Raw genomic sequence first — 55089 nt, 5'->3', positions numbered from 1 at the left:
AACGTCTATCTCGGCACCTATACGCGCGAAGACGGCACCGAGGTTTCGGGCCCCTCGATCTCAGAGCTGATCGCGGCCAAGGATCCGGCGCTCGACACCGAGATCAAGGCGCTGCTCGACACCACGCTCACCGCCATGCATGCGATGGCGGAGCGCGCGCAGAGCGTTGAGGCCTACGACCAGATGATCGCTGAGGGGAATACCGAAGGCAACGCGGTGGTGCAGGCGGCGATCGATGGCCTGATCGCCCAGACCCGTGGTATCGAGCGCGCCGTGGCGCTGCTGGAGCTGGGCGACACGGTGACCATCGAGCAGTCCGACAGCCTGACCAACCCGGACGCCGTGTTCCAGTAGGCGCGTCTTAGTAGGCCTGGGTTTTCCAAAGCTTTGTCGGCGTCGCGGGTTGCCAGAATCCGCGATGCTGCGTTTCATCCCGGTCCATGGCCGGGAAGCCAAGAGTGCGAGACATGCACAAGCGCTTGACCGTTTTCCTGGTCATAACCCTTATCGCGGGTCTCGCCGTCGCCAGCGACGGCGGGACCCGTTCCGATTTGACGCCGAGGGATCTGCAACGGGTCCAGGCGGTCACTGCCCCCGCTACGGATTTCACCAAGCCCGAGAATTTCGAGCAGCTGCCCGGCGGGGCCGGCACGGTGAAGAAGCGCGTCAACCAGGACATCTTCTCGTTCTCGTCGGCCAATATCAGCTTCGAGCAGGAAGCCGAGTTCAAGCTCGGCAACGCGCTGTTCAGAAAACTCTGGGTGTCGGCGCCGGCCTCGACCGAGGCGTCGGATGGGCTGGGGCCGCTGTTCAATGCGCGCGGCTGCCAGAACTGCCATTTGAAGGACGGGCGTGGCCATACGCCCTCGGGCAATGGCGACGATGCCGTATCGATGTTCCTGCGCTTGTCGATCCCACCGCGCGATGCGGCTGACCACGCGGCGCTGGCTGATGGCGCCAAGGTGATCGAGGAGCCGACCTATGGCGGCCAGTTGCAGGATTTTGCCATCCAGGGGATCAAGCCCGAAGGTAAGATGGTGATCAGCTATACCGACGATCCGGTGAAGCTGGGCGACGGCACGATCGTGACGCTGCGGCGGCCGAGCTATTCGGTCGCCGACCTCGCCTATGGCGCGATGGCCGAGGATGTGCTGCTGAGCCCGCGCGTCGCGCCGCAGATGATCGGGCTGGGGCTGCTCGAGCAGGTGCCGCAGGAGGATATCCTTAAGAAGGTCGACCCCGACGATCGCGATGGCGACGGCATTTCGGGCCGGCCCAACATGGTGCTCGACGCAGTGAGCGGGCAGCGCGCGCTTGGCCGCTTCGGCTGGAAGGCCGGCGCCGCCAGCGTCCGGGCGCAATCGGCCGATGCCTTTGCCGGCGATATCGGCATTTCGACACCGCTGGTGATGAAGCCGCATGGCGATTGCAGCACAGCAGAGGCCGAGTGTCTCGCGGCGCCGACCGGCGAACAGCAGCGGCTCGGCCCGTCCGAGGCGCCCGATCCGGTGCTCGACCTCGTCACCTTCTACTCGCAGAACCTCGGCGTGCCCCAACGCCGAAACGTCGGCGACGCCGACGTGTTGCGCGGCAAGCAGGCGTTCTATGCCGCCAATTGCACCGCCTGCCACACGCCAAAGTATGTGACCTCGCGCCAGGCGCCGATCGACGCGCACAAGTTCCAGCTGATCTGGCCCTATACCGACCTGCTGCTACACGACATGGGCGAGGGCCTTGCCGACAACCGCCCCGAGGGCGATGCCGACGGCTATGAGTGGAAGACCCCACCGCTATGGGGGATCGGGCTCACCGAGACCGTCTCCGGCCATACGGAGTTCCTGCATGACGGGCGGGCGCGCAATCTCACCGAGGCCATCCTCTGGCATGGCGGCGAGGCGCAGAAATCGCGCGATGCGTTCGCAAACATGCCGAAATCCGAGCGCGATGATCTGATCGCCTTCCTGGAGTCGCTGTGATGCGCCTGTTGCTTGCTGTCCTCATCGCGCTCACGGTCGCACCGGCAGTAGCGGAGGAACAGAAGCTCACCGCGGAGCAGGTGGTGTCGCTGGCGATCACCGAGGTGATCCGGCCGGGCTTTGCGCAGTATGCCGAGGCGGCGGCGACGCTCGAACGCGATGTTGCAGGCCTCTGCGGCGGGCCATCCGAAGCGAGCCTCGACATTGCCCGCACCCAGTTCAAGGCCGCCGTTATCGCCTGGTCGCGGGTCGAGCTCTATCGGCTCGGGCCGCTGATGGTGGAGAACCGCTACGACAAGATCCTGTTCTGGCCCGATCGCAAGGGCATCGCGCTGAAGCAGGTGCAGGGTGTGCTGGCCAACGCCGACCCCGATGCGACGGATCCGGCAAAGCTTGGCAGCAAGAGCGTCGCCATGCAGGGGCTGGGGGCGCTCGAGTTCCTGCTGTTCGGCACCGGCGCCGAACAGTTGAGCAGCGCCGAAGGCGATTTCCGCTGCCGCTATGCTCACGCCGTCACGATGCTGCAGGCCGAGACTGCGGCCGCCTTGTCGGCTGAGTGGAACGACCCCGCGGGCATTTCGAAGCGGCTGCTCGAGCCCTCCGAGAGTGACCCGGATTATCGCAGTTTCCACGAGGTGGCCGAGGCGCTGACCGGGCTCCTGGCGCACGGCACCGAGGCGATCCGCGACCAGCGGTTGCTGCCGTTCCTAGGGCGCGACGGCGCGGCGCCGAAGCCGAAATCGGCGCTGTTCTGGCGCTCGGGCATGACGGTGCCCTCGATCAACGCCAATTTCGAGGGCTTGCGCGCTTTGCTCGAGAAATCGCGTATCGCCGAGGCGACGACGGCGGAGAACCTCTGGGTGTCGAACAGCGCCAGTTTCGAGTTCGGCAATGCCGAGCGTGCCGGCAAGGTGGTGACCGATCCCGTCGAGCAGGCGCTGGCCGACCCCAGGCAGAAGAAGGCGCTCGACTACCTGGTGATCGTGACGCAGTCGCTCGACACCATCCTCGGCGAGAACCTCGCGGCAGCGCTCGGCCTGTCGGTCGGCTTCTCGTCACTCGACGGAGACTGATGATGTGGCAGCGGCGGGCATTCCTTAAGGCAGCGGGCATTGGCTTTGCCGCCGCGCTGTTGCCGCCGCGTGCCGAAGCGCTGGAGCGGGCCGAACTGATCTTCGCCTCGTCGATCCAGAAGCGCGAAGGCGGCTTCGGCGCGGCGCTGGTGAACGAGGCGGGGTCGGTGATCTCGACCGTCGAGCTGCCGGAGCGTGGACACGACATCACCTTTTCGCCGACCACCGGGCAGGGGGTGGTGTTCGCCCGCCAGCCCGGCACCTTCGCGGTGATCTTCGACCCCAAGGGCGGGACCAAGCCGCAGACGCTGACCAGCATCGAGGGCCGGCATTTTTTCGGCCACGGCGCGTTCTCGCCCGATGGCAAGCTGCTCTATGCCACCGAGAATGACTTCGACAATGCGCGCGGGGTGATCGGCATTTATGACGTCGCCGGCGGCTATAAGCGGATCGGCGAGTTCGACACTTTTGGCACCGGCCCGCACGAGATGCTGCTGATGCCGGATGGCGAGACCTTCGTCGTCGCCAATGGCGGGATCGAGACGCACCCCGATTACGGGCGGACCGAGCTCAACCTCGACAGCATGGATCCCTCGATCGCCTTCGTCGACCGGCGCTCGGGCAAGCTGATCGGGCAATTGCGGCTTGATGGCGGGCTGCACCAGCTGTCGATCCGCCACATGGCGTTCGACCATAAGGGCCGGGTCTGGTTCGGTTGCCAGTTCCGCGGGCCTTCGGCCGATCGGCCGCAACTGGTCGGCTATGCCACGCGCGACGGCGAGATCCGGCTGATCGAGCTGCCCGACGCGACGCTCGGGGAATTGCGCAACTATATCGGCTCGGTCGCCGCCTCTGCCGATGGTGGGCTGATCGGCGTCTCCTCGCCCGAAGGCAACACCATCCTCGCCATCGACCCCGATACGGCAACGGTGGTCGCCAGCCTCGGGCTCGAAAACGGCTGCGGCATCGCGCCGGACAGTGTCGGGCTCGTGGCTTCGAGCGGAGAAGGGGCGCTGGGCGGCCTCGCCGGCTCGCCGGCGCCGCTCACGACGTTCGAGCTGAACTTTGACAATCATTTGAGGTTGCTGAAGGCGGTTTGAGGGTGGGGATGTCGGTGCTGGAGGGCTCGACACGCTCCCCAAACTCGATGTCATCCCAGCGAAAGCTGGGACCCATCTCACCGCCCGCGCCGGCTGATAGTTGGGTCCCAGCTTTCGCTGGGATGACAGCCGGATGAGGAGGAGAGGGAGTGCCCCCATTCTCTTTCGAAGAGATCGGCGCGGGCTCCGAGCCCTTCCTAAACCCCCGCCACCTTCCGCCCCACCCACAGCTGCCGCAGCCCGTCATATGTCCAGTTGTACGCAAACGCGTAGGGCAGGAAGAACAGAAAGAAGCCGATATCGAGCATGAAGGCCTGGACCAGCGAAATGTTCAGCAGCCACGCCGCGAGCGGCACGCCGACCAGCACCAGGCCGCCTTCGAAGCCGAGCGCGTGCAGCGCCCGGACGGCAAGGGTGCGCGGCACGCGCGCCACCGGCCACAGCCGGTCGAAGACCAGGTTGTAGACGACGTTCCAGCCCATGGCGGTGGTCGAGAGCAGGATGGCCAGGAGCCCGACATGGCTGAGCGGCCGGTCGAGCAGCCAGGCGGCAATCGGCGCGCAGACGAGCAGCGCGATGACCTCGAAGCCGACCGCGTGGCCGATGCGTTCGAGGAAGGACCGGTTCTGGAGTTGCATGGTGTTCTCACACTTCAACGTCTTGGTTGGTCGCGCTTTCGAGCTGGAAAGCGCTCCTTGATGTGAGCTGGACCTAGCATCGATTTTTCAGGTATACCAAGATAGATACCATCGAGAATATCGATAGATGCAATATTCCCCCGAAGCCATGGAGGCCTTCGCCGCGGCGGCGGCGCTCGGCTCGTTCTCGGCCGCTGCCCGGCAGCTGCACAAGAGCCAGTCGACCATCAGCGCGGCGATCGCCAACCTCGAGGCCGATCTCGACCTGACGCTGTTCGACCGCTCGAACCGCCTGCCGGTGCTGACGGCGGCGGGACGGCGGGTGCTGGCGCATGTGCAGGAGATTCTGGCTGCCGGTGACCGGCTCGAGGCTTTGAGCTTGCGGCTCTCCGACAAGGTCGAGCCGCGGCTGACCATTGTCCTCTCCGACACTTATGGGCAGAGCGACCATCTCGAGCTGATGCAGGAGTTCGAGCGACGTTATCGCGATATCGAGCTCGAATGCCTGATCGCCGAGGGGCCCGATGTCATCGACCTGCTGCAATCGGGCCGGGCGCATCTGGCGGTCACCGCCGCAGCGCCGTCCTATCCCAGCGGTATCGCCTCGGCGCGGCTGGCCGAGCCGACCCGCATGGGGGTGTTCGTGGCGCGTGAGCACCCGCTGGCGACGGCCGGCAGCCCGAGCGCCGAGCAGCTGGCGGCGACGCGGCAGATTTACCTCAACAGCTATGTCGGCGGCGGCACCCGGCCGCTCGGGCTCGCCTGGTCGGCGCCGAGCTACCTGATGCTGCTGGAGCTGACGCAACAAGGTTTTGGCTGGGCCGAACTGCCCGACTGGCTGGTGCGCCAGTATGCCGGCGACACGCTCACCGAGCTGACACCCCGCGGCTGGCCCCGGCTGCTGCCGGTCGATGCGCTGTGGTCGCGGAGTAATCCGCCAGGGCCGGCGGGGCAGTGGCTGCTGGATGGTTTGTTGGGGGAGGCGCGGGGGTAGGGGGCGAGGGTTGATCCTGGCGGGGGATGAGGTGCGCCGGCCGTGCCACACCGCCCCCTCGCCCCTCTGGGGAGAGGGCGGGGGTGAGGGGCGCCAAGCGCGCTTGGCCGCGCCCAGACTTCCATCAATTGCAGGCGCGTCCGGTGTGCTTGGCGCCCCTCACCCTAACCCTCTCCCCAAAGGGGCGAGGGGACGCTCGTTGCACCGACTGTGCCACGCAACCAGCACCGCGTTCCACCCAGTTGCCGAAGCCTCCCAACCCCAATAAGCTGACCAGCCAGGAAAACGTTTTCCCAATTCTACTTTACACATTAAACTCGCCGTAACCGGCGATCCGAGGGGGATAGATTGAGATTGAAGCTTCTGGCTGCGCTGGGCGCGGCCGCGATGGTGCTTGCCAATTCGATGGCGTTAGGGGCGGGGATTGTCGAGTTCGGGTTGCAGGCGGAAAGCCCGACGCTTGGCCGGCCGATCCCTTATGCGGTCTACACGCCGTTTCCGGCGCCGGCCGAGGGAGAGCGGTGGCCGGTGGTCTATCTGCTGCACGGGCTGACCGGGGCGGATGGCGACTGGTTCACCTGGGGTAATCTCGGCCCGATCCTCGACCGGGCACTGGCCGATGGCCGCATTCCGCCGCTGATGGTGGTGGCGCCGGGGGCAGGGGACAGCTGGTATGTCGACAACCCCGATGCCGGAGGGTTCGGGCTGATCGACACGGCCTTCGCCACCGACCTCGTCAAGGCGATCGATGCGAAGTACCCAACGGCCAGGTGCCGCGCCGGACGGGCGATCGGTGGGGTGTCGATGGGCGGGGTCGGCGCCGTGCTGCAGGCGATCAACCACTCGGATGTCTATGGCGCGGTGATGAGCTTTGCCGGGGCGCTGCACAAGCCGGTGGAACAGAACGACCAGCGCAGCGGCTGGATCCCCGGGCTCTACCAGAACGTCTTCGGCGCGCCGTTCGACCGCGCCCGCTTCAACGCCGCCAACCCCTTCACATTGATGCCGAAACTCAGGCGCGCCGCCGACAAGCCGGCCTTCTACTTCGCGATCGGCGATGCCGATTTCCCCGACCTGATCCTCGCTTCGGCCGAGTATCACAACGGGCTGACGCAGCTCGGCATCGATACGACGCTGCGGGTGACCCATGGCCGGCATTACTGGGACACCTGGCAGCAGCAGATCATCCCGGCGCTGGAATGGCTGGCGCCGAAGCTGGACGCGAACTGCGGGCGATAGGGTATTACCTATGGCGGGCTGAGGGGCAGGAGGCGTCGATGCAGGAGTTCGTCTGGAGCGGCAGTGTCGACCCGTGCCTCGACGGGCCGCGCATCCACACGGCGGGTCGGGTCGCCATCGGGATTTGCGGCGGTAACGCCGCGTTCGGCGCAAAGAAGAACGAGGACGCGGCTTTGGTGTGGGCCGGCGAGGATTGGGTCTTCGCCGTGATCCTCGATGCGCATGCCGGCTCGGAAAGCGCCGACGCGGTGCTCGAGCTGTTTGAGGCGGGGAGGCCGGAGCTGCTGGCGCTGATCGAGCAGCCGGAGGCGTCGCATATTGCGGTGCAGGCCGCGGTGACGCGCCTGCTGCTCGGCGGGGCGACGCAGATGGCGCGGGTGCGCGGCGAGACGGCTTGCCTCGTCTGCTATCAGCAAGGCGGCTACCTGATGTGGCTGTCGATCGGCGACAACCAGCTTTACCTGCTGCATCCCGAGCTGCAGCGGCTGGGCCAGTTCACCCTTACGGTGCGCAACTATTTCGAGTGGATCGGCGAGCGCAGCAGCCTGACGCTCGAGGCGCCGTGCTTTTCCACCGGCATCCGGCAGTTGCGGCAGGGGATCAACACCATCGCGCTGGTGACGGACGGCCTGCTCGAGGTCGGCGATCGGCCATTCGAGGATCCGGCGCGGGTCAGCCGCGAGCTGCTGTCGCCGGCGGGGGTGTCGGGCGCGATCTCCTCGATGCTGGCGGAGGTGCACCGGCTGGGCGGCACCGACAGCGCGACGGTGGTGGTGTGGCAGGTGGATAATCCGGGGATGGGGCTGATGCCGTCGGGGTCAAGGGGGCCACAAACGACGCAGTCGGCGCACCCTCCCCCGCAGGCGGGAGAGGGACCCGACTGCACGTTCTGCGCGAGCCCGAACACCTACTTCGGCGCAGGCCCCGTCGATTCCCGCAGCACCAGCTCAACCGGCCACAACTCATGGATCGAGCCTGGGGGTTTGCCGTCCTGCATCTGCAGCAGGAGCTCGGCGATGCGGGCGCCGGCGGCGCGGATCGAGGAGCGGGTGGTCGACATGGAGGGGACCATGTTGTCGGCGTTGAGATAGGGGAAGACGTCGTCGTGGGCGATCATCGAGACGTCCTTGCCCAGCTCCAGCCCAGCCAGCCTGATGGCGCGGAACACCCCCAGCGCCGTCATCATCGAGCCGGCGAGGAAGGCCGTGGGGCGCGGGCGCCGCTCCAGGAAGGCCTGCGCCAGGCGGAAGCCGTTCTCGTCGGTGAAGCGGCCGCCGCCGATCAGCTGCGGATCGGGGGTCAGCCCGCGCGCCAGCATGGCGCTGCGGAAGCCGCGGTCGCGATGAATGGCGAAGGTCTGGTCCTCCGGCCCGTTGATCATGGCGATGCGGGTGTGCCCGAGGTCGAGCAGATGGCTGGTGGCGCGGCGGAAGGCGCCCTCGTTGTCGATATCGAGCCAGGCATGCGGGATCTTCACGTTGTCGGCGCGCCCGTGCATCAGGAACGGCATGCCGAGTTCGGTGAGCGCGGCGATGCGTTCGTCGTTCGGTGTCGGAGCCGAAAGCACCAGGGCGTCGACGCGCTTGCTGGCGACGAGACGGCGGAACACCGGTATTTCGTCGTCGGCGTCGATCGGCGTCACCACGATATCGATATCGTGCTGCGCCATGCGCTCGCTGATGCCGGAGAGAAATTCCGAGGTGTGCGGGCCGAAATGCAGCGAGCGCTGCAAGGGCAGGGTGACGCCGATGGCGCCGGAGCGGCCAGTGGCGAGGCGGCGGGCGCTGACATTGGCCCGATAGCCGAGCCGGCGCGCCGCCTCGCTGACGCGCTCGCGGGTCGCCTCGTTGACCTCCGGAAAGCCGTTCAAGGCACGACTGACCGTCGTCTGCGACAACCCCAGCTCCGCGGCCAAGTCTTTGAGTTTCATCACCAAATTCGTCTGCGCCCGTCAACGGCGCGCGGTGGTGTTCCACTCGCGAACCAAGCCCCGAAGCGGAGCTTACAGCCGGACGCCCTCCTCACCAAGTGCCGCATTCAAAGCGATTTGGAAAGCAAACGCAAGGGGCACGGAAGCGGCGGGGCAGCACTAACATTTCTGACGTTCGTACCTCAGGCCGAAATGCAGTGGTTTGCGGACGTTAACAGGTCGCCTCACTCAACGCATTGATATTGCACGATGATTCGGCGCGCCAATTGTGGCGTTAAGGAATGGATGGCGAATCTCGCTTGACAGTATTTCATGGCTCTGGCTAGTTTCGATCCAAAGCGCTTTGGATGACTTTTGCGGGGCGGATCGCCCTCGGTCCTGGCGTTTTGGTGGGAGGAACTGACTGCCGATCTGCGCCGCGAGGCGTCGATCGCGTTTGGCTGCCTCCCGGTCATGTCTGTCCTTTGGGAGGAAGAATAATGAGAATGAAGTCCCTGATCGCCGCCCTGCTCGCCAGCGCCACGCTCGGCGTCATGGCCGCGCAGGCCGCCGATCTCTCGATCGTTTCGGGCGACACCGGCAATGGTCTCGAGTTCCTGCGCTCGCAGCTCGATCGCTTCGAGGCCGAGACCGGCAACAAGGTGACCGTGGTCCCGATGCCGTCCTCGACCACCGACCAGTTCGGCCAGTACAAGCTGTGGCTCGCCGCCGGCAACTCCGACATCGACGTGTACCAGACCGACGTGATCTGGGCGCCGCAGCTGGCGGACCAGTTCCTCGACCTGACCGATGCGGCCAAGGACGTGGCGGCGAACCACTTCCCCTCGATCATCGAGTCGCAGACGGTGAACGGCAAGCTCGTCGCGCTGCCGGCCTTTACTGACGCTCCGGCGCTCTACTACCGCAAGGACCTGCTCGAGAAGTACGGCAAGACGCCGCCCAAGACCTGGGCCGAGCTGACCGCCACCGCGCAGGAGATTCAGGACAAGGAGCGCGCTGCCGGCAACCCCGACATGCAGGGCTTCGTGTTCCAGGGCAACGCCTATGAAGGCCTGACCTGTAATGCGCTCGAGTGGGTGATGTCGAACGGCGGCGGCCAGATCGTCGAGCCCGATGGCACCATCTCGATCAACAACGAGAAGGCCGCTGCGGCCATCGACATGGTCAAGGGCTGGGTCGGCACGATCTCGCCGGCGGGCGTCCTCGCCTACCAGGAAGAAGAGAGCCGCGGCGTGTGGCAGCTCGGCAACGCCGTGTTCATGCGCAACTGGCCCTATGCCTACCAGCTCGGCAATGGCGACGACTCCGCCGTGAAGGGCAAGTTCGACGTGGTGCCGCTGCCGATGGGCGACGGCGAGGGCGCTCGTTCGGCTGCGACGCTCGGTGGCTGGAACGTTGCCGTGTCGAAGTACTCCAAGGCTCCGGACGAGGCGATCAAGCTCGCCCTGTTCCTGTCGTCGACCGAAGTGCAGAAGGAACGCGCGATCAAGCAGTCCAACCTGCCGACGATCGTTTCGCTCTATGACGACGCCGATGTCGCGGCTGCCCAGCCGATCATCCCGAACTGGAAGGAAGTGTTCCAGAACGCCGTGCCGCGTCCTTCGGCTCCGACCAAGGTGAAGTACAACGAGGTCTCCTCGCTGTTCTGGTCGGCCGTGCACGACACGCTGTCGGGCAACGGTACCGGTGCCGAGAACCTCGAGCTGCTCGAAGCCAAGCTGACCGAGCTCAAGGGCGACGCCTGGTAAGCTTCAGCTGACGTTCGGCGCGGGCGACCCCTGGGGTTGTCCGCGCCGCCTAGTTCTCTTCTGCAGCAGGGGAAGCGCGCCAGATGACTGTTGAAGCCACGGCAGGGCAAGCCGTCCGAACCCAGCCCAAGATCGAGTCCGAACTGCTCAAGTCGCGCGTCGGCGCGGCGATGTGGTTCCTGCTCCCAATGCTCGCGGCGCTCGCCGTGGTGGCCGGGTGGCCGCTGCTTCGAACGATCTACTTCTCCTTGACCAATGCCTCGCTGACCAACCTTTATGAGGCCGATTTCGTCGGCTTCAAGAACTACCTGAGCTGGACCACGCTGAAGAGCGGCCGCACCGTGTTCTCGGGCCTCCTGGTCGATCCGGCCTGGTGGAACGCCGTGGGCAACACGCTGCGCTTCGCCGTCATTTCAGTGACGCTCGAGACCGTGCTCGGCATGGTCGTGGCGCTGGTGCTCAACGCGGAATTCAAAGGCCGCGGCATCGTCCGCGCCGCCATCCTGATCCCGTGGGCCATCCCGACAATCGTTTCGGCCAAGATGTGGTCGTGGATGCTGAACGACCAGTTCGGCATCATCAACGACCTGTTCATGAAGCTGGGGCTGATCAGCCACAAGATCGCCTGGACCGCCAGTGCCGATACGGCGATGACCGCCGTGCTGATCGTCGATATCTGGAAGACCACGCCGTTCATGGCGCTGCTGATCCTCGCCGGCCTGCAGATGATCCCCAAGGACATCTATGAGGCGGCCGAGATCGACGGCGTGCATCCGGTGAAGGTGTTCTTCAAGGTGACGCTGCCGCTGGTGCGGCCGGCGCTGATGGTGGCAGTGATCTTCCGCCTGCTCGATGCGATGCGCATCTTCGACCTGATCTATGTGCTGACGCCCAACAGCGCGGCGACCAAGACCATGTCGGTGATCTCACGCGAGAACCTCTTCGATTTCGACAAGTTCGCCTACGGCTCGGCGCAATCAACCTTCCTGTTCCTGATGATCGCCGTGATGACGGGGCTCTATATCTGGCTGGGCAAGGTCCGGTTCGACGGGGGAGACCGCTGATGACTCTGGACCTCTGGCACATCACCAAGCGGGTGGCGTTCTACGCGCTGGTGATCTTCATCGTCGTGGTGTCGATCTTCCCGTTCTACTACGCGATCCTCACCAGCTTCAAATCAGGCACCGACCTGTTCCGGGTCACCTACTGGCCGACCTCGTTCTCGCTCGACAACTACATGTCGGTGCTGACCACCGGCAGCTTCCCGCGGAACCTCTTGAACTCGGTGTTCGTGGCCGCGGTGACGGTGCTGGCGGCTCTGTTCCTCGCCATCACAGCGTCCTTCGCCTTGAGCCGCGTGCGGTTCCGGGGCAGGGGGCTGTTGCTGATGACCATCCTCGCGGTCTCGATGTTCCCGCAGATCGCGGTGCTGGCGGGCCTGTTCGAAGTGATCCGCTTCCTCGGCATCTACAACACGCCGTGGGCGCTGATCTTTTCCTACACCATCTTCACGCTGCCGTTCACCGTGTGGGTGCTCACCACCTTCATGCGCGACCTGCCGATCGAGATCGAAGAGGCGGCCATCGTCGATGGGGCGACGCCGTGGATCATCATCTGGCGCGTCTTCCTGCCGCTGCTGTGGCCGGCGCTGGTGACGACGGGCCTGCTCGCCTTCATCGCGGCCTGGAACGAGTTCCTGTTCGCCTTGACCTTCACCTCGTCGAACGCGACCCGTACCGTGCCGGTGGCCATCGCGCTGCTGTCGGGCGGCAGCCAGTACGAAATCCCGTGGGGCAACATCATGGCGGCATCGGTGATCGTCACCGTACCGCTGGTCGTCCTCGTCCTCATCTTCCAGCGCAAGATCATTTCCGGCCTGACCGCCGGCGGCGTAAAGGGCTAATTCCATGGCGCATATCGAACTCAAGAACATCAAGAAGTCCTTTGGCCTCGTCGATGTGATCAAGGGCGTCGATCTCGAGATTTTCTCGGGCGAGTTCATGGTCTTCGTCGGACCGTCCGGCTGCGGCAAGTCCACCTTGCTGCGCCTGATGGCCGGGCTCGAGGATATCACCTCGGGCGAGATGACCTTCGACGGCACGCTGGTCAACGCGCTGGCGCCTTCGAAGCGTGGCATCGCCATGGTGTTCCAGTCCTACGCGCTCTACCCGCACATGACGGTGTACGAGAACATGGCGTTCGGCCTGGAGCTGGCCAAGTCGAGCAAGGAAACGATCAAGGAGCGGGTGGAGAAGGCGGCCGAGCTGCTGCAGATCACCCCGTACCTGAGCCGCCTGCCCAAGCAGCTCTCAGGCGGGCAGCGCCAGCGCGTCGCCATCGGCCGCGCCATCGTGCGCGACCCCAAAGTGTTCCTGTTCGACGAGCCGCTGAGCAACCTCGACGCGGCTTTGCGCGTCGCCACCCGGCTGGAAATCGCCAAGCTGCACCACGCGATGAACAGCTCGACCATGGTCTACGTGACGCACGACCAGGTGGAAGCGATGACGCTTGCCGACCGCATCTGCGTGCTGCGCGATGGCCTGGTGGAGCAGGTGGGCACGCCCCTCGAGCTCTACGAGAACCCGCAATCGCTGTTCGTCGCCGGCTTTATCGGTTCGCCCAAGATGAACTTCCTCAATGGCGAGATTGCTTCGAAGTTCGGCGCCAACACCATTGGCGTGCGCTCCGAGCATATCGAGATCGCCGATCGCGACGGCGCCTGGAAGGGCAAGGTCGTGCACTCCGAGAGCCTTGGCTCGGACAGCTATGTCTATGTCGATATCGGCGTGGGCGGCGATCCGATCATCGTGCGGCAGGAAGGCACCCACATGCACCAGCCGGATGCCGACATCTCGATCGCGCCGATCCCCGGCAAGGTCTACCGTTTCGACAAAGCGGGAAAGCCGGTCAAGAACTGACAAAATTACCGCAGGCGCACGCATTTTCGCTGCGCCTGCCTCGATTTTCGCCGCACTTGCTTGCCAATTGCAGGGCCGCAATGCAGTGAATCCCGCCGACGATCAAACCGCTTTGAGAGCCAGTTTGGATGCCTTGGGCCGGAGCCATCATCCGGCCCTTTCCACGATTACCAAGGAGACCCGCCATGCCGATCCGCGTCACCGTCTGGGGTGAGAATGTCCACGAGCAGAAGAACAAGGCCGTGGCCGAGAACTACCCCAAGGGTATGCACGGCCAGATCGCGGCGCTGATCGGCGAGGACAAGAACCTCGTCCCGACGACCGTGACCCTGCAGGATGCCGAGCACGGCATGACCGTTGAAAAGCTCGCCAATACCGACGTGCTGGTGTGGTGGGGCCATGCCGCGCATGGGGAAGTGAAGGACGAGATCGTCGAGCGTGTGGTGCAGCGCGTCTGGGAAGGCATGGGGCTGATCGTGCTGCATTCCGGCCACCATTCGAAGGTGTTCAAGCGCCTGATGGGCACGCCGGCGAACCTGCACTGGCGCGAGGCCGGTGAGCGCGAGCGCATCTGGGTAGTGAACCCGGGGCACCCGATCGCCAAGGGCCTTGGCCCGTATTTCGAGCTCGAGAACGAAGAGATGTACGGCGAGCCCTTCTCGGTGCCGGAGCCGCTCGAGACGGTGTTCGTCTCATGGTTCCAGGGCGGCGAGGTGTTCCGCTCGGGCCTCACCTATCGTCGCGGCGCCGGCAATATCTTCTACTTCCGCCCGGGCCACGAAACCTACCCGACCTATCACGACGCCAATGTCGGCAAGGTGCTGCGCAACGCGGTGAACTGGGCCTACAACCCGGATAACCACGCGCACCTCTTGAAGGCGCCGAATACGCCGGTGGATAAGGCGATCGAGCACATCGTCGAGCGCGGCGCCAAGCTGACGCATCACCCCAAGTGAGGCTACGCTGATCTCTGCAGGGCCGCCTTCGGGCGGCCCTGATCCCGTCTCGACCTCCAACCCCGACAGAGCGATGCGCCTTCTTATTCTCGGTACCGGCCGGATGGCCAACAGCCACGCCAAAGCCTTCCAGACCATCGAAGGCGTTCAGATGGTCGGCGCCGTCGACACCATCCCGGAGAACCTCGCGACGTTCTGCGACACCTACGGCATCGCCAACCGGTTTTCCTCGCTCGACGATGCGCTGGCCTGGGGCGATTTCGACGCCGTCGACAACATCACCCCGGATTCGATCCACCACGGAACGACCCTGAAAGTGCTGGCCGCCGGCAAGCACGTGTTCTGCGAGAAGCCGCTGGCGCCGAACTATGGGCTGGCGATGGAAATGGTCGAGGCGGCGGAAAAGTCCGGCCTGATCAACATGGTGAACCTCACCTACCGCAACGTCGCGGAACTCCACAAAGCGCGCGAGATCATCGCCTCGGGCGCCATCGGCGAGGTGAAGCATATCGAGGCGAGCTACCTGCAGCACTGGCTGGCGCTGCGCGATTTCAACGATGCCGCCAACCTAGCCGGCACCTGGCTGTGGCGGCTGTCGAAAGGCCACGGCTCGAACGGCACGGTCGGCGATATCGGCATCCACATCCTCGATTTCACCACCTTCGCCATTGGCCAGCCGATCGTCGCGATGAACAGCCGGCTGCAGACCTTCCAGAAGGTGCCGGGCGACCGGATCGGCGAATATGTGCTCGATGCCAATGACAGCTTCATCATTTCGGCCGAGTTCGCCAATGGCGCCATCGGCACCATCCACTCGTCGCGCTGGGCCTCGGGCCACTCGAACGACCAGCGGCTGCGCGTCTATGGCAACAAGGGCGGGCTGGAACTGAGCCATGGCCACTGGGGCTCGCTGCTGCGGGTCTGTGCCGGCGAAGATGTCGCCACTTCGACCTGGCGCGAGGTGAAGGCCGAACCGGTGAAGACCAATTACCAGCGCTTTGTCGAAGCCGTGCAAACCGGCGTCCAGGCCGACCCGGATTTCCGCCACGCCGCCGAGCTGCAGAAGATCCTCGACCTGGCGCTCGTCGCCGACCTCGACCGGAAAGAATATCGGGTCTGACCCGACCGTAACGCATACGGGCGAACCGCCCCATCTCGAAGGAATACACTATGCGCATGCTCATCCTCGGCACCGGCGGCATGGCCGCCCAGCACGCCAAGCACTTTGCCGCCATCGAGGGGGTGACCCTGGTCGGCGGCGTCGACGTCGATCCGAACCGGCTCGAGAAGTTCAACACCACGCACAACATCCCGAACGGCTTTGCCTCGCTCGACGCGGCGATCGCCTGGGGTGAGTTCGACGCGGTGGCCAACGTCACGCCGGATTCGATCCACCACGCCACCTCGATCGCGGCGCTGAAGGCCGGCAAGCACGTGTTCTGCGAAAAGCCGCTGGCGACCGACGCCACCAAGGCGTTCGAAATGGTCGACGTGGCCGAGGCATCCGGGCTGATCAACATGGTCAACCTGACTTACCGGAACGTGGCGCAGCTGCAGAAGGCGCGCGAGATCGTGCTCTCGGGCGCCATCGGCGCGGTCAAACATGTGGAGTCGAGCTACCTGCAGAGCTGGCTGGTATCGAAGGCCTGGGGCGACTGGCGCACCGAAAGCCAGTGGCTGTGGCGCCTGTCCAAGAAGCACGGTTCGAACGGCGTGCTCGGCGACATCGGCGTCCACATCCTCGATTTCGCCTCGTATGGCTCTGGCCTCGAGATCGAGCATGTGTTCGCGCGGCTCAAGACCTTCGACAAGGCCGAGGGCAACAAGATCGGCGAGTACGAACTCGACGCCAATGACAGCTTCACCATGGCGGTGGATTTCGACAATGGCGCGCTCGGCGTGATCCATGCCAGCCGCTGGGCCACCGGCCACATGAACGAGCTGCGCCTGCGCGTTTACGGCGAGAAGGGCGGCGTGGAAGTGCAGCACCGCCACGATGGCTCGCGCCTGCGCGTCTGCCTCGGCGACAATGTCGAGAGCGGCACCTGGGAAGAAATGGACGTGCCGCCGGTGCCGACCAACTACCAGCGCTTCGCCGAAGCGGTGAAGACCGGCAAGATGCAGGAGCCGAGCTTCCGCCACGCCGCCGAGCTGCAGAAGGTGCTGGACCTCGCGACGGTGTCGGAGCAGCAGCGCAAGGAACTGCCGACGCACTGATCGACGCCTTTGGACGTTACGGGGAGCTGCGCCTAGTGCGTGGCTCCCTTTGCTTTTGTGGGGCGGCATGTAACGTCAGGCGGGGCGATCTCGGGGGAGAGAGCATGGCGCTGCCGGAGTTTCCTGTCGTCTCCGACGAGATGCTGTACGCCCATTGCGGCGCAGCACGGCATTGCTGCCGGCTCGGTCGCACCGATGGCGCAGGTCGGGATCTTCAACGCCATCTATGCGCTGGGCGAGCGGTACGTGCTGCGTGTGCCGCGGCTGCACCAGCGGTTCGAAGGCACGGCGCTGAACGAAGCGATCGCGGTGCCCCTGGCGCGGGCGGCCGGAGTGCGGACGCCGGCTTTGCTGGTATCGGACGCGACGCGGAGCATCCTGCCGGTGGCCTACGGCATTTATGAGCGGGTGGAGGGCAGGGTGCTGGAGCGTATCGTGGCCGACCCGGCGCTTGCTGCGGCCACATGGCGTGAGCTGGGGCGCGATCTGGCGCGCCTCCATGCCGGGGTGGAGCGGTCAGCGGCGACAGAGCTGCTCACCTGGGACGACAAGACCGACCCACGGCCGCTGCCCGCCGAGATTGCGCGGGCCGGCTATTTCGGGGCGGCGGAGGCGGACTGGCTGACGCGCTGGCTCGACCGGCTGGCGCCCTATGCGGAGGCGCCGGGTGAGGCGCGGTTCCTGCATGGCGATAGCCAGGCGAGCAACCTGATGGTCGGGGCCGAGAGCCTCGACTATGTGGCGGTGCTGGATTGGGGCGGTTGCGAATGGGGCGACGTGGCGCGCGATTTCGCCGGCGTGCCGCTGCGGGCGGTGCCGGCAATGCTCGAGGGCTATGGAGAGAGCGGGCGGATCGACGAGGGATTGCGGCCGCGGATCGTGTGGCGGCACTTGCAGATTGCGCTGCACCAGCTGCGGGGCAGGCCGGTGCCGGATTACTCCTGGGGCGAGCGGCCGATCGGCATGCTGCTGGAGGTGCTGCGGTTCTTTGGCGAGCAGCGCGACGAGGCCTGGCGGGCGTGCGGGCCGTAGGCCGGTGGGTCTCTCCGCCCCTCTCACCCACCGGCCGTCATCCCGGCGAACGCCGGGACCCACTGCTCTGAGGGCCGGTCTGGGCGCGGATCGTCGCCGGTCCATCTGAGATGGTTCGGGGTGTCCGGTGCGAACGGAAGTGTCGGCGCACTGGGTCCCGGCGTTCGCCGGGATGACGACCGAGTGTAGGGGAGGGGACAGGGGTGGGGGTCCACAGCCACCGGCCTATCGTGTCCGCCCCCCGCCCATTGCAACCCAACCGCCTCGGGTCCATTTATGTTCGCGAGGAATCGGAGGGGCTTATGGGCATTTTGGGCGCCATCATCATTGGGTTCATTACCGGGGTCATCGCCAAGCTGATCACCCCGGGGGATCCCAAGCCGCGCGGCTTCATCCTGACCACGGTGCTGGGCATTGTCGGGGCGTTGCTGGCGACCTGGCTGGGGCACGCGATCGGCTGGTACCAGTCGGGCGAGCCGGCCGGCTTTTTCGGCGCCATTGTCGGCTCGATCATCGTGCTGCTGATCTGGCGGCAGCTGGCCAACCCGCGCTGACGCCATGGACATTCCAACCATCGAAACCGAGCGGCTGATCCTTCGCGCCTATACGCCCCAGGATTTCGACGCCTTCGCCGCCATGTGGGCCGACCCCGACGTGGTGCATTTTATCGGCGGCCGGGTGTTTTCCCGCGAGCAGAGCTGGCAGCGCTTCCTGACCCGGGCAGGGGGCTGGCAGCATCTCGGTTTCGGCTTTTTCGCGACATTCGAGAAGGAATCCGGCCACCTGGTCGGCGAGGCGGGCTTTCACGAAGCACGTCGCATCATCGAGCCGCCCCTCGAGGGGACGCTCGAAGCCGGCTGGGCGCTGATGCCTTCGGCGCAGGGCTGGGGCTATGCCACCGAGGCGATGCAGGCGGCGATCGGCTGGGCCGAGACGACCTTCCCCAGCCGCCGCATGACCTGCCTGATCAATGTCGACAACCTCGCCTCGATGCGGGTCGCCGGGCGCCTGGGTTTTAAGGAATTCGCGCGCACGATCTACGGCGACGACAAGGTGGTGTTGTTCCAGCGCTGAGCGTTCGCGCAGATGCGATTGGCCTGCGCTTGCAAGGCCCGCTGGACCACCCCAATACTCGATGCCCACCTCCCCCTTGACGGGGGAGGCAAGCGAAGCTTGGGAGCGAGAGCGACCTAGCGGAGCTCGGAGGGGGTGTGCGGAGGGTACGATGCGTGCGGCTTAGCGCGCCTCCAGCCATTATCTAGCGTGTGGCACACCCCACCCCATCCCGGCCATTCGAGCGTAGCTCTCATGGCCTTCTCCCCTAAAATCGCTCCACTGGAGCGATTTTGCCTACGGCCGGCTCGAAGCCCGTCAAGGGGAGGGTGTCCGCCGGTGCGTGCGGCACACCCCCCACCAGCCTATCGGCTGGTCCCCCCTCTCCCGCGCGCGGGAGAGGGAGCGCCGACTGCACGTTCTGGTGCTTACGGCTTCGGTGTTTCCGTAGCTGGCGCCATGGCGGGAGCCTCCATCGCTGGGGCTTCCATTGCCGGAGTCTCGGCAGGTGCCGCCGCCGGAGCCTCGGTTGTGGCAGGTGCCGCAGCCGGAGCTTCAGCGGGAGCCGCCGCCGGTGTTTCAGGCGCCGGAGCCGCCGGAGCCTCGGCCGGCGCAGGTTCAGCCGCCGGAGCCTCAGCAGGAGAAGCGTCGGTGATGCGGCCGTCGGTGTAGGGGGTGTAGTCGCCGCCGAGCTTGGCGATGTAGTCGGCCACCACCTTCTCGAGCGGTGGGCCGAAGTCGTAGGCATTCACCGCCTTGGTGCCGAACAGCTCGTAGCCGTCGCCGCCACCGCGCACATAGTTGTTGGTGACGAGGCCATAGGTCTTTGCCGGGTCGATCGGCACCCAGTTATCACCATCCTTGACCAGCACGTCGGAAATGCGCGAGCCGGCGGGCTTGGACTTGTCGAAGGTGTATTTGAGGCCGGCGACTTGCGGGAAGCGGCCGGCGACTTCCTCGATCTGGCTCACGCCGTTTTCCAGCGAGGCGACGAGGTCGGCGCCGGTGAGCTGGAAGGTGGCGAGGGTGTTGGAGAACGGCAGCACCGTCAGCACTTCACCCATGGTGATCTCGCCGGCATCGATCGACGCACGCAGGCCACCCGAGTTGGCGATCGAAATGCTGACGCCCTGGTCAGCGACGCGGTCGAGCTGGGCATCGGCGACGAGGTTGCCCATCGAGCATTCCATGACGCGGCAGACATTGCGGTCGCCCTGGATAAGCTCGGTGGCGTTGCCGATGACTTCGGCCTTCAGCGCCTCGAGCGGCTTGCCGAGTTCGGCGACGCGATCGAGGAAGCCCTGGTCGGGGGTCACCGAAGCATCGAGCAGGATCGGCGCGCCAGTGGCGGAGATGACCTTGCCGGCATCGTCCCAGGTGACTTTCAGGTCACCCAGCACCTTGCCGTACTGGCCGGCCTGGACGATCGGCACGTCGACGCCGTCGGGGTTTTTCACCACGGTGGGGTAGGGGCCGGCTTCGCCTTCGCCGGTGCCGAGGAAGGTGTGGGTGTGGCCGCCGACGATCACGTCGATGCCGGAGACGGCCTTGGCCAGGTCCTGGTCGACATTGTAGCCGATATGGCTGACGACGATGATCTTGTTGATCCCGGCCGCTTCCAGCGCGCCGACGGCGCCCTTCACATATTCGGTGACGCTCTCGAACGCGACGTTCGGGCCGGGCGAGGCGATATCGGGGGTATCTTCGGTGGTGGCGCCGATAACGCCAACCTTCTCACCGCCGATATTGAGGACGATCACGCCCTTGGGCAGGCCCTTGAGGTCGGCGTCCTTGGTGGTATCGAAGTTGCCGCCGATGATGGGGAACTTAGCCGAAGCGATGAACTTGGCGAACTCGGCCGGGCCATCGTCGAACTCGTGGTTGCCGGTGGCGACCACGTCGAAGCCCATGTCGTTCATGAAGTCGGCGACGATCTCGGACTTGTACTGGGTGTAGAACAGCGAGCCCTGGAACTCGTCGCCGGCCGAGAACAGCACGCTGTTCTCGCCTGCCGCCGTGGCCTTGGCGCGCTCAGCGTCGATGGCGGTCTTCAGGCGCGCAATGCCGCCGAAGCACTCGCCCTTGGTTTCGCCCTCAGCGTTACAGGTCGAGTCGGTGCCGGTGATGGATTCGAAGCGCGAGTGGAAATCATTGATGTGGAGGATTTTGAGCGAGAACTCGGCCTGCGCCGCGCCGGTGAATCCGGCCGATAGCGCCAGCGCCGCGGCGCCGAACAACAGCTTCTTCATATCCCTGTTCCTTTGCGTGGAATCCGGTTGGTCCGGACTCTTCTCGCACTGCATTGCAACGCCGGTGTAACAAGCATCAGGCATGCCGCTGGCCGTCATCCGCAACCCCAGTGGAAGCGCAAGTTAACTATAGAACGGACGGGAGCGGAAGGGCGTGGAGCGACGCTTTTGGGCTTCCATGAGCGGCCGGTTCGGTTACTCTCCGCCCGCTTTCGATCGCCGGTTACCGCGTGATCGGACCGGAGAAGTCAGCAGCTTTTCCCGATCACGTTTTTTAGGAGTCGACTATGCGCAGTGCCTTGATCGTCTGGGGTGGGTGGAACGGGCACGACCCCGAGGAATGCGCGGCAATCTACCGGCGCTGGCTGCATGAAGACGGCTATTCGGTGCGGGTCGAAACCGACCTCCAGGTGTTCGCCGATCCGGCAATCCACGAGCTCAGCCTGATCATTCCGATCTACACGATGAGCAAGATCGAGAAGGAACCGCTGGCGAATCTGGTCAAAGCCATCGAAGGCGGCGTTGGCCTCGCCGGGCATCATGGCGGGATGAGCGATGCGTTCCGCGACGCGGTCGATTACCAGTTCGTGGTCGGCGGGCAGTGGGTGGCCCACCCGGGCAATATCATCGATTACACGGTCGATGTAACGAAGCCCGAGGACCCGATCATGCAGGGGATCCCCGCCTCGTTCCCCTACACCTCCGAGCAGTATTACATGCACATGGACCCCTCGGTCGAAGTGCTGGCGACCACGACCTTTTCCGGCCAGCACGCGGCCTGGACCAAGGGCGTGGTAATGCCAGTGGTGTGGAAGCGGCTCTACGGCGCCGGCAAGGTGTTCCACTCGACGCTCGGCCACCAGGCCAAGGAATTCGAGAACCCGCAGATGGCGACGATTCTTCGCCGGGGTATCAACTGGGCAGCGCGCGACGAGGCTTAGGGGATAGCACCGAAGCCGGCAGTTTGCCGCCCTCCCCCGCAAGCGGGAGAGGGACGCCGACTGCAGGGATTGCACCAACCTGCCTACCACCGCAGCGCAAACCGGCCGATCAGCGCCCCGAGGATCGCCGTGGCGAGCACACCTGCGGTGTACCAGATGGCGATGAAGGGCATGCCGCTTTCGGTGCAGTGGAACGCGTAGACCCAGACGCCGGCGCCGCCGGCGAATAGCCCGGCGGCGAAGCCGGCGAGGGTCGGGTTGGTTGGCGCGGCGCGGCGCATGGCGAGGATGACGGCCGCATAGATCGGGGCGGCGAGCGCGACGATGTAGAACGGGCAGCGGAGGGCAGTGCTGCCCATCACCAGGCGGCCCATCTGGTCGGGCCCCATTAGCACCAGTTGCAACAGGCCGCCGGCGCCGACGAGCAGCACCAGGATGGCGAGGCCGATCACCTGCCGGCGCAGTGTGCCGCCCGGTCGCGCCAGATTGAGTGCGGCGATGCCGCCGATAATGGCAAAGCCCGCCGTATAGGCGAACTTGGTCCAGAACATCATGCTGCCGGGCGCTTCCATCATGTCCGACCTGGGGCCCAGCCAGGCGAGCATGATGAGTGCCGACAGCACGATGCCGAGGCCGGCCCAGCCGAACAGGCGGGCCTGCAGGGCGCGACGAGGGGTCGGCTTCAGGTCGGCAGTCAGCCGGTCGAGCAGCTCGTCACTCATCGGAGCGCCCTCCAAAGCGGTCGGCGAGCGATTTGAGCCCGCGGTGGATCGAGACCTTCACTGCCGATTCCGACATGCCGCTGCGCGCCGCGGCTTCGGCGATCGAGGCACCCTCCAGCCGCACCTGGCGGATCAGGTCGGCGCGGCGGGCGGGCAGGCTCGAGAGCACCGTATCGACATCCATGCGGGCGCTGGCGTCGCCGGTTTCGTCGCGGGCGAACAAAGCCGCATCGTCTTCCAGCGGCACGGTGGCGCGCACCTTGCTGCGGCGGAAATGGTCGATCAGCTTGTAGCGCGCGATGGCGTGCACCCAGGCGGTCAGCGGCTGGTTACGGTCATAGGTCAGCCGTCGCGTGTGGATGGCCATCAGGGTTTCCTGCACCAGGTCGTCGCTGTTGGCGGCGAGCGCGGGGGTTAGGCGGCGCGCGAAATACGGCCGCAGGGTGCGGCGCAATTCCTCGAGCAGCATGCGATAGGCGCTCGCATCGCCGTCGAGCGCCTTCAGCATCAGCGCGCGAAGCCGCGCTTCCATGTCCGAGGTGACGCTCATTGAATCCTGAATTCGGCCGAGGTGCCGGAAAGGTTACACCGCGCCGCGAACTCTGTCGCGCTGTCACGAACGCGTGACGGGGGTAACCGCGTGTCTGCCGGCGGCGAACTCCATCCCGTAACCGCCGCATGAGCGGCCAACGGGAGACTCACAGATGAAAGCCGCTCTTTCCACCCTTGCCCTTCTGGCCGCACTGGGTTTTGCGGGCCATGCCGCCGCCGAGGATGCTATGGCCACGCCGATGGCCGCCGAACCGATGGCGGGCGACGCCATGTCTGCCGCGCCCGGCGACGCCATGTCTGCCGCGCCCGGCGACGCCATGGCTGCCGATCCCATGGCAATGACTCCCGAGGCGATGCTGAAGGCCTGCCTCGAGAAGGCCGGCATGGAAGCCGATGCGATGAAGAAGGACGAGGCGAGCAAGGCCTGCCACACGGCGCCGATGGCTGGCGATGCCATGAGCGGCGACGCCATGTCTGCCACGCCCATGGCCGATGGCGCCATGGCTCCGGCGCAATAAACTATCCGTGATAAGCTGCAATCGCTCCCCGAACTGCCGTTCCTAAGGGCAGGCGGGGAGCGACGCCGGGAACCTTCGGGGGAATAAGTGACCGATCAGGCAATCGACAGAGTTGAGGTCGAACGAGAGGCGAAGCCGAAGGGGCCGCTGATCTATCGGCAGGCGATCCTGACGCGCGTCACCCACTGGGTGTGGGCGATCGCCATGTTCTTCCTGTTGCTCTCTGGCCTGCAGATCTGGAACGCCCATCCGGCGCTCTATATCGGCGCCCAGTCGGGCTTCGAGTTCAACAATGAGATCCTGAGGATCGGCGCGGAGAATACCGACGCCGGGCCGCGCGGCTTCACCACGGTGTTCGGGCAGAAGTTCGATACCACTGGAGTCCTCGGGATGAGCGAGCTCAGGGGGAACTCCAACTTCGTCGGTTTCCCCGGCTGGGCCACTATCCCGTCGTTCCGCGATCTCGCGACCGGCCGGGTGGTGCATTTCTTCTTTGCCTGGATCCTCGTCGGCGCGCTGGCCATCTGGCTGGTCTCCAGCCTCTTCAACGGCCATTTGTGGCGCGACGTGATCCTCAAGCCGCGCGATTTCCGTGAGCTGCCAAGGGATATCTGGGAGCATATCCGGTTCCGCTTCCATCATCGCCGAACCTATTCGCCGCTGCAGAAGGTCGCCTATTTCGGGGTGTTCTTCATCCTGTTCCCGCTGATCATCCTCACCGGGCTCGCCATGTCGCCGACGATGAATGCCGGCTGGCCATGGCTGGTCGAAGTGTTCGGCGGGCGGCAGACGGCGCGCACCATCCACTTCATCGTCATGGTGCTGCTGGTGCTGTTCTTCGTGGTGCACATCGCCATGGTGGTGCTGGCGGGGCCGATCAACGAGCTGCGCTCGATGATCACGGGGTACTATCGCACCAGCCCCGGCACCGAGCCCGACGCGCCCAAGAAGGAGAAGTCGAAATGAGCCGATTGATCCTCAACCGCCGCCGGCTGCTCGGGCTCGGCGCGGCTTCCGCCGGCTCGCTGGTGCTGGCCGGCTGCGACCAGTTCGATTTCCTCGGGGCGCGCAACGACCCGGTGCGCAACTTCCTCGAGCGGGCCAATGAGCTGACCTACAGCGCGCAGCGGGCGCTGGTCGGCGAGCAGGCGCTGGCCAAGGAATTCTCCGAGAGCGAGATCCGCCAGGGGCAGCGCCCGAACGGTTCGACCGATCCGCGCAATATCGAGCTCTATCGCGATCTCGAGGCGAGCGGCTTTGCCGCCTACAAGCTCAGGATCATCGGGCTGGTGGAAACGCCGAAGGAATATTCGCTCAGCGAGTTGCAGAATATGCCGGCGCGCACTCAAATCACCCGGCACGACTGCGTCGAGGGCTGGAGCTGCATCGCCAAATGGACCGGCGTGCCGCTGAGCCGGCTGCTCGACGAGGCCAAGGTGCAGCCGACGGCGAAGTTCGTCGTCTACCATTGCTACGACCAGATGGGCGGCGGGCTTTCGGCGCCCGAGGCCTATTACACCAGCTCCGACCTGATCGACGCCTTCCACCCGCAGACCATCGCGGCGTTCGGCCTCAACGGCGGCGCGCTGCCAGTCGCCAATGGCGCGCCGGTCCGCATCCGGATCGAGCGGGCGCTCGGCTACAAGCAGCCCAAATATGTCCACACCATCGAGCTGGTTGATAGCTTTGCCAAGTTCGGCCTGGGGCAGGGCGGCTATTGGGAAGACCACGGGTACGATTGGTATGGGGGGATTTGAGCGCCGGTTCGAAGGCCGCAACGTTTCGGCGTCCAATGCACGCCGAAATGTCAGGGAAGCGCTCTAGACCTCGGTCAGGACGACATCGCCGGTGACGATCCTGGCGCGAATCTCCAGGTAGTCGGCGCCATCTTTGGGTTGGCCGGCGCCATGCAGGCTCGAGCGGATCTGGCCGGTGACGGTCGAGATGTCGGTCCAGACCGCAATACCGGCAGGCACTCCCACATGTGCGTCGCCGGAGGCGCCCTCGACCGTCACACGGCCACGGCGCGCCGTGCCTACCGTGAGGTCGCCCGAACCTGTCCGCAGCGTAACGTCGGTTCCGGCATCGCCCACCCTGATATCTCCCGACCCCGTCTTTACCGAGGTCGCGCCACGCGTGGTACCCAGTTGCACATCGCCCGAACCGGTCGAAACCTCAACCACCGCACCCGACTGCGTCACCGACACATCGCCGGAACCGCTGCTTGCCTTCACGTCGTCCCGCGCGTTCTCGACACGGATGTTGCCTGAGCCGGTGTCCAGCACCATTGGTTTGGTGGCGGTGTCGACAACCAGGTCGCCAGAGCCGCTCTTCAGATGCGCTACCCCGACGCTGCCAACGACTGTGATATCGGCGCTGCCGGTACGGACGGCGACCTGGCTATCGGCTGGCAAGGTGATAGCGACGTCCAGGCGCGTATCGCCACCGAAGAATCCGTCGTGCTGTTTTGGGCCGATCACGGTGATCTGGTCGCCATCCTGGCTGACACGAACCTGGTCGGCGGCGTGGCCGAAGATCTCGACGATGGTCTCGGTCGTTTCGGTGGCCACGAGCTTGACCGACCCCTTGGCGATCTCGGTGACAAGCCGCACCGGCAGACGAGTCTCGAAGCGATGCATGGTCATTCGTCTCTCCTGTTGTGGACTTCTGTTGTGGACAGGCGGATCGGGGAGTTTGGTTAGATCCAGCCGGTCATGCGGCGGCCTCGCTTGCCGGAGGTTTCTCCGGCTGGGTCGGCGCTGCCGCTCGGCGGACCATCGCCGCGGGTGGCCGCGCGCACGGTGCCGACCAGCCAGTTGTTGAGCGATTGTCCCGAGCGCGCGGCCATTTCCTCGGCCTTCGCCTTCATCGTCTCCGGCATGCGCAGGGAGATACGGGCGAGGTTGCCATCGTCATCGGCCTCATCGAGCGGTGGGCTGAAGCCGGGGTCATCGGCAAGCGGCAGCTGCAGGACGAAATCCAGCTCGCGGCCGTTGAGCCTGACCTCGACACTGCCGCTCGGCAGCTTGGCGGTAATCTCTGCGGCTGCCTGGCTGATGGCATCCATCAGCGCCAGCCGCACAGTGGGGCTCAAAGCGAACAGCAGGCGCTCTGTCGCCTCGCGCACCTCTGGGGCCGCCACGTCGGCAGCCGCAAGCAGGTCTTTTCGAAAGCCGTCGATGTGTGGTGTCAGGTCCATGGCGCAACAGATGACATCATAGTGACGTCATGTCAATGCGGATGTGACGTCATCATGTGCGGTTGTGACGTCATATGGGGCCGGGATGGGGATTTGGCGCTGACTGATAGAGACGGCCCCCTCCCATCCTCCCCCACAAGGGGGAGGTGCCGCATCCAGTTTGAGGCACGATCCCGCCACGCACACGACTCTTCACCTCCCCCATCATGGGGGAGGCCGGGAGGGGGCCGTCTGCTTCAGTCAGCCTCGCCGCATAGCTCCCCTGCAGCTCATTTCGGCGAAATCCCTTGCTAATCCGGCACATATCGCCCATATGGCCAGCATTCGCCCCGCGCACCTGTCCCGTTTATCGGGAAACACGCGCGATGACGGCGATGGACTTCTCTTCTTACTGGCCAAAAACGGTGAGCGGCGAAGTGCCCCGGAAATGTCCCCCGCAAGAGTAGCGGGAACACCGGGAGACAGCGCAACCGTGCGGCAATCCCGTCGCCATTGCATCTATTGATCACGCCGAGCCCGTAATGGCCTCCGGCGACCCACGCGCACCGATTGGCCCGGAGCGCGCCAATGAAAGTTTGACCATTGACCACTTCATTTTCCGAACTCGGCCTTTCAGCGCAGCTCGTCAGCGCGCTTACGGCAGCCGGGTTCACCACCCCGACCCCGATCCAGGCGAAAGCCATTCCGCCGCAGCTCGAGCGCCGTGACATCATGGGCATCGCCCAGACCGGCTCGGGCAAGACCGCGGCGTTCGGCCTGCCGATCCTTGCCGGCCTCGCCGAGCTCGGCGGCCGTGCCAACCCGATGACCACCCGCGCGCTGATCCTTGCGCCGACCCGCGAACTGGCGGTGCAGATCGACGAAGTGCTGCATAAGCTGGCGGGCGCCAAGCTCTCGACCGTCCTGGTGCTCGGCGGCGCCTCGCGCGCCGGGCAGATCCAGAAGATCGCCCGCGGCGTCGACGTGGTGATCGCCACCCCGGGTCGCCTCAAGGACCTGGTCGACGACCGCAAGCTCAAGCTCACCGAGACCCGGTGGCTGGTGCTCGACGAAGCCGACCGCATGCTCGACATGGGCTTCATCAACGCCGTCAATGAGATCGCCCGGGCCATCGGCCCGCGTCGCCAGACCGCGATGTTCTCGGCCACCATGGCGCCCGAGATTGCCGAGCTCGCCAAGGGCCTCTTGAACGATCCGGTGCGCGTCGAAGCGAACCCGGCGGCGCAGACCGTCGGCACCATCGACCAGCGGGTGATCCTCGCCGGTTCGAAGGAAAAGCGCGGCGTGCTCAACAAGCTGCTCGAGGACGAGAGCCTCAGCCGCGTCATCATCTTCTCGCGCACCAAGCATGGCGCCGACCGCGTGGCCAAGAACCTCGCCATCGATGGCCATGAAGCGGCGGCGATCCACGGCAACAAATCGAACAATGCCCGCCAGGCGGCGCTCAAGGGCTTTGCCAATGGTTCGGTGCGCATCCTCGTTGCCACCGATATCGCGGCGCGCGGCATCGACGTGCAGAACATCACGCACGTAATCAACTTCGAGCTGCCGGACGATCCGGAGAACTACGTGCACCGCATCGGCCGCACGGCGCGTAACGGCGCTTCGGGCTTTGCGATTACGCTGTGCGATGGCACCGAGCGCGGCAAGCTCCGCGATGTCGAGCGGTTGATCCGCAAGACCCTGCCGGTGACCGGCGAGCTTAAGGGCAATGGCGGCGAAGTGATCGACGCAGCGCAGGTTCGCGCCCAGCGCCAGCCGCCGCGCCCGCAGACCCCGCGTCCGGATGGCCAGCGCAAGCACGCCAATGCCGGCCGGCACTTCTCGGGTGCCAAGAAAGCGGCGATCGTCGACGGCCGCAAGCGCGGCCATGGCGAAGGCCATGCTGCTCCCGCGAGCAATGGCCAGCCGCAGCGCGGCAACGCACAGCAGGTGCGTGGCGGTGCGGCCAAGGGCAGCAACATCTCGCAGAACGGCGGCGCGGCTCCGACCACGCCCGGCTGGTGGGAAAAGCCGACAGGGCAGGGCACGCCCGCGCCCAAGCAGCGCTGGAACAAGAAGCAGAAGGACGCCGGCCGGCAGCGCCGCACGGAAAGCGCGGCTGGGTAAGGGCTCCGATCTCTCCTCATCTCTCCCCCTGCGGGAGAGAAAGCGATTTCTTGGGCTTAGCGTTTGCTAAGTCCTAGAAATCGCAAGAGAGGGGATCTGGGAGGCACGGTGGCTCCGCACCCCCTCTCTGGCGAAAACTAAGGACTTAGCTGCGCTAAGCCCAAGTTTTCGCATTCTCCCCCGCCAAGGGGGAGATGACGACTGAGAGATGAGCGGGAGTAAACAGAGGGCGGTCCGGCGGGCCGCCCTTTTGCTTAGCGGATGCCTGAAATCCCCGGCACCAGGCTGACGCTGGTTTCGGTCGCGGGGGCGCTCATGGCGCCATCGGCCGGGGCGCCGTCCGGCGGCGGGCCGCTGGGTGGTTCGCCACCACCGGCAGCGCCACCGAAGCCGGTGGCGGATTCGGCGGCGGGGTCGACGCCGACGATCATGGCGACGAGGTAGCGCTCCTCGAGTTCCTTCACATAGGCGAACGAAGCGCGGGTGGCTTGGCTCGCGATATTGTCGTTGGCGTTGAGCACGTCGCGGTCGTGGCCATGCGCGGTGTAGGGCTCGACATTCTGGTAGATGAACTGGCTCAGCGCATCGGGGAAGAACAGCTGGCCGGTCAGGACGGTTTTCTCGTCGAGGAACACCTTGAAGTGGATGTGGGTGGTGCGGCCGGCATACCAGCCCGGATAGATGGTCTGGAATTCGACGATGCCGGTGGCGCCGGCGAATTGGGTCCCGCGCAGGAACGTCTGGCCCGTGGTGTCGATACCGCCGGTCTGGTTGGCATAGCCCGAATAGAGCCCCTCGGCATTGCAGTGCCAGATATCGACGCGCGCCCCCTCGATCGGCTTGCAGCTGCCATCGACGATCTGCAGCCGCACGGTGGTCGCGACGCCAGTTTGCGTGCCCTCGGTGATATCGGCGCGCTCGAGCTTGGGATCGAAATAATAGGGGCCCTCGGTCACTTCAGGGGTGAGCACGCAGACATCGGCGCCGGGCATCAGGCCGGTGGTTTCGGCGCTCGCTTCCTGGGCAAAGGCCTTCTGAGTCATCAGCGCGCCGCCGGCGGCGGTGACGGCGACGAGGCGCAGGGCGTCGCGGCGAGTTAACGGGCTGGGCATGGGGTCGTCTCCGCTTTCGGTACGAGCCCGATGTAGGAAGGGGTCGGGCGATCCCTGCGTTACAAGTTGGAGAACTGCATTAAGTCTTCGAAATGTGGCGGAACCGGACATTCCTGAACGGCAGATAAACGCCGGATTCCGGGAACGTTCAACCGCCGCGCCGCATTATTGCCCTCAAGATGAACCACCGGGCCCAAGGGTCCGACCGCCCAGGGGGCACAAATGCTGAAGCTCACTCTCGTTGCTCTGTTCGTGATGTCGATGGCGACGCTCACCATCGCTGCCTCCGCGCTGCCGGTTGAAACCGCGCCGGCCACCCAGCTCGCCGATCTCGGCTGAGGCGAAAAGTGGACCACGACCACCAGCACGGCCACCGGCCGGCCGGCATGAACAGCGGCACCCAGATCCTGCTGCTCGTCCTCTTCGCCACAGCGCTCGCCGTGCTGGCCTTCGCTGCCGCGAGTGTCGTGCTCGTCTAGAGCGCGCTTTACCATTTAACCCCGAGATGACACCTTCCCGCCGCTGGTCGGTAGGAGAGCGTCATGGTTGAAACGAAGGCGCCGCATCTGACGCCGCGGAGCCTGGTCGGACAGCGCTTCGGTCGCGATGTGTTCGGCGGCATCCGGGTGGCGCTCATCGGCTATTGCCCGCCACCGTCGCGGCTCGAGGGCTACAGCCCGGAGCGGGTTAGCGACCAGCATTTCATCCATGTCAGCCCGGACAGCGTCCGCATCCTCCGCCACGGTGGCCAACGCTACCTGTCGCTGGCGCATGTCTATGGCGGCCCGGTCTCGGCCTCGACAGTCGAAGAGCTGGCCTATTACGGGATCGAGGCGATCCTCGCCTATGGCCTTGCCGGCGGGCTCGGCACCAAAAATCTCAGGATGGGCGACTTCTACCTGGTCGAGGATGCCTTCGCGGCCGACGGCACGACGCGGCACTACACCAGCGATCCGGTGGTTGCCGCCGATGCCGGGCTCAAGGCGCTGATCCTCGAGCAGTGGCCGGATGCCATCACCGCAGTGCGCGCGGCGACCGGCGATGCCATCTATCGCGAGGACGATGCCATGCTCGAGGGGTTTCGGGCTCGGGGCTGCGACATCGTCAACCTCGATTCGAGCCACCTGTTCGCCGCCTCGCGCACCAATGCCGAAGGGCGGCGGATCCGGACGATCCAGTGCGGGGTGATTTCCGATATGGTGAGTGCGGAGCCGGGCGCCGACTCCGAAAGCACGCTCTCGACCATGCTGTCGGGCGCCGGCGAGGGCTTCAACCCGCTTGAGCGGACCGGCGACATCGTCTCGTTCTACATCGAGCAGCTGGCACCGCGGCTCTGAGACGGATCACTGGCTTCCGGCGCACGATCTGTCACCCCGCTCGGTGTCATCCCTGCGAGAGCAGGGACCCATCTCGCCGCCCGCGCCCGTTGATAGTTGGGTCCCAGCTTTCGCTGGGATGACATCCGGGGGAGGCGGGCTTTGTGCATAAGCAGATGAGCTTTGGCCCAGAGCTGCCTCAGCTCAGCGGGATGCCCTTCTTGCCCTTGTCTTTCTGGTAGGCGGCCGAGAGGTCGTTATAGGCGGCGTTGAGCTCGTCGACCCGGGCGACCAGCAGCTCGCGCGACGAGCGGTCGATGCCGGCCATCATCTGCTGGATATCGTGGCTCTCAAAGAACGCGTTCCTGCGGTTGTAGAGCGGCCGATCCTCGGGGACGAAATCGCGGTCCGGGTCGGGCACGGCATAGACTTCGCGGAGGATGCGGATGTCGTGCGGGATGCCGAAACTGTCGCGGGTGTCTTCGTAGCTGAACAGGTAATAGAAATTGTCGAAGCCCGACCAGGTGATGCCGGAGAGGCAGAGCGAGCAGGGCTCGTGCGTGGCTAGGAACAAGCAATCCTTGGGCGCCGGGCGCTCGGCGGCCGGGAGTTCGTAGAACCGCTTGATGGCGTGCATTTCGCCATGCCAGAGCGGGTTCTCGGTCTCGTTATTGGTCTCGCCGACGACCAGCGACAGGTCGGACTTCCTGAGGATCGCTGCCCCGAACAGCTTGTTGCCGCCACCGACACCGCGCTTGGTCAGCGGCAGCAGGTCGAGCTCGATGACATCGAGCAGGCGGGAGATGAGGTCGGGCGTATGCATCGGGGGCTCCGGTTGGGTGCACCCAAAGTGCGGCGACCGGTGTGCGGCGTCAACGCTTATGCCACGGGCCGCGCCTCTCGCGCCCCCTCGCCCCTCTGGGGAGAGGGGTCAGGGTGAGGGGCGCCAAGCACACCGGATAGGCAGCTCCCACGGAAGATAGACGTCCGTCCCGCGCGCTTGGCGCCCCTCACCCCACCCTCTCCCCAGAGGGGCGAGGGGACGGGGTGGCGCAGCCGGTGACACATACAAACGGCTTTAGAACCGCGACTTGCCGAGGTTCGCCAGCTCGACCCCGCCAGCGTCCAGCAGGATCAGGTGATCCTTGTCGAGCCGCCAGAAGCGGGTGGCGGCGAGGGCGGCGAAGAAGCTGTCTTCCTGCTTGGTGGCCTCGTCGGAAACACAGGCCATGCGGGTTGCGGCGACGGCGCTGAAGATCAGCCGTTCAGCATTGACCTCGGCCTGGGCGAACCACGAGTTGCAGCCGCCGCGGCCGCCGGCGCGCATGTCGGAGGCGATGGAGAGCGAGGAGACGATGCCACGCGCTGCCGGCGCGCCGCCGATGGTTTCGGCCTGCCAGGTAATATCGAGGATCGGCGAGGGCGCCGGGGCGACGACCGGCTCGGGCGTCGGGACCGGTTCCTCCTGGGGCACGATGTTGACGATGATGAGGATCGGGGTGGCCGGGGCCAGCGGGTCGAGCGCGTAGGGCTCGGCATTGCGGAACCACACGGCGTCCGGCCCGGCGATCTCGGCAACCAGCGCGTAGCTGTGGCCGGCGACGATGACGGCGTCATCGAAGTTGAGGGTGAAGGTCAGCGGCACCTGGCCGGGGCTGGAGATCGGCGCCTTGGCGGAAACGCGTGGCTGGTCGGGCGTCGCGAGGTCGATCAGCGACACCGACAGTGTGCCGCCGGGCGGCAGTGCGATGCGTTCGCGATAGGTTACATCGCCCTTCAGCGTCACCTTGGAGGCGAGCGCCGGGCTCGCCAATACCAGCAGCAGTGCCACCATCGCTACAACGATACGCATGTCACGCCTCCACCCTCAGCCCGCGTCGGCAGATTATGCAGCAATTGCAACGCGGTTGCGACGCCCGAGCGCCAAGTCAGTAAAGAATTGAACCGGTCGCCACCACCAAATACGGCTCGGCAAAGAAGTATTCCTCCAGATTGTTGCCATCGCCGCCGCGGTCGATGATCAGGAAATCGGCGGTCTCGCGCAGCGGCGTGAGCACGGCATGCCAAGTGTTCATCGCCATATTGATGCCTTGGCCGGCCGCCGCGAGGAAGGCGCGTGGGGTGCCGGGGATACCGCCTTCATCCGGCGCGACGATGGAGAGGAACGGGCGCTGCGACAGCGGGTAGAAGGCCTGGCTGCCGAGCGGGTGGCGCTCCACCATGTTCAGCGTCAGCGGCAGCTCATAGGGCTGGCCGCGAGCGATAGAGACCAGCGGGCGGGCATGCACGCCGCCGAGCTCAACCCGCGCCAGATCATGGTAGCGCTCGGTCATGCCGCCATTGATGGGATAGTGGTGCGCACCTTCGGTTTCGATCACCTGCCCGAAGGGGGCATAGGCCTCGCGCGTCAGCGGCTCGATGAGGATAGTCCGGCTGGCTGTCATTTCGACTCCCGTTTGCTGCCCTGGACCTTAGCCGATGTGACGCACCGGGGAAGCCTCACTGCCGGCTGGTGTTTCTCGGGTGAGTGCGCCATGTTCCCGGTGCGGCAATACTGAAAGCGATAATGGCAGAGTATCAGTTCAACAGTTTCGTCTTCCACGAGGACTTGCTTTCGGCACGAGACCTGGGGGGCAGGGAGGTCACCTTCACCCGGGCGGAACGAACGGTGCTCTCGACGTTCATGGCGCACCCGCAGCGGCTGCTGACGCGGAACGCGCTGCTCGATGCCATCTCGGGTGTCGGCTCGGATGCTTCCGACCGGAACGTCGATTTCCTGATCAACCGGCTGCGCGCCAAGCTGGGTGATCCAGCCCGTTCGCCGCGCTTCATCGCCACACGCTACGGCGAAGGCTATGTGTGGGTGGCGGAGCCTGCCCAGCCGGCCGATGCGCTGGTCGTGGTCGGGCCGGTGCATGGCAAGGCGCGGTCGGGCCGGTTCTCCGAGGTTGCCGGCGCCCTGCTCGGCGAACTGGTGCAACAGCTCGACGCGGCCACCTCGCCCGGCCAGGCGGTTCGGCTCGAAGAGACGTTCTCGGCGCGCAGTGCGACGAGGACGCGCTTCAACCTCGAGATCAGCTTTTTCCCACAAGCCGAGGCCCTGCAATGCGCGCTGGTGCTACGGCAGATGCCGGGTGGCGACGTGGTCGGGATGTCCCGGCTGGCAGTTGCCGAGGCGGGTGAGGTGGCAGGACTGGTGGCCGACGTGGTGCAGCAATATCGCTCGCTGATCTGGCACCGGCACGCCCTGGGGATGATGGATGCACCGGCCTCGGCGACACCGCCGCTTTATGTGGCGATGCACGATGCCGGGCGGCTGATCACCGCCGATACCCGCAGCTGGATCGAAAATGTCGACCAGGTGCGCGCCGCGCTGGCGGCCAACCCGGACGATCCGGTGGCGCGGCTGATGTGGGGGCTCAGCCTCTATGTGCAGGTGATCATGGGGAGCAATGGGCAGGGCCGACCGGAAGCCGAGCGGATCGCCGTCGAGGACGAGATCGAGGCGGCCGCGCTTGGTGCACTGCCGGGTGTTGCCGACAACCCGATGCTGAAACTGTCGGTGGCCAAGCTCCTGTTGTTCCTCGCGCGCGGGCACACGGCGATGGGAGAGCGGCTGGCCGAGGAGGCGTTCGAAGCCAGCACGGCGTTTGCCGCTTCGTTCGCCATTCTGGGGCAGGCGCGGCTGATGCGCGGCCGGCTGGCGGAGGGGATCGACCTGCTCGAACGTGCCGCCGAAATGGCCGAATATGGCACCGAGTTCTGGATCTATACCCTCGTGGTGCTGTGCGGCGGCAAGCTTGCGGCCGAGGATCGCAAAGGCCTCCGCGCCACGCTGCAGCAGTTGCACGAGGCTTCGCCGCAAACGCTGATCACGGTGGCGCCGTTCTGCGTTCCGGCAGATGAGCCGTTGTCCCCCCCGGGCCAGGCCTTCATCAGCAGCCTCGGGCCGGAGGGGGCGACCCGGACGCTCGAGTATATCTTCATGACCTCGGTCCGGCAGTACGAGGATCTGCGCCATCAGGGCAACGTGTTGCGCGCGTTGGCCCAGCGCCTGCAGCAGATCTACGGGGCGGATGTGGTGCCGTCGCACATCAGGGCGCTGCTGGAGCCTGCAGCAGGGGGCTGACGACCGCCGCCACCGGGGTCGTCAGCTGTGCGAGGTCGACCCGTGGACCTGCGCCCTGTGCACTGCAGGCCGTGAGGGTCACGAGCGCTGCCATTGCGGGGCCAGTGCCGACGCCGGGGCGTCGGGCTGGAGGCACTGTTGGCAACCGGTCGGCCATGGCGATCTCCCTGAGGCGAATTGCTTCGCGAGCAAACGCTAGGGGAGGACTGTTGCTGGATTATTTGCTGGCCGAAGCGTCGACCTTGATGGTGTTGGCAGCCGTGCCGCCGCCCATATAGACCGCCACCAGCTTCATCGGCACGGTGCCGGTATTGACGCCGTTGTGCGGCCAGTGGACCGCTTCGAGCACGGCTTCGCCGGTGCGGTAGACCTTCTTGCCCTTCGTGCCGTAATCGACGGTCAGCTCGCCCTCGAGGATATAGGCAAAGAGCGGCACTTCGTGCTCGTGCCAGCCGGTTTCACCACCCGGCGGCACGGTGACGATCGCCGAGGTGACGTTCGGCGTCCCCTCGGGATAGGCGAGCGGCGCGCCCAGCACGTCGCTGCCGCCCTGCACCAATGGGGTGAGCAGGTTCTGGTAGCTCTGCGGCGTCAGGTCTTCGGCCAGCGCCGGCGAGGCCAGCACGGCCAGTACGGCCAGCATTCTCAATCGTGTCATCTGAATCGCGTTCTCCCTGTCGCGAGGATGCCGGTGACGATGGCCGCCGCCGCCATCAGCCGCAAGCAATTTTCTGCGCCGCGGGCTGAACCAAGCGGCAAGGAAAACGTTGTGGCGCTCGGTACTTAGATCGTGTCGGCGGCACGCCGACACGCTCACGTAATGATGTTGGTCGCGCTTTCGGACGGAAAAGTCTCACAACTTTTCCTGAAAGCGCTTCGGGTTTGAGAATGCATAATCAGATTCATCTTGTATCCGCCGGCGCGTCCGATGCGCTCATCGAAACCCAATCGGCGGGGATCATCCAACCATGCCGACGCTATATCGAGGGGTGGCAACTGCGCGCCACCTACCTGGCCGAACAGCTCGCGCTGCACCCCAGGGGTTCCGACGCATACGAGCTCGCCGAGACACGCCTCGCCGAGCTGCGGGGTGAGATTGCGGCCAATCGGGACTATCTGGTGGTCGAGGCGAGCCGGCTGCCGCCCGACGACCTGGTCGACGCGACTCTGGATGAACTCGACGCGCTTCTCGCGAGCCTCAGCAGGGCGGCGTCAGCGAGCTCATAGTACCAGCTTGGCGTGCCGGTTGACGTCCTTGTAGAGCAGATAGCGGAAGCGGTTCGGGCCGGCGTAGCAGGCTTGCGGGCAGAACGCGCGCAGCCACATGAAATCGCCGGCTTCGACTTCGACCCAGTCGCGGTTGAGCCGGTACACTGCCTTGCCCTCGAGCACGTAGAGGCCGTGCTCCATGACATGGGTTTCCTCGAACGGGATCACCGCGCCGGGCTCGAGCGTCACGATGTTGACGTGCATGTCGTGACTGATATCGGTGGGGTCGACGAAGCGGGTGGTGCCCCAGCGGCTATCGGTGCCGGGCATCCAGATGATCGGCTCGTCCTGCTCATTGGCAACGAACGCAGCCGGCAGGTCGATGCCCTCGACCGCCTCGTAGCGCTTGCGCACCCAGTGAAAGCGCACGGGGGCGGTGGACTTGTTGTTGAGCGCCCAGCGCGTGCCGGGCGGCAGGAAGGCGTAGCCACCGGTCTTCAGCAGGTGGGTCTTGCCATCAAGGGTGAGCGTCGCCTGTCCCTCGACGACGAACAGCACACCCTCGGCGCCGGCATCGGGCTCCGGCTTGTCGCTACCGCCGCCGGGAAACACCTCGACGATGTACTGCGAGAAGGTCTCCGAGAAACCGGTCATCGGCCGGGCGATGACCCAGGCCCGGCTGTCCGTCCAGTGCGGCAGGTAGCTGGTCACGATGTCCCGCATGACGCCACGCGGAATCACCGCATAGGCCTCGGTGAACACGGCGCGGCCGGTGTGGAGGGCGGTCTGGTCGGGCAGGCCGGCAATCGGGCCGGCATAGGTGGTGGGGGCCATCGGACTTCAGTGAACGTGAGTGGTGAGTGCTCTTAGCGCGAAAGCCGATGCAGGCACAGTGGGTGTCAGCGCCGGCTGCCCTCGATGCGGAAGCGCTCGCGATAGCCTTCGGGCGTGGTGCCGAGGTGCTTGCGGAAGGCGCGCGACAGGGTGGCGGCGCTGCCCAGCCCAGCCCGCTCGGCGATGCGGGCCAGCGGCCAGCGCGTCGATTCCAAGAGCTGCTTGGCGCGATCGAGGCGGACCAGCTCGACATAGCGGGCCGGGGTCATGCCGGTTTCGAGGCGGAAGGTGCGGGCAAAGGTGCGCTCGCTCATGATGGCGCGATCGGCCAGCACGGCGACGCTGAGATCGGCCTCGGGGTTGCCGGCGATCCAGGTGACCAGCGATTGCAGCCCGTCGCCGGCGCTGGTCTGCGCCGCGAGGCTGCTGGAAAACTGCGATTGGCCACCGACGCGGCGCAGGTAGAGCACCAGCTCGCGCGCCGTCCGCAGCGCCACCTGCGGCCCGCAATCGTACTCGACGAAGGCGAGCGCCAGGTCGATGCCGGCGGTGACGCCGGCCGAGGTGAAGATGTGGCCATCGCCGACGAAGATCGCATCGGGCACCACCTCGGTGCGCGGCAGCAGGGTTTCGAGCAGGCGGGTAGAGGACCAGTGCGTGGTGGCGCGCCGCCCGTCGAGCAGGCCGGAGGCGCCGAGCAGGAACGCGCCGGTGCAGATGCTGGCGACGCGCCGGATGCCGGGGGCATGGGCGGCGAGCCAGGGGAGCAGGGCGGTGCCTTCCGCAGCGCGGCGCACCGGGCCTTCGGGGCCGCCGGAAATCAGCAGCGTATCGATATCGGGCCCGAGCGCCTCGAGCGGCAGAGTGCCGGCGAGCGACAGGCCGGAGCTCGAGGTGATGGTGCCGCCGGCCGGGCTCGCCACGATGATCTCATAGTGCAGCGGGTTGGCGGCGAGATCGGGCATGAAGTCGTTGGCCTTGGCGAACACTTCGGCGGGGCCCGTGACATCGAGCAACTGGAAGCCGTCGTAACCGACGATGGCGATACGGCTGATGGTGCTGTGGTTCGGGGGCAGGGGGACGGGTAGCGGCATGGGTTCATCCTAGTGCGCGACAGGGATGGTTGGAAACGCGGGTGAGAGGGCAGACGGTCCGCTGCCGACCACAGGCTCACCTCACCCGGTGGGTGGGGAGAGTTGCGCAGGACCCCCTACCGCCCGCCGCCAGCCCAGGGATACTCCATCACCAGTGCGACGATCTTCGCCGTCGGCAGGTCGTAGCGCGCCGCCACCATCGGCAGCTCGTTCTCGAGCGTCTGGGCCGGCGCTTCGGTGGGCGGCGGGGGCAGGATGCGGTCGACGCGGGCGCTTTCGCTGGGCTGGTCGGGGAGGATCAGCAGGCCGTGGCGGCTCCGAACCGGCGCGCCACCGGCGCCGAGAGTCACGACGCTCGCGAGGTTGGTGCGGGCATAGGCGTCGACGAGTAACCCCAGCGCTACCTCGTCGACGCCCTGCTCGAGCGGAATACCGACGGTTTCGCGCCGCCAGAAGGTCAGGGCGTTGCGAATGAAGGTCTTCTTGTGCTCGAGAGTGAGTTCGAACCCGGCCGAGCGATGCCGGGCATCCCAGCTGGCGACGCCAAGTTCTGCGGCAGTGCGCTCGGCGACGGCTCGCCCGCCGATGGCTTCGACCAAAGCCAGCATGATCGGGATGTTGGCGGTGATACCGGTGGAGGTGGCGACGCCATCGTCGACCACATAGCGACGATCGGGGACGAAAGTCATGGTCGGATGCTTCTGGCGCAGTTCGGCGACGGCGCTCCAGTGCCCGGTGGCGCGGCGGCCATCGAGCAGGCCGGCAAAGCCGATCATGCGCGAGCCGTTGCAGATCGAGATGATTTTGGCGCCCTTCTTATGCTGGGCGACCAGCCAGTCGGCGATGACCTGGTCGGTGCCGGGGTCCATGGCGGGAACGACGACGTAGTCGGCGCCTTCGGGGTGTTGGGCATCGAAATCGGCGATGGTCGCTTCCGGGGTGATCTTCGGGCCGGGGTAGAGCTGCACCGGCTCGGCGCGCTCGGCCACCACGGTGACCTCGGCGACGTCAGCCCGCTTCAGCACGCCATAGGCCGAAAAGAAGTCGGAGAGCTCGGTCGCCTGGTTCCAGGCGATGATGGCGATCACCGGCCGGTCGGTGGGGCGGGTCGGGCGCATCGCCGCGATGGTGGCGGCCTGCTCGTCCGCTGCTATCGGCTCGGCTGGCGCTGGGGCCGCGGTGGGCGCGCCGGGGGAGAGGAGGATCGGGGTAGCGATCAGCACCGCCAGCAGCAGCACGCCAATGCCTGCGAAGATCGTCCGCTTGCGCATCTTGCCCTCCAGTTGGACTCGAGGAGGCTAGCGGCCGGCAGACGACAATGGCCGCCAAATCAGCTGCAGTTCCTGCCAAACGGGCAGGGTGGGGGGTAGGGCGGCACGCGCAGGCCTCGCAGTGATCCTCTCCCGCCACGCGGGGGAGGATCACTGCGCGGTCGCTGGCTTCGATGCCCGCACCGGGGTCAGCCCTCCAACCCCTGCTTCAGCTTCAGCAAACCCTGCGCCGCGTAGGCGGCGTAGCCGCCGATCCAGCGCTCGTGCAGCTGCTGAATGGGGATGGCGTTGAGGTGGTTCCAGCGTTCGCGGCCGTCGCGATGGGCGACCACCAGGTCGGCCTCCTCCAGCACCTTGAGGTGCTGCATCACCGTGCAGCGGTCGAGCTCGGGGAAGGCGTCGCAGAGCGCCCCGGTGGTCTGCGGATTATCCTTCAGCCGGTCGAGCATGTTGCGACGCACCCGGTTCCCCAGGGCCTTGAAAATCCTGTCATTTCCGTCGTCGCTTGACATGTTATATTTTTATAACATAATGGCCGGAAAGACAAGCGATAAACGCACAGGAGAAACGAGATGGATGTGAAGCTGAAGGTGTCGGGGCGGATCGCCAAGCCCGTGCACGAGGTGTTCGAGGCGGTGGCCGATCCGGCAAAACTCTCCGGCTTTTTCACCACCGGCGGCGCCAAGGGCCGGCTCACCACAGGCGCCACCGTGACCTGGGACTTTGCCGATTTCCCCGGTGCCTTCCCTGTGCAGGTGGTCGAAGTGGTCGACGACAAGCGGATCGTGCTCAAGTGGGGCGCCGTGGAAGGGACGGGCGCCGACCCGAGCGGCGATACCACCGTCACCATGAGCTTTGAGGCCCTCGAGGACGGCCGGACCCTCGTGACCATCACCGAGGCGGGCTGGACGGCAACGCAGCAGGGGCTCGATGCCTGTGTCGGTAATACCGAAGGCTGGACCGGCATGCTGTGCGCCATGAAGGTCTATCTCGAGCACGGCTTCAACCTGCGTGACGGCTTTTACAAATGACCAGCGAAATCCGCGGCGGCATCAACATCGCCATGAAGGTACCGACCCATCTCTATGCGGAAACGGTGGCGTTCTATCGCGACGTGCTGAAGCTCGAGCGGGTGCCGGAGCGGCAGGAGGTCGGCTTCCTGTTCGGGCCGAACCGGCTGTGGATCGACGAGGCGCCGGGGTTTTCGCAGAGCGAAGTCTGGCTTGAACTGTTCACGCCCGAATTTGCTCCCGCCGCAGCGCGGCTGAGCGCCGCGGGGGCGACCCGCAACGATGCCATCGAGCCCTTGGGCGAAGGGTTTCGCGGTGGCTGGTTCTTCAATCCGGCCGGGATCGTTCACATGGTGCGCGAGCCCGACGCCTGGTGAGCGGTTAAGCAAAAACGGCCGGCGGTCGTCCAAGGCCAGCGCCGAGTGTCAGAAAAAGTTTAGGAATCGGGCGCAGATTCGGGCCATGGCAACGCAATCGCACCATAACCCGCGCCCCCTGATCGACCCGATCCAGCTGGAACAGGCCGGACGGGCGTTGCGCCAGTGGCTCGACCGCCTGCTCGGCCATGCCGAGCCCCAGGTGAATACCGATATCGACTGGGAAGATGGCGAGCCGCACCACAAGCAGCGCGACGGAAGTTACCCGGGGCACTGAGCGATGGATTGGCTCCGCGACTTCCAACAGTCGTTCCGCGAGCCGGTCTATGGATTTCTTGCGACGTTCTGGCCCGTCCTCGCGGTCATCGCGCTGATCGGCCTCGGCTGGCTGGTCGGCAGCATGGTGACGCGCGCCCGTCGAGGTGGCACTGACAGCAGCGGCAGTGGTGCGTTCTCGTTTGGCGATTCCGACGGGGATGGCGGTGGCGGCGATGGTGGTGGTGGCGGCGACTGAGAACGGCGCCACCCGTCCTTGAGGGGAGGGGTTGGGGGTGGGGGTCCATCGGTGATCACAGAACCACCCCCACGCCCCACCCCTCCCCTCACGGGGGAGGGGAGCGACATCGAGTGGGTGGCGAGCGCTTCGCCCAAACGTTCCAACCCTCAGCCGAACCCAGCCAATAAATCCTCCAGCCGGTCGTAATGGGCCACCGACTCGTCGTTCATCCCGGCCTTCACCAGCAGCTCGCGCACGTCGCCACTGGGGAATTCCGAGAGCACGTCGAGGGTGGTTGCCCCGGCGTCTTCGGTCAGCGCAGTGGTGACCAGCACCTCACCCGGGTCCCAATCTTCCCAGTGTTCGGTCTGCACGATGCGGCTGGGCGCCTCGAGGTCGCGGAACGTACCGTGCTGGCCGATCTCGCGCCCGTCGGGGCGGCGGGTGACGATGCGCCAGTCTCCGCCGACGCGGAGGTCGAGTTCGCAGCTGACCAGCTCGGCATACCAGCGTCGCAGCAGGGCAGGGGTGGTGAGCGCCGCGAACACCAGCTCGCGCGGCGCCTTGAATCGGCGGACCATGCGGATGGCGCGCTCACCCTCGAGGGTGATGTGCAGCGGTTCGCGGGTCATCTGGCCTTGCCCATGGCGAGGTAGCGGGCCCGCTCGTCCGGCGCATAATGTTCGAGCGCGTTGCGCAGCATGACGCGCGGCATCCGGGCTGCGTGCCTGTCGAGGAAGGCGTTGAGCGCCGGGCGGTTACCGTCGGCAGTGCGCAGCATCCAGCCTGCGGCCTTCTGCACCAGATCCTCGGGGTCATCGAGCAGCAGTTCGGCAATGGCGAAGGCGTCGTCGAGCTGGCCGCGGCGGATGAACGAGAAGGTGGCGAGGGTGGCGGTGCGCCGCTCCCATGGGTTCTCCGATTTCGCCAGCCGGTAGAGGATATCGCGCGGGCGATCGACGAGATGCGGGCCGATCACGTAGTAGGCGGCGAGATCGACGAGGTCCCAGTTGTTGATGCGGTCGTGGCGGCGCAGGTAGAGCTCGAACAGCTCCTCTTTGCGCTCCAGTGTGGTCTTTTTCGCCTGGTATTGCTTGGCCATGATGCTCATGGCGGCAGCGCGCGCCTCATGGATGTCGGACTCCATCAGGTTTTCGATCTCGGCAGGCGGGGTCAGTAGACACTGTTTGGCGAGGGCGAATACCTCGCCCATGCGCACGCCAATGAAAGTGTCGGCCGCGTCGTCATCGAAGTCGAAGTAGCGATGGTATTTCTTGCGCTCCTCGTCCGACCGCAGCTCCTGCAGTCGGGCGAGGATCGCTTTGGCAGTGAGTTCCATCTCTCCCCCTCAGAAGGTCTGGCCCATCTGATCCATAACCTGCTCGAGACCGAGCTGCGAGTAATCCATCATCTGCTTTGACGTGGTGGTGTGCTCGGTGATGGTGACCTCGGTGACATCGCCCTTCGGGGTCAGCGTCACCACGGTCGCGACGTCGCGCGGGAATTCCGCGGGCATGCCGACGCTGGTCGGGTCGATCGGGTTGCCGTCCTTGTCGGAGAGGTTCTGGACGTATTCGAGCCGCTCGTTGGGGATGACCTTGGTGTACTCCCAGCGCATCCACAGGTCGTGCCCCTCCGGCGAGCGCATCAGCACCACCGAATAACCGCCTTCGCGGACATCCATGCGGGCTTCCGGGCTGGTCCAGGGGCGCGGGCCCCACCACTTCATCACCTCGGCATCTTCGGTCCAAGCGCGCCAGGCGCGTTCGGGCGAGGCGTTGAAACTGCGGGTGACGACGACGTCGTGGGTGATGAGCTCGGGCACGTCGGACACTCCCTTGGTTTCGGCGCCGATGGCGGTGAACGCGCCGCGCCAGAAGTCGCGGAACTGGTTGGAGGCGATGTAATATTGCACCGACTGGGTGAACATCAGGCCGATCAGCCCGGTCGCTGGGTCGTTGGCCCAGCTTGTGCCATAGCCGCCATCCCAGCCGTAGCGGCCTGGGGTGGGCGAGATATCGTCGGGCGTGTCGTAGGTCAGCACGCCATAGCCCCAGCCGAGCTTGTCGAAGAAGCCGGGCATGAAGCCGGCGCCATCCTGCTGCTCCGGCGTCAGCTGGTTGCGGGTCATCTCGGCCACCGAGGCTTCGCTGAGGAGGCGGGTGCCCTGGTACTCGCCCCGGTTCAGCAGCATGCGGGCGAAGGCGAGGTAGTCATCGAGCGTCGAGACGAGCCCGCCGGCGGCCGAGGGGAAGCTCGGCGGCTTGCTCCAGATGCCCCCGACCGGATCCTCCAGAAACTGCTCGTTGGTGGCGAAGTTCACCGAATAGGCGGGCTGGAAGCGGTCGAGCTTTTCTGCCGGCACGAAGAAGCCGGTATCGACCATCCCGAGCGGGGTGAAGATGCGGCTCGCGAGGAAGTCTTCGAGTGGCATGCCGGAGGCGCGGGCGATCAGCACGCCGAGCAGGAGCGAACCGGTATTGTACATCCAGGTCTCGCCCGGCTGGTGCATCAGCGGCAGCTCGGCGAACTTGGCCATCCACTCATCCGGCGTCCATGGCGTCGCCGGCACCGGGGGGCCATTGGTCAGCTGGCGCGCATCGATCGCCTGCTGGATCGGCAAAGTCGGGTCGAACAGCACGCCGAAGCCGAGCGTGAAATTCATCAGGTCGCGCACTAGGATGGGGCGGCTTGCCGGCACCGTATCGGTGATCGGGCCTTTGAGGTCCTTCAGCACCTGGCGGTTGGCGAGTTCGGGCAGCAGCCGATCGACCGGTTCGTCGAGGCGGAGCTTCTTGTCCTCGACCAGCATCATCACCGCCGCCGTGCCGACGGCCTTGCCGACCGAGGCGATGCGGAAAATCGTGTCACGGCGCATCGGCACGCCGCCCTCATAGGCGGTATTCCCTGCGGTATCGACGATCACCTCGTCGCCCTTGGCGAGCAGCCAGACGGCGCCGGACATGTCGCCCTTCTTGATCGAGGCTTCGATCTTGCCCTTGAGCGTGGCGAGGGCGGCAGGATCGAACGTCGCCTGCTGGCCGAGGGCGGGGATGGCCGAGGCCAGCACCAGCGAGCTGACGGTGAGGAGGAAGGTTCGGCGGCGCATTGCGGGTCTCCAGGTTTGCGGCAAGCCGCTCCCGGCCGCGCGCCGGGAGGCGCACGGGGGAAGGCCTTGCGATGTGGGGTTTCGGGAGGGCGCCGGCTTAGCTGCCGGCGTAGGCCTTCTGGATGTCGGCCACGATGATCTTCTTCATCTGCAGCATGGCCTGCATGGCCCGGCCGGCGCCGGCACGGTCACTGCCGGCCAGGGCTTCGCCGAGCTGCTTGGGGACGATCTGCCAGCTGAGGCCGAATTTGTCCTTCACCCAGCCGCACTGGCTCTCCTCGCCGCCATCGGCGGTGAAGGTGTCCCAGTAGTGGTCGACCTCCCGCTGGCCGTCGCAATCGATGGTGAAGGAGATCGCCTCGGTGAACTTGAAGATCGGGCCGCCGTTCAGCGCCATGAACTCCTGGTCCTTGAGGCGGAAGGTGATGGTGATGATGCGGCCGTCCGGATAGTGGTCGACCTTGCGGATTTCGCCGTCCTTGAAGGTCTCGATGTAGAACTTGACCATCTCTTCGATGCGGTCGTCGATCCACAGGCAGGGCATGATCTTGGGCATTTGAGGTCTCCTTGGTTGGGTTGAGTTCTCCCTGTCCGTGAAGCGGAACGCTTCACCGGCGGGGTGGTCGCAGTGGCAGTCGAAGCTTCAGGGGCAGGTATGCCCCTTGGGGTTAGTAAGCCGGCATATCAGCCAGCAATTCTTCCAGGCGCTTGAAGCCCATCTCCATGCCCTCGGCCATCGGGGTGGCCCGGGCGCCGTCGCGGGCTTCCTTATTGGCGTAGAGGATGGTCACCACCGAGGTGGTGATGCCATTGGCTTCAGTGATGCGGTTGGTGACGATGGTCTGCCCGCCGGTCCAATCCATGTCGTAGATCTCGTTGGTCTTGATCCAGTCGGGGCGGGTGATTTCGAGCACCTCGCCGGACGAACCCATCTCGAAGCCGCCGGGTCCCGTGGTGACGAAGCGCCACTTGCCGCCGACGCGCGCATCGAACTCGCAGGTGACGAACACCCAGTCGGCCGGCCCGAGCCAGCGACGGATCAGCGCCGGGATGGTCCAGCAGTCGAACACCAGGTCGGCTGACGCCTTGAAGGTGCGGGTGACGACGATCTCGCGATCGGAGGGCAGGGTGATGGTCAAAGGCGGCTGCATGGGGCGTCTCCTCTGGTCTTCTTGTGGTTCAGTTCTTCTTGTCGGTCAGTTTTTCTTGTTTCCTTGGGGGGCGAAGCGCTGCAACTCGTCGAGCAGGGTGTCGAGCCGCTGGTAGCTCTGCTCCCAGAACTTACGATAGTTCTCGAGCCAGCCGACCGCATCGGCCAGCGGCAGCGCCTCGATCTTCACCGGGCGCCGCTGCGCATCCTTGCCGCGTGAGACGAGGCCAGCATTCTCCAGCACCTTGATGTGCTTGGAAATGGCCGGCTGGCTCATCTCGAACGGCGCCGCCAGCTCGTTCACCGACGCATCGCCCTCGGCCAGCCGCGCCAGGATCGCCCGCCGGGTCGGATCGGCGAGGGCGGCAAAGGTGAGATCGAGCTGGTGCTGGTTGGGCTGCATTTCATAACCTGTTCGCTATATAACGAGATGGTTATGATTGATGTCGTGGGGGATGTCAAGCGGGGTGTGCGTGAGCATGACGATAGGCCGGTGCGGGCTGACCCCCACCCTTGATCCCTCCCCGCAAGGGGGAGGGAGACGCAGACTACGATGCCAGTGTGAGGGTCTCCCTCCCCCTTGCGGGGAGGGGACAGGGGTGGGGGTCAGCCCGCACCGGACAGGCGGTCCGTCTCAGCCCAGAATCTGCCCAATGCGCAGTTCTGCGATCCGCTCCACCTGCCGGCAGGCGGTGGCGAACTCGGTGTCCCGATCGTTGGCGAGGCGCTTTTCGAACGCTGCCATGATCTGGGCCTTGGTGTTGTCGCGCACCGCGATGATGAAGGGGAAGCCGAACTTCTCGACATAGGCGGCGTTCATCTTGCCGAAGCTCGTCCGCTCGGCATCGGTGAGCGCATCGAGCCCGGCCGAGGCCTGCTCGGACTCGGATTCCGAGGTGAGGCGCTTGGCCGCCGCGAGCTTGCCGGCGAGGTCGGGGTGGGCGATGAGGACGGCCAGCCGCTCGGCGCTCGTCGCGGCACGGAACACCTGGCTCATCAGGGCATGAAGGCCGGTGGCCGTATCGTGGGCCGGGCCCATTTCGCGCTTGTGGGCGCGCTCGGCCACCCATTCGGAGTGCTCGAACACATTGCCGAACAGCTGGGTGAAATCGTCGAGCGCCAGCTCCGACGGAACGATCTCCGGCTTCACGTAGGGGTGGGTCTGCAGCCAGTGCTCGGCGATATCGATCCGCTTGGCGATCCAGACCTTGTCCTTCTCCATAATGTACTCGACGAAACGCTTGAGCCCGGCAAAGCGCCCGGGCATGCCGACCAGCCGGCAATGCAGCCCCAGCGACATCATCTTGGGTGCGCCGGCTTCGCCCTCGGCGTAGAGCACGTCGAACGTGTCTTTCAGCAGCTGGAAATATTCCTCGCCATTGGCGAAGCCCGACGCGGTGGTGAAGCGCATGTCGTTGGTGGCGAGCGAATAGGGGATGATCAGCTGCGGGCTGCCGAAATGCTCGCGGTAATAGGGCAGGTCGTCGTCATAGGTGTCGGAGACATAGGTGAAGCCGCCTTCCTCGCTGGCGAGATCGACGGTGTTCACTGAGGTGCGGCCGCAATACCAGCCGGTGGGGCGGGCGCCAGTGACCTCGGTGTGCATCCTGATCGCGGCGTGCAGATCCTCGCGCTCGTGCTCGATGTCGTAATCCTTGTAGTCGATCCACTTGAGCCCGTGGCTGGCGATCTCCCAGTCGGCGTCGAGCATGGCCTTGACCTGCTCGGGCGAGCGCTGCAGCGCGGTGGCGACTCCATAGACGGTGACCGGCAGGTTCAGGCCGGTGAACAGCCGATGCAGGCGCCAGAAGCCGGCGCGGGCGCCGTACTCATACATCGACTCGACATTCCAGTGGCGCTTGCCCGGCCACGGCACGGCGCCGATCACATCGACGAGGAAGGCCTCGGACGCCGCATCGCCATGCAGGATGTTGTTCTCGCCGCCTTCCTCGTAGTTGAGGACGAACTGCACCGCGATATGCGCGCCGCCGGGCCATTGCGCATCCGGCGGATTCGGGCCGTAGCCCTGCAGGTTCCGGGGATAACGCATCATGGGCACCTCTTGGTTGGTTCCCGATTTATCACGAGCGCCATGCCGCGATGCAAGGGCGGCAAAAGTGGACCAGTTGGTAAAAAACTGCCGGGCACCCCCTTGGAACGGAGGCGAATATGCTCAATAGTCGGGCAATCCAAGGGTTATGCCTCAACGGCAAGCGGGAGCCGCGGGGGCGATCCGGCGCGCAGGGTGAAGGGACTAGACTATGGCGGGTTCAGCACGCCTGACGACGCACGTACTCGATACGACGCATGGCAAGCCAGCAGCCGGCATGCGGCTCGACTTGCTTATGGTCCATGGCGACCATACGCACCATATATGGTCCGGACACACCAATGCCGATGGGCGGGTGGACCAACCGCTGCTGGAAGGCGACCGCTTCCACCTGGGCAGCTATGAGCTGATCTTCCATGTGGGGCAGTATTTCGAGCGGATCGGCGTCAACCTCGAGAACCCGTTCCTCGACACGGTGCCGGTGCGGTTCACGATAAGCGAGGCGGCGCATTACCACGTGCCGCTGCTCGTCTCGCCGTACGGATATTCGACTTACCGGGGAAGCTGATGACCGAAATCCGGAGCCAGCTGCGCTTCATCCTCAACGACCAGGACGTCGTGCTGGACGAGATTTCGGCGACCCGTACGCTGCTCGATTTCCTTCGCCTCGACCGGCGTATGACCGGCTCGAAGGAAGGCTGCGCCGAGGGCGATTGCGGCGCCTGCACGGTGCTGGTCGGTCGAGTGACTTCGGGCGAGCTGGTTTACGAATCCGTCAATGCCTGCATCTGCTTCGTCGGATCGCTTGATGCAACGCATGTGGTGACGGTCGAGCACCTCTCGGCCGCCAATGGGCCGCTGCACCCGGTGCAGCAGGCGATGGTCGAGCACCACGGCAGCCAGTGCGGCTTCTGCACCCCGGGCATCGTGATGTCCCTCTACGGCATGTGGATGCAGAACGCCGACCCCTCGGTGAGCGATATCGAGGTGGCGCTGCAGGGGAACCTCTGCCGCTGCACCGGCTACTCCCCGATCATCAAGGCCGGCCAGTCGATCTCGGCCTATGGCACGGTGGTGGCCGATCCGCTGGTGATCGAGCGGCAGGCGATCAAGGCGCGGCTCGAGGCGCTGCGCGATGGGCGGCGCGTGGAAATCGGCGAAGGCAGGGGCCGGCTGATCGTGCCGGCTTCGGCCGACGATCTCGCCGAGGTCTATGCTGCCAACCCTCAGGGGACGCTGGTGTCGGGCGCTACCGATGTCGGGCTCTGGGTGACCAAGTTCATGCGCGATATCGGGCCGATGATCTTCATCGGCGATATCGCTGAGCTGCACGGCATCGAGGCAAGCGAAAGCGCGCTGAAACTCGGGGCAGGGGTGACCTATTCCGCCGCCACCGCCGCGGTGACGGGGAGTTTCCCGCAGCTTACCGAACTCTGGATGCGCATCGGCGGCCAGCAGGTGCGCAATATGGGCACCATCGGCGCCAATATCGCCAATGGCTCGCCGATCGGCGACACGCCGCCGCCGTTGATCGCGCTCGGCGCCTCGATCACGCTGAGGAAAGGCGAGACCCGCCGGGAGGTGAAGCTCGAGGATTTCTTCATCGCCTACGGCAAGCAGGACCGGCAGCCCGGCGAGTTCGTCGAGGCCGTCACCATCCCGTCGCTTCCCGAGGGCGAGCAGTTCGCCTGCTACAAGATCACCAAGCGCAAGGACGAGGACATCTCGGCTCTCTGTGGCGCCTATCGACTGAAGCTCGAGGGCGGCAAGGTCGCCGCCATCACCATCGCCTATGGCGGCATGGCGGCAACGCCGAAGCGGGCCAAGGCGGTGGAAGCGGCGCTCGTGGGCAAGGCGTGGACTGTGGCGACAGTCGAGGCGGCAATCCCGGCTTTTGCCGAGGACTACCAGCCCCTCACCGATATGCGCGCCTCGGCGGAATATCGCCTGCTGGCGGCGCAGAACCTGCTCCGCCGCTTCTTCCTCGAGACCACCGGCGAGGGCGAGCGGCTGACGAGGGAGGTGGCATGAACAAGCAATCCCCCATCACCACCTCGCCGCTGCATCTCTCGGTCAAGCATGACTCTGCCATCAAGCAGGTGGCCGGCCGCGCTGACTATATCGACGATCTGGTCGAGCCGGAGGGCACGCTGCACGCCTATCTCGGGCTTTCCACCAAGGCGCATGCCGATATCGCCTCGATGAACCTCGATGCGGTACGCGCTGCCCCCGGCGTGGTGGGCGTCCTCACCGGCGAGGATATTCCGGCCGAGAACGACGTCAGCTCGGTGCATAAGCATGACGAGCCGGTGTTCGCCACCACCCGGGTGGTCACCTGGGGCCAGCCACTGTTCGCGGTGATCGGCGAAACGCGCGAGGCGGCGCGGCGGGCGGCCAAGCTCGCCAAGATCGAGTATCGCGAGCTGCCGCATGTCACCGATGTGGATGCGGCGGTGGCGGCGGGCGGCAAGCTCGTCACCGAGCCCTTGAAGCTCGAACGCGGCGATGTCGAAGCCGGCTTCGCGGCTTCACAGCATCGGGCCAGGGGCCGGGTGCGGATCGGCGGGCAGGAGCATTTCTACCTCGAAAGCCAGGCGGCGCTTGCCATCCCCGGCGAAGACGACGAGATCACGCTGCAGGTCTCGAGCCAGCACCCGACCGAAATCCAGGTGATGGTGGCGCAGGTGCTCGGCGTGCCGCATGCCGCGGTGACGGTGAACATGCGCCGCATGGGCGGCGGCTTCGGCGGCAAGGAAACCCAGGGGAACCTGTTCGCCGTGGTGGCCGCAGTCGCGGCCAAGAAGCTCAACAAGGCGGTGAAGATCCGCCCGGACCGCGACGACGATTTCCAGATCACTGGCAAGCGCCACGATTTCGTCGTCGACTACGATGTCGGCTACAATAGCGACGGCAAGATCCAGGCGGTGACCGCCACCTATGCGGCACGCTCGGGCTATTCGGCCGACCTCTCCGGCCCGGTGACCGACCGGGCGTTGTTCCATTGCGACAACGCCTATTGGTACCCGACGGTGAAGGTGAACTCGCTGCCGCTGTTCACCAACACGGTGTCGAATACCGCCTTCCGCGGCTTTGGTGGCCCGCAGGGGATCATCGCAGCCGAGCGCTGGATCGAAGACATCGCCTATGCGCTGGGCAAGGACCCCCTGGAGATCCGCAAGGCCAATTTTTACGGCACCGACAGCAACAACGTGACGCCGTATCACCAGGTGGTGGAAGACAATATCATCCACCGGGTGATCGAGGATCTCGAACAGAGCTCGGACTATCAGGCGCGGCGTGCTGCCATTCTCGAATTCAACAAGACCAGCAAGGTCTTGAAGAAGGGTATCGCCATGGTGCCGGTGAAATTCGGCATCTCGTTCACCGCCACCTGGCACAACCAGGCCGGGGCGCTGGTGCATGTCTATCGCGATGGCTCGATCCACCTGAGCCATGGCGGCACCGAGATGGGGCAGGGGCTCCATATCAAGGTGATGCAGGTGGTGGCCGACGCGTTCGGCGTGCCGGTCGAGCGGGTGCAGATCACCGCCAGCAATACCGGCAAGGTGCCCAACACCTCGGCGACAGCGGCCTCCTCCGGCACCGATCTCAACGGTATGGCGGCGCTCGATGCGGCCAACCAGATCAAGGCCCGGATGGCGGCGCATGCGGCCTTCATCTACGAGGTCGAGCCCAAGGACGTGCAGTGGGAGTTCGGCGGTATCCGGGCCGGCCAGCAGTTCGTGCCGTTCGATGAGTTGGCGACGTCCTGTTGGATGAACCGGGTGCAGCTGTCGGCCGCCGGGTTCTACAAGACGCCGAAGATTCACTGGGATCGCACTACCGGGCGCGGCCACCCGTTCTACTATTTCGCCTATGGCGCGGCGGCGTCGGAAGTGACCATCGACACGCTGACCGGCGAGTATCAGGTGGATCGCTCGGACGTGCTCGAGGATGTCGGCCGCTCGCTCAACCCGGCAATCGATATCGGCCAGGTGGAAGGCGGCTTCATCCAGGGGATGGGCTGGCTCACCACCGAGGAACTGTGGTGGGACGGCAAGGGGCAACTGCGCACTCACGCGCCCTCGACCTACAAGATCCCGCTCGCTTCAGACGTGCCGCGCATCTTCAACGTGCGGCTGGCCGAATGGAGCATCAACAAGGAGCCGGCGATCGGACGAAGCAAGGCCGTCGGCGAGCCGCCGCTGGTGCTCGGCTATTCGGTGGTCGAGGCGCTGTCGATGGCAGTGGCGTCGGTGGCCGATTACAAGGTCGCCCCGCAGCTTGATATGCCGGCAACGCCCGAGCGCGTGCTGATGGGGGTTGAGCGGATGCGGCGGGCGAGGGCCAGTACGTGAGCCCGGTGCTCGCCACGCACCCCCTCCCAACCTCCCCCGTCGAGGGGGAGGTGCCGCATCGAGTTTGCGGCTCGATCTCACCCCAACCACCAGCCGACACCCTCCCTCTCGAGGAGAGGGCTGGGGAGGGGGAGGCCCCACGATGACTCTCTCCCCAGCCACCCTCAGATCCTTCCTCGCCGCCAATCCCGCGACCATCGTCGCCGAGCTCACCGCCGTCCGCGGTTCGTCTCCCCGTGAGGCCGGGACGTTCATGCTGATCTCCGAGGACGAGCAGGTTGGCACCATTGGGGGTGGGGCGCTCGAGTATATGGTGATTGACCGGGCGCGGCAGGTGCTGCGGGCCGGTGAGCATGAGGACAGTCTCGATATTCCGCTCGGGCCCGAGATCGGCCAGTGCTGCGGTGGTCGGGTGGATGTGGCGTTGAAACGGGTGACGCCGGCTGAGACGCGACGTCTGGTCGAAAAGCTCGAGGCCGAGGCGGCGGCGCGGCCGCATGTCTATCTGTTCGGCTCCGGCCATGTCGGGCATGCCCTGGCCCGGGCGCTGTCGGCGCTGCCGCTCAAGGTGCATGTGGTCGATACCAGGCCGGACGAGCTCACCAACCTGCCCGACAATGTCGAGACCCACGCCGTGGCGATGCCCGAGGCGGTGGTGCGCTCGGCCCCCGCGGGCAGTGGCTTCGTCATCCTGACGCATGACCATGCGCTCGATTTCCTCATCGCCGCCGAGGCGCTGCAGCGGGCTGATGCCCCCTATGTCGGCATGGTCGGCTCGAAGACGAAGCGGGCGCGGTTCCGCTCCTGGTACCTGGGCGAGGGCTATCCGGCGGCGCCGCTCGACCGGCTGGTGCTGCCGATCGGCGGCCAGGCGTTCCCAGAGGGGATTGGGGACAAGCGGCCCGAGGTTATCGCGGCGCTGGCGGCAGCCGAGATTCTGGTCCACATTGGCCGGCGGGAAGTCGAAGATCTGAAGGCGCGGCCGGCCACCGTAACGAAGTCGGGAGCCGCTGTTGGACAGTAGCATCGCGCCGCGTCTGCAATTGACCGGTATCACCAAGCGCTTTCCCGGCGTCCTCGCCAATGACAGCGTTTCGTTTGCTGTGCTGCCCGGCGAAATCCACGCGTTGCTCGGTGAAAACGGCGCCGGCAAGTCGACGCTGGTCAAGATGATTTACGGCATCATGCAGCCCGATGCCGGCGAAATCCGCTGGAACGGCCAAGCGCTTACCGTCGGCAACCCCAAGGCGGCCCGCAAGCTCGGTATCGGCATGGTGTTCCAGCATTTCTCGCTGTTCGAGGCGATGACGGTGCTCGAGAACATTGCGCTGGGAATGGATAGCAAGATCCACGCCCGCGACCTCGAGGCGAGGATCCGCGAAGTGATGGAGCAGTACGGGCTGAAGCTCGATCCGCACCGCACCGTCTCCACCCTGTCGGTGGGCGAACGCCAGCGCATCGAGATCGTGCGGGCGCTGCTGCTCAACCCCAAGCTGCTGATCATGGACGAGCCGACTTCGGTGCTCACCCCGCAGGAGGTGGAGCAACTGTTCGTGGTGCTGCGGCAACTGGCGTCGGAGGGGTGCTCGATCCTCTACATCTCGCACAAGCTGCACGAAATCAAAGCGCTGTGCGATACAGCGACGATCCTGCGTGGCGGCAAGCTGGTCGATACCTGCGATCCCAAGGTCGAGACCTCGCGCTCGATGGCCGAAAAGATGATCGGGGCTGGGCTCAAGGAAATCACCAAGCCGGCCGGCCGATCGCTGGGGCCGGAGAAGCTGGTGGTCAGCCGGCTGTCGATCCCCGGCGCCGGGCCGTTCGGTATTGCGCTCAAGGACATCAACTTCACGGTCCGCGGCGGCGAAATCTTCGGCGTGGCAGGCGTCGCCGGGAACGGCCAGAATGCCCTGCTGCTGGCGCTGTCGGGCGAAGTGCTGTCGGGCGACGCGGAATCGATCAGCATCGACGGCGCGCCGGTCGGCCAGCTGCAGGCGAAATCTCGGCGGCTCAAGGGGCTGGCCAGCGTGCCGGAAGAGCGCAACGGGCATGCCGCAGTGCCGGAATTCAGCCTCGCCGACAATACCATCCTGACCGCCCGCGACCGCCTCGGCATGGTCAGTGCCGGACTGATCAAGGCCGGTGCGGCCAAGACCTATGCCGGCGAGGTGATCGCCGCCTTTGCCGTCAAGGCGCTGGGGCCGGGCGCCATGGCGGGTTCGCTCTCAGGCGGGAACCTGCAGAAATACATCATGGGTCGGGAAATCTTGCAGAAGCCCGCCGTGCTGGTGGTCAGCCAGCCGACCTGGGGCGTCGACGCCGGGGCGGCGGCGGCGATCCATCAGGCGATCGTCGATCTCGCGGCTGCGGGTTCGGCGGTGGTGGTGATCAGCCAGGATCTCGATGAGCT

57 protein-coding genes and 1 pseudogene (2 of these 58 running past the window's edge) are annotated in these 55089 nt (G+C 65.7%); 35 read left to right on the top strand and 23 right to left on the bottom strand.

Going from position 1 to position 55089, the window contains the following annotated elements; all coding sequences use genetic code 11:
* The 4 genes from ASC68_RS15595 to ASC68_RS15580 all read left to right on the top strand — a co-directional run.
* Positions 1 to 354: the end of an imelysin family protein gene (locus tag ASC68_RS15595; RefSeq protein WP_055881028.1), read on the top strand. The gene continues 897 nt to the left of window position 1, outside the view; only the last 354 of its 1251 coding nucleotides appear in the window; its start codon lies off the left edge, out of view; the stop codon is at positions 352 to 354.
* Positions 355 to 467: 113 nt separating this feature from the next.
* Positions 468 to 1976 (top strand): di-heme oxidoredictase family protein, encoded by a 1509-nt coding sequence (locus tag ASC68_RS15590; protein ID WP_082528206.1) that lies wholly within the window; start codon positions 468 to 470, stop codon positions 1974 to 1976.
* A complete protein-coding gene (locus tag ASC68_RS15585) occupies positions 1976 to 3049 on the top strand; it encodes an imelysin family protein (protein ID WP_055881023.1) in 1074 nt (357 codons plus the stop codon). The genes ASC68_RS15590 and ASC68_RS15585 overlap by 1 nt, the downstream gene beginning before the upstream one ends.
* Positions 3050 to 3051: 2 nt before the next feature.
* Entirely contained in the window at positions 3052 to 4149 is a 1098-nt protein-coding gene (locus tag ASC68_RS15580; protein ID WP_248310548.1) for a DUF1513 domain-containing protein, read from the top strand.
* Positions 4150 to 4346: 197 nt separating this feature from the next.
* Here ASC68_RS15580 and ASC68_RS15575 read toward each other — a convergent pair whose 3' ends face one another.
* The gene (locus ASC68_RS15575) at positions 4347 to 4787 is read right to left on the bottom strand and encodes a multidrug/biocide efflux PACE transporter (RefSeq protein WP_055881016.1); all 441 of its coding nucleotides are present in this window, start codon (positions 4785 to 4787) and stop codon (positions 4347 to 4349) included.
* A gap of 127 nt (positions 4788 to 4914) precedes the next feature.
* Between ASC68_RS15575 and ASC68_RS15570 the strand changes: the two genes are divergently transcribed.
* The 3 genes and pseudogenes from ASC68_RS15570 to ASC68_RS29180 form a co-directional block, all read left to right on the top strand.
* Positions 4915 to 5781 carry a LysR family transcriptional regulator gene (locus tag ASC68_RS15570; protein ID WP_055881013.1) on the top strand — a complete coding sequence of 289 codons (867 nt, stop codon included), beginning with the start codon at positions 4915 to 4917 and terminating at the stop codon, positions 5779 to 5781.
* A 354-nt stretch (positions 5782 to 6135) separates the two neighbouring features.
* Entirely contained in the window at positions 6136 to 7020 is an 885-nt protein-coding gene (locus tag ASC68_RS15565; RefSeq protein ID WP_055881010.1) for an alpha/beta hydrolase-fold protein, read from the top strand.
* Positions 6981 to 7652 (top strand): annotated as a pseudogene (locus tag ASC68_RS29180) (protein phosphatase 2C domain-containing protein); the annotation flags it as partial. The gene ASC68_RS15565 and the pseudogene ASC68_RS29180, both read left to right, overlap by 40 nt.
* A 275-nt stretch (positions 7653 to 7927) precedes the next feature.
* Here the strand turns inward: ASC68_RS29180 and ASC68_RS15550 are convergent.
* Positions 7928 to 8950 (bottom strand): substrate-binding domain-containing protein, encoded by a 1023-nt coding sequence (locus tag ASC68_RS15550; protein ID WP_055881001.1) that lies wholly within the window; start codon positions 8948 to 8950, stop codon positions 7928 to 7930.
* A gap of 479 nt (positions 8951 to 9429) precedes the next feature.
* Between ASC68_RS15550 and ASC68_RS15545 the strand changes: the two genes are divergently transcribed.
* The 10 genes from ASC68_RS15545 to ASC68_RS15500 all read left to right on the top strand — a co-directional run bounded on the left by ASC68_RS15545 (position 9430) and on the right by ASC68_RS15500 (position 18895).
* On the top strand, positions 9430 to 10698 hold the full coding sequence (locus tag ASC68_RS15545; protein WP_197421240.1) for an ABC transporter substrate-binding protein: 1269 nt from the start codon (positions 9430 to 9432) through the stop codon (positions 10696 to 10698).
* 83 nt (positions 10699 to 10781) lie between these two features.
* Positions 10782 to 11762, top strand: coding sequence for a sugar ABC transporter permease (locus ASC68_RS15540; protein ID WP_055880995.1), 981 nt, complete (start codon positions 10782 to 10784; stop codon positions 11760 to 11762).
* Positions 11762 to 12601: a carbohydrate ABC transporter permease gene (locus tag ASC68_RS15535; protein ID WP_055880992.1), complete on the top strand. Its 840-nt coding sequence runs from the start codon at positions 11762 to 11764 to the stop codon at positions 12599 to 12601. The genes ASC68_RS15540 and ASC68_RS15535 overlap by 1 nt, the downstream gene beginning before the upstream one ends.
* 4 nt (positions 12602 to 12605) lie before the next feature.
* Positions 12606 to 13616: an ABC transporter ATP-binding protein gene (locus tag ASC68_RS15530; RefSeq protein WP_055880988.1), complete on the top strand. Its 1011-nt coding sequence runs from the start codon at positions 12606 to 12608 to the stop codon at positions 13614 to 13616.
* A gap of 185 nt (positions 13617 to 13801) precedes the next feature.
* A complete protein-coding gene (locus ASC68_RS15525; RefSeq protein ID WP_055880985.1) occupies positions 13802 to 14572 on the top strand; it encodes a ThuA domain-containing protein in 771 nt (256 codons plus the stop codon).
* Between the two features lie 73 nt (positions 14573 to 14645).
* Complete coding sequence (locus ASC68_RS15520; protein ID WP_055880984.1) at positions 14646 to 15692, top strand: Gfo/Idh/MocA family oxidoreductase; 1047 nt, start codon at positions 14646 to 14648, stop codon at positions 15690 to 15692.
* Positions 15693 to 15742: 50 nt separating this feature from the next.
* Positions 15743 to 16789: a Gfo/Idh/MocA family oxidoreductase gene (locus tag ASC68_RS15515; protein WP_055880981.1), complete on the top strand. Its 1047-nt coding sequence runs from the start codon at positions 15743 to 15745 to the stop codon at positions 16787 to 16789.
* 195 nt (positions 16790 to 16984) lie between these two features.
* The gene (locus ASC68_RS15510) at positions 16985 to 17821 is read left to right on the top strand and encodes a phosphotransferase (RefSeq protein WP_055880978.1); all 837 of its coding nucleotides are present in this window, start codon (positions 16985 to 16987) and stop codon (positions 17819 to 17821) included.
* Positions 17822 to 18123: 302 nt separating this feature from the next.
* Positions 18124 to 18375, top strand: coding sequence for a GlsB/YeaQ/YmgE family stress response membrane protein (locus ASC68_RS15505; RefSeq protein WP_055880977.1), 252 nt, complete (start codon positions 18124 to 18126; stop codon positions 18373 to 18375).
* A 4-nt stretch (positions 18376 to 18379) separates the two neighbouring features.
* On the top strand, positions 18380 to 18895 hold the full coding sequence (locus tag ASC68_RS15500; protein WP_055880974.1) for a GNAT family N-acetyltransferase: 516 nt from the start codon (positions 18380 to 18382) through the stop codon (positions 18893 to 18895).
* Between the two features lie 407 nt (positions 18896 to 19302).
* Here the strand turns inward: ASC68_RS15500 and ASC68_RS15495 are convergent, their stop codons facing one another.
* Positions 19303 to 21123, bottom strand: coding sequence for a bifunctional metallophosphatase/5'-nucleotidase (locus tag ASC68_RS15495; RefSeq protein ID WP_082528204.1), 1821 nt, complete (start codon positions 21121 to 21123; stop codon positions 19303 to 19305).
* Positions 21124 to 21410: 287 nt separating this feature from the next.
* Between ASC68_RS15495 and ASC68_RS15490 the strand changes: the two genes are divergently transcribed.
* Positions 21411 to 22064, top strand: coding sequence for a ThuA domain-containing protein (locus ASC68_RS15490; RefSeq protein WP_055880971.1), 654 nt, complete (start codon positions 21411 to 21413; stop codon positions 22062 to 22064).
* Positions 22065 to 22147: 83 nt separating this feature from the next.
* On the opposite strand, the gene ASC68_RS15485 is transcribed toward ASC68_RS15490, so the two are convergent.
* Both ASC68_RS15485 and ASC68_RS15480 read right to left on the bottom strand, forming a co-directional pair.
* A complete protein-coding gene (locus ASC68_RS15485; protein ID WP_055880970.1) occupies positions 22148 to 22786 on the bottom strand; it encodes a DUF1109 domain-containing protein in 639 nt (212 codons plus the stop codon).
* Positions 22779 to 23336 (bottom strand): sigma-70 family RNA polymerase sigma factor, encoded by a 558-nt coding sequence (locus tag ASC68_RS15480; RefSeq protein ID WP_055880967.1) that lies wholly within the window; start codon positions 23334 to 23336, stop codon positions 22779 to 22781. Before ASC68_RS15480 ends, ASC68_RS15485 begins: the two co-directional genes overlap by 8 nt.
* Positions 23337 to 23490: 154 nt before the next feature.
* Here ASC68_RS15480 and ASC68_RS15475 point away from each other — a divergent pair, with 154 nt between their 5' ends.
* The 3 genes from ASC68_RS15475 (at position 23491) to ASC68_RS15465 (ending at position 25613) form a co-directional block, all read left to right on the top strand.
* Complete coding sequence (locus ASC68_RS15475) at positions 23491 to 23856, top strand: hypothetical protein (protein WP_197421239.1); 366 nt, start codon at positions 23491 to 23493, stop codon at positions 23854 to 23856.
* A gap of 87 nt (positions 23857 to 23943) precedes the next feature.
* On the top strand, positions 23944 to 24822 hold the full coding sequence (locus ASC68_RS15470) for a cytochrome b/b6 domain-containing protein (protein WP_082528203.1): 879 nt from the start codon (positions 23944 to 23946) through the stop codon (positions 24820 to 24822).
* Positions 24819 to 25613 carry a molybdopterin-dependent oxidoreductase gene (locus ASC68_RS15465; RefSeq protein ID WP_055880965.1) on the top strand — a complete coding sequence of 265 codons (795 nt, stop codon included), beginning with the start codon at positions 24819 to 24821 and terminating at the stop codon, positions 25611 to 25613. Before ASC68_RS15470 ends, ASC68_RS15465 begins: the two co-directional genes overlap by 4 nt.
* A gap of 63 nt (positions 25614 to 25676) precedes the next feature.
* Here ASC68_RS15465 and ASC68_RS15460 read toward each other — a convergent pair whose 3' ends face one another.
* Positions 25677 to 26501: a DUF4097 family beta strand repeat-containing protein gene (locus ASC68_RS15460; protein ID WP_055880962.1), complete on the bottom strand. Its 825-nt coding sequence runs from the start codon at positions 26499 to 26501 to the stop codon at positions 25677 to 25679.
* A 53-nt stretch (positions 26502 to 26554) separates the two neighbouring features.
* Positions 26555 to 27055 (bottom strand): hypothetical protein, encoded by a 501-nt coding sequence (locus tag ASC68_RS15455; protein ID WP_055880959.1) that lies wholly within the window; start codon positions 27053 to 27055, stop codon positions 26555 to 26557.
* 582 nt (positions 27056 to 27637) lie between these two features.
* On the opposite strand from ASC68_RS15455, the gene ASC68_RS15450 reads away from it, so the two are divergent.
* Entirely contained in the window at positions 27638 to 29164 is a 1527-nt protein-coding gene (locus tag ASC68_RS15450; protein ID WP_082528202.1) for a DEAD/DEAH box helicase, read from the top strand.
* Positions 29165 to 29418: 254 nt separating this feature from the next.
* Here the strand turns inward: ASC68_RS15450 and ASC68_RS15445 are convergent, their stop codons facing one another.
* Positions 29419 to 30276, bottom strand: coding sequence for an intradiol ring-cleavage dioxygenase (locus ASC68_RS15445; RefSeq protein ID WP_082528201.1), 858 nt, complete (start codon positions 30274 to 30276; stop codon positions 29419 to 29421).
* A 347-nt stretch (positions 30277 to 30623) separates the two neighbouring features.
* Between ASC68_RS15445 and ASC68_RS29370 the strand changes: the two genes are divergently transcribed.
* Together ASC68_RS29370 and ASC68_RS15440 are read left to right on the top strand one after the other, a co-directional pair.
* Positions 30624 to 30755, top strand: coding sequence for a hypothetical protein (locus ASC68_RS29370; protein ID WP_274532718.1), 132 nt, complete (start codon positions 30624 to 30626; stop codon positions 30753 to 30755).
* 63 nt (positions 30756 to 30818) lie between these two features.
* Positions 30819 to 31613 carry a hypothetical protein gene (locus ASC68_RS15440; RefSeq protein WP_055880956.1) on the top strand — a complete coding sequence of 265 codons (795 nt, stop codon included), beginning with the start codon at positions 30819 to 30821 and terminating at the stop codon, positions 31611 to 31613.
* 178 nt (positions 31614 to 31791) lie between these two features.
* Here ASC68_RS15440 and ASC68_RS15435 read toward each other — a convergent pair whose 3' ends face one another.
* The 3 genes from ASC68_RS15435 to ASC68_RS15425 form a co-directional block, all read right to left on the bottom strand.
* Positions 31792 to 32415 (bottom strand): nucleoside deaminase, encoded by a 624-nt coding sequence (locus tag ASC68_RS15435; RefSeq protein ID WP_055880953.1) that lies wholly within the window; start codon positions 32413 to 32415, stop codon positions 31792 to 31794.
* A 255-nt stretch (positions 32416 to 32670) separates the two neighbouring features.
* Positions 32671 to 33444, bottom strand: a complete 774-nt coding sequence (locus tag ASC68_RS15430; protein WP_055880951.1) for an META domain-containing protein — start codon at positions 33442 to 33444, stop codon at positions 32671 to 32673.
* Positions 33445 to 33520: 76 nt separating this feature from the next.
* Positions 33521 to 34036, bottom strand: a complete 516-nt coding sequence (locus ASC68_RS15425) for an ureidoglycolate lyase (protein WP_055880948.1) — start codon at positions 34034 to 34036, stop codon at positions 33521 to 33523.
* Positions 34037 to 34158: 122 nt separating this feature from the next.
* On the opposite strand from ASC68_RS15425, the gene ASC68_RS15420 reads away from it, so the two are divergent.
* The gene (locus tag ASC68_RS15420; protein WP_055880945.1) at positions 34159 to 35721 is read left to right on the top strand and encodes a helix-turn-helix domain-containing protein; all 1563 of its coding nucleotides are present in this window, start codon (positions 34159 to 34161) and stop codon (positions 35719 to 35721) included.
* A gap of 217 nt (positions 35722 to 35938) precedes the next feature.
* On the opposite strand, the gene ASC68_RS15415 is transcribed toward ASC68_RS15420, so the two are convergent.
* Positions 35939 to 36379 carry a cupin domain-containing protein gene (locus tag ASC68_RS15415; protein ID WP_082528200.1) on the bottom strand — a complete coding sequence of 147 codons (441 nt, stop codon included), beginning with the start codon at positions 36377 to 36379 and terminating at the stop codon, positions 35939 to 35941.
* A 230-nt stretch (positions 36380 to 36609) separates the two neighbouring features.
* On the opposite strand from ASC68_RS15415, the gene ASC68_RS15410 reads away from it, so the two are divergent.
* Positions 36610 to 36948 (top strand): hypothetical protein, encoded by a 339-nt coding sequence (locus ASC68_RS15410; protein ID WP_055880939.1) that lies wholly within the window; start codon positions 36610 to 36612, stop codon positions 36946 to 36948.
* Here ASC68_RS15410 and ASC68_RS15405 read toward each other — a convergent pair.
* From ASC68_RS15405 to ASC68_RS15390, 4 genes are all read right to left on the bottom strand, one after another.
* Entirely contained in the window at positions 36943 to 37764 is an 822-nt protein-coding gene (locus ASC68_RS15405; RefSeq protein WP_055880937.1) for a bifunctional allantoicase/(S)-ureidoglycine aminohydrolase, read from the bottom strand. The genes ASC68_RS15410 and ASC68_RS15405 overlap by 6 nt on opposite strands.
* 65 nt (positions 37765 to 37829) lie before the next feature.
* The gene (locus ASC68_RS15400; protein ID WP_055880934.1) at positions 37830 to 38858 is read right to left on the bottom strand and encodes a GlxA family transcriptional regulator; all 1029 of its coding nucleotides are present in this window, start codon (positions 38856 to 38858) and stop codon (positions 37830 to 37832) included.
* A 116-nt stretch (positions 38859 to 38974) separates the two neighbouring features.
* Complete coding sequence (locus ASC68_RS15395; protein ID WP_055880932.1) at positions 38975 to 40129, bottom strand: DJ-1/PfpI family protein; 1155 nt, start codon at positions 40127 to 40129, stop codon at positions 38975 to 38977.
* A gap of 188 nt (positions 40130 to 40317) precedes the next feature.
* Positions 40318 to 40641 (bottom strand): metalloregulator ArsR/SmtB family transcription factor, encoded by a 324-nt coding sequence (locus ASC68_RS15390; RefSeq protein ID WP_055880929.1) that lies wholly within the window; start codon positions 40639 to 40641, stop codon positions 40318 to 40320.
* A 60-nt stretch (positions 40642 to 40701) separates the two neighbouring features.
* Between ASC68_RS15390 and ASC68_RS15385 the strand changes: the two genes are divergently transcribed.
* The 4 genes from ASC68_RS15385 to ASC68_RS28700 all read left to right on the top strand — a co-directional run bounded on the left by ASC68_RS15385 (position 40702) and on the right by ASC68_RS28700 (position 42030).
* Positions 40702 to 41160 (top strand): SRPBCC family protein, encoded by a 459-nt coding sequence (locus ASC68_RS15385; RefSeq protein ID WP_055880926.1) that lies wholly within the window; start codon positions 40702 to 40704, stop codon positions 41158 to 41160.
* Entirely contained in the window at positions 41157 to 41516 is a 360-nt protein-coding gene (locus tag ASC68_RS15380; RefSeq protein WP_055880923.1) for a VOC family protein, read from the top strand. The genes ASC68_RS15385 and ASC68_RS15380 overlap by 4 nt, the downstream gene beginning before the upstream one ends.
* Positions 41517 to 41601: 85 nt before the next feature.
* The gene (locus ASC68_RS15375; protein WP_055880921.1) at positions 41602 to 41793 is read left to right on the top strand and encodes a hypothetical protein; all 192 of its coding nucleotides are present in this window, start codon (positions 41602 to 41604) and stop codon (positions 41791 to 41793) included.
* A gap of 3 nt (positions 41794 to 41796) precedes the next feature.
* Positions 41797 to 42030, top strand: a complete 234-nt coding sequence (locus ASC68_RS28700) for a hypothetical protein (RefSeq protein ID WP_055880918.1) — start codon at positions 41797 to 41799, stop codon at positions 42028 to 42030.
* Between the two features lie 149 nt (positions 42031 to 42179).
* Here ASC68_RS28700 and ASC68_RS15365 read toward each other — a convergent pair whose 3' ends face one another.
* From ASC68_RS15365 to puuE, 7 genes are all read right to left on the bottom strand, one after another.
* On the bottom strand, positions 42180 to 42644 hold the full coding sequence (locus ASC68_RS15365; protein ID WP_055880915.1) for an SRPBCC domain-containing protein: 465 nt from the start codon (positions 42642 to 42644) through the stop codon (positions 42180 to 42182).
* Positions 42641 to 43351 carry a DNA alkylation repair protein gene (locus tag ASC68_RS15360; RefSeq protein WP_055880912.1) on the bottom strand — a complete coding sequence of 237 codons (711 nt, stop codon included), beginning with the start codon at positions 43349 to 43351 and terminating at the stop codon, positions 42641 to 42643. The genes ASC68_RS15365 and ASC68_RS15360 overlap by 4 nt, the downstream gene beginning before the upstream one ends.
* A gap of 9 nt (positions 43352 to 43360) precedes the next feature.
* The gene (locus tag ASC68_RS15355; protein ID WP_197421237.1) at positions 43361 to 45121 is read right to left on the bottom strand and encodes a serine hydrolase; all 1761 of its coding nucleotides are present in this window, start codon (positions 45119 to 45121) and stop codon (positions 43361 to 43363) included.
* A gap of 97 nt (positions 45122 to 45218) precedes the next feature.
* Entirely contained in the window at positions 45219 to 45677 is a 459-nt protein-coding gene (locus ASC68_RS15350; protein WP_055880909.1) for a VOC family protein, read from the bottom strand.
* 112 nt (positions 45678 to 45789) lie between these two features.
* A complete protein-coding gene (locus tag ASC68_RS15345; protein WP_055880906.1) occupies positions 45790 to 46272 on the bottom strand; it encodes an SRPBCC family protein in 483 nt (160 codons plus the stop codon).
* Between the two features lie 45 nt (positions 46273 to 46317).
* The gene (locus tag ASC68_RS15340; protein ID WP_055880904.1) at positions 46318 to 46674 is read right to left on the bottom strand and encodes a metalloregulator ArsR/SmtB family transcription factor; all 357 of its coding nucleotides are present in this window, start codon (positions 46672 to 46674) and stop codon (positions 46318 to 46320) included.
* 231 nt (positions 46675 to 46905) lie between these two features.
* Complete coding sequence (puuE, locus tag ASC68_RS15335; protein WP_156384732.1) at positions 46906 to 48321, bottom strand: allantoinase PuuE; 1416 nt, start codon at positions 48319 to 48321, stop codon at positions 46906 to 46908.
* A gap of 211 nt (positions 48322 to 48532) precedes the next feature.
* Between puuE and uraH the strand changes: the two genes are divergently transcribed.
* From uraH to ASC68_RS15310, 5 genes are all read left to right on the top strand, one after another.
* Positions 48533 to 48889 (top strand): hydroxyisourate hydrolase, encoded by a 357-nt coding sequence (gene uraH / locus ASC68_RS15330; protein ID WP_055880898.1) that lies wholly within the window; start codon positions 48533 to 48535, stop codon positions 48887 to 48889.
* On the top strand, positions 48889 to 50352 hold the full coding sequence (gene xdhA, locus ASC68_RS15325; protein WP_055880897.1) for a xanthine dehydrogenase small subunit: 1464 nt from the start codon (positions 48889 to 48891) through the stop codon (positions 50350 to 50352). The genes uraH and xdhA overlap by 1 nt, the downstream gene beginning before the upstream one ends.
* A complete protein-coding gene (gene xdhB, locus ASC68_RS15320) occupies positions 50349 to 52679 on the top strand; it encodes a xanthine dehydrogenase molybdopterin binding subunit (RefSeq protein WP_055880894.1) in 2331 nt (776 codons plus the stop codon). The genes xdhA and xdhB overlap by 4 nt, the downstream gene beginning before the upstream one ends.
* A 142-nt stretch (positions 52680 to 52821) precedes the next feature.
* Entirely contained in the window at positions 52822 to 53703 is an 882-nt protein-coding gene (gene xdhC / locus ASC68_RS15315) for a xanthine dehydrogenase accessory protein XdhC (protein WP_055880891.1), read from the top strand.
* On the top strand, positions 53690 to 55089 hold the 5' portion of the coding sequence (locus ASC68_RS15310; RefSeq protein WP_248310549.1) for an ABC transporter ATP-binding protein. The gene runs 166 nt beyond the window's last position; 1400 of the gene's 1566 nt are visible here — the first part of the coding sequence; it begins with the start codon at positions 53690 to 53692; the stop codon falls past the right edge of the window. The genes xdhC and ASC68_RS15310 overlap by 14 nt, the downstream gene beginning before the upstream one ends.

Origin of the sequence: Devosia sp. Root105 (assembly GCF_001424865.1) — a bacterium.
GTDB lineage: Bacteria > Pseudomonadota > Alphaproteobacteria > Rhizobiales > Devosiaceae > Devosia_A.
This window is presented reverse-complemented; position numbering and strand designations above follow the sequence as displayed.

Coding starts and splice junctions, on each gene's coding strand:
- ASC68_RS15425 (WP_055880948.1), bottom strand. CDS start 34,036: ATGACAGCCAGCCGGACTATCCTCATCGAGCCGCTGACGCGCGAGGCC.
- ASC68_RS15485 (WP_055880970.1), bottom strand. CDS start 22,786: ATGAGTGACGAGCTGCTCGACCGGCTGACTGCCGACCTGAAGCCGACC.
- ASC68_RS15570 (WP_055881013.1), top strand. CDS start 4,915: ATGCAATATTCCCCCGAAGCCATGGAGGCCTTCGCCGCGGCGGCGGCG.
- ASC68_RS15385 (WP_055880926.1), top strand. CDS start 40,702: ATGGATGTGAAGCTGAAGGTGTCGGGGCGGATCGCCAAGCCCGTGCAC.
- ASC68_RS15415 (WP_082528200.1), bottom strand. CDS start 36,379: ATGACACGATTGAGAATGCTGGCCGTACTGGCCGTGCTGGCCTCGCCG.
- ASC68_RS15405 (WP_055880937.1), bottom strand. CDS start 37,764: ATGGCCCCCACCACCTATGCCGGCCCGATTGCCGGCCTGCCCGACCAG.
- ASC68_RS15375 (WP_055880921.1), top strand. CDS start 41,602: ATGGCAACGCAATCGCACCATAACCCGCGCCCCCTGATCGACCCGATC.
- ASC68_RS15585 (WP_055881023.1), top strand. CDS start 1,976: ATGCGCCTGTTGCTTGCTGTCCTCATCGCGCTCACGGTCGCACCGGCA.
- ASC68_RS15390 (WP_055880929.1), bottom strand. CDS start 40,641: ATGTCAAGCGACGACGGAAATGACAGGATTTTCAAGGCCCTGGGGAAC.
- puuE (WP_156384732.1), bottom strand. CDS start 48,321: ATGCGTTATCCCCGGAACCTGCAGGGCTACGGCCCGAATCCGCCGGAT.
- ASC68_RS15440 (WP_055880956.1), top strand. CDS start 30,819: ATGGTTGAAACGAAGGCGCCGCATCTGACGCCGCGGAGCCTGGTCGGA.
- ASC68_RS15525 (WP_055880985.1), top strand. CDS start 13,802: ATGCCGATCCGCGTCACCGTCTGGGGTGAGAATGTCCACGAGCAGAAG.
- ASC68_RS15395 (WP_055880932.1), bottom strand. CDS start 40,129: ATGCGCAAGCGGACGATCTTCGCAGGCATTGGCGTGCTGCTGCTGGCG.
- ASC68_RS15460 (WP_055880962.1), bottom strand. CDS start 26,501: ATGACCATGCATCGCTTCGAGACTCGTCTGCCGGTGCGGCTTGTCACC.
- ASC68_RS15355 (WP_197421237.1), bottom strand. CDS start 45,121: ATGCGCCGCCGAACCTTCCTCCTCACCGTCAGCTCGCTGGTGCTGGCC.
- ASC68_RS15590 (WP_082528206.1), top strand. CDS start 468: ATGCACAAGCGCTTGACCGTTTTCCTGGTCATAACCCTTATCGCGGGT.
- ASC68_RS15360 (WP_055880912.1), bottom strand. CDS start 43,351: ATGGAACTCACTGCCAAAGCGATCCTCGCCCGACTGCAGGAGCTGCGG.
- xdhA (WP_055880897.1), top strand. CDS start 48,889: ATGACCGAAATCCGGAGCCAGCTGCGCTTCATCCTCAACGACCAGGAC.
- ASC68_RS15510 (WP_055880978.1), top strand. CDS start 16,985: ATGGCGCAGGTCGGGATCTTCAACGCCATCTATGCGCTGGGCGAGCGG.
- ASC68_RS15505 (WP_055880977.1), top strand. CDS start 18,124: ATGGGCATTTTGGGCGCCATCATCATTGGGTTCATTACCGGGGTCATC.
- ASC68_RS15445 (WP_082528201.1), bottom strand. CDS start 30,276: ATGCCCAGCCCGTTAACTCGCCGCGACGCCCTGCGCCTCGTCGCCGTC.
- ASC68_RS15550 (WP_055881001.1), bottom strand. CDS start 8,950: ATGAAACTCAAAGACTTGGCCGCGGAGCTGGGGTTGTCGCAGACGACG.
- ASC68_RS28700 (WP_055880918.1), top strand. CDS start 41,797: ATGGATTGGCTCCGCGACTTCCAACAGTCGTTCCGCGAGCCGGTCTAT.
- ASC68_RS15410 (WP_055880939.1), top strand. CDS start 36,610: ATGCATAATCAGATTCATCTTGTATCCGCCGGCGCGTCCGATGCGCTC.
- ASC68_RS15435 (WP_055880953.1), bottom strand. CDS start 32,415: ATGCATACGCCCGACCTCATCTCCCGCCTGCTCGATGTCATCGAGCTC.
- ASC68_RS15520 (WP_055880984.1), top strand. CDS start 14,646: ATGCGCCTTCTTATTCTCGGTACCGGCCGGATGGCCAACAGCCACGCC.
- ASC68_RS15475 (WP_197421239.1), top strand. CDS start 23,491: ATGAAAGCCGCTCTTTCCACCCTTGCCCTTCTGGCCGCACTGGGTTTT.
- xdhB (WP_055880894.1), top strand. CDS start 50,349: ATGAACAAGCAATCCCCCATCACCACCTCGCCGCTGCATCTCTCGGTC.
- ASC68_RS15515 (WP_055880981.1), top strand. CDS start 15,743: ATGCGCATGCTCATCCTCGGCACCGGCGGCATGGCCGCCCAGCACGCC.
- ASC68_RS15480 (WP_055880967.1), bottom strand. CDS start 23,336: ATGAGCGTCACCTCGGACATGGAAGCGCGGCTTCGCGCGCTGATGCTG.
- ASC68_RS15345 (WP_055880906.1), bottom strand. CDS start 46,272: ATGCAGCCGCCTTTGACCATCACCCTGCCCTCCGATCGCGAGATCGTC.
- ASC68_RS15420 (WP_055880945.1), top strand. CDS start 34,159: ATGGCAGAGTATCAGTTCAACAGTTTCGTCTTCCACGAGGACTTGCTT.
- ASC68_RS15430 (WP_055880951.1), bottom strand. CDS start 33,444: ATGCGTATCGTTGTAGCGATGGTGGCACTGCTGCTGGTATTGGCGAGC.
- ASC68_RS15535 (WP_055880992.1), top strand. CDS start 11,762: ATGACTCTGGACCTCTGGCACATCACCAAGCGGGTGGCGTTCTACGCG.
- xdhC (WP_055880891.1), top strand. CDS start 52,822: ATGACTCTCTCCCCAGCCACCCTCAGATCCTTCCTCGCCGCCAATCCC.
- ASC68_RS15545 (WP_197421240.1), top strand. CDS start 9,430: ATGAGAATGAAGTCCCTGATCGCCGCCCTGCTCGCCAGCGCCACGCTC.
- ASC68_RS15490 (WP_055880971.1), top strand. CDS start 21,411: ATGCGCAGTGCCTTGATCGTCTGGGGTGGGTGGAACGGGCACGACCCC.
- ASC68_RS15580 (WP_248310548.1), top strand. CDS start 3,052: ATGTGGCAGCGGCGGGCATTCCTTAAGGCAGCGGGCATTGGCTTTGCC.
- ASC68_RS15365 (WP_055880915.1), bottom strand. CDS start 42,644: ATGACCCGCGAACCGCTGCACATCACCCTCGAGGGTGAGCGCGCCATC.
- ASC68_RS15350 (WP_055880909.1), bottom strand. CDS start 45,677: ATGCCCAAGATCATGCCCTGCCTGTGGATCGACGACCGCATCGAAGAG.
- ASC68_RS15465 (WP_055880965.1), top strand. CDS start 24,819: ATGAGCCGATTGATCCTCAACCGCCGCCGGCTGCTCGGGCTCGGCGCG.
- ASC68_RS15540 (WP_055880995.1), top strand. CDS start 10,782: ATGACTGTTGAAGCCACGGCAGGGCAAGCCGTCCGAACCCAGCCCAAG.
- uraH (WP_055880898.1), top strand. CDS start 48,533: ATGGCGGGTTCAGCACGCCTGACGACGCACGTACTCGATACGACGCAT.
- ASC68_RS15575 (WP_055881016.1), bottom strand. CDS start 4,787: ATGCAACTCCAGAACCGGTCCTTCCTCGAACGCATCGGCCACGCGGTC.
- ASC68_RS15400 (WP_055880934.1), bottom strand. CDS start 38,858: ATGCCGCTACCCGTCCCCCTGCCCCCGAACCACAGCACCATCAGCCGT.
- ASC68_RS15495 (WP_082528204.1), bottom strand. CDS start 21,123: ATGAAGAAGCTGTTGTTCGGCGCCGCGGCGCTGGCGCTATCGGCCGGA.
- ASC68_RS15530 (WP_055880988.1), top strand. CDS start 12,606: ATGGCGCATATCGAACTCAAGAACATCAAGAAGTCCTTTGGCCTCGTC.
- ASC68_RS15500 (WP_055880974.1), top strand. CDS start 18,380: ATGGACATTCCAACCATCGAAACCGAGCGGCTGATCCTTCGCGCCTAT.
- ASC68_RS15380 (WP_055880923.1), top strand. CDS start 41,157: ATGACCAGCGAAATCCGCGGCGGCATCAACATCGCCATGAAGGTACCG.
- ASC68_RS15340 (WP_055880904.1), bottom strand. CDS start 46,674: ATGCAGCCCAACCAGCACCAGCTCGATCTCACCTTTGCCGCCCTCGCC.
- ASC68_RS15455 (WP_055880959.1), bottom strand. CDS start 27,055: ATGGACCTGACACCACACATCGACGGCTTTCGAAAAGACCTGCTTGCG.